The following is a 57,671-nucleotide window of genomic DNA, read 5'->3' as shown; positions in this document are numbered from 1 at the left end:
AAACTTCTTTAATACATCCTCTTCCCTAACATTTTCACCTAATGTTCCTACTTGTCCAATTCCACTAGAAGTTACTAGCTTATATGCTCCACATGGATTTAAATATTCGATTTCTTTTACTTCTATAGATTCGCTTTCTTCCTCATGACATTTATCACAGTGACAACCTAGCTCATGCTTTGGATTTTCTTTATTATAAAAATAACCACAACAATTACAAATCTTAGTTGTTCCATTAGATGAGTTTTCTATACTAACTAATCCCCCACATATTTTACATTTCTCAATATTTAATACGTTATCCATATTATCCCCCCATTCTTCCTTCATAAATTAATTATATTAATAACATAGTATTTTTATGAAAGATACTTTTGTATCATTATCTCTGTTTGTTTTTTTATTTTATGATTATACTCATTTACGAGTATTTTATTTTAAAGTATAATATAAATATATAGTATCGAATAATATATGAATTCAATAATATCATTTAAGGGGGGTGAAAAATTATGACTGATTTTATTCTAATTATTTTACCATTGATATTAGTTAGTATTGCAATGATTTTATTAGTAAATAATCTTAAGAAGAAAAATGAAAAAAAGAAAGTTTCCAAAAATGAAACACGCAATCAAAAAGAAGATAAATCAGAAGAAGATTATATGACTTTAGGAATGACATTAGGAATGTGTTTTGGTGTAACAATAGGCTCAATATTTACAAATACATTTGGACCAAATTCTATCACTTATGGAATATGTTTTGGCATGTTAGGTGGTATGGTTATAGGAATGACAATAAAGAAAAAGTAATTCTTAATTAAACATAGTAATGCACTAGCAAATTTAAATTATTGAGATTTAGAAATAAAGTGGATAAGTTATTTCTTCACTTTTATATGACCTATTATAACATCGGTTTAAAACAGAGCCTAAAAATAAAATACTAACTATAAACATACTATATTATAGTTAGTATTTTAAATTTTACACTTGATAATATTTACTAAAAAATGCTATTAAATCCACTCTAAAAATATTGGGAATCTTTTTCTCCAAGAAGCTTCAGAGTGATTTGCCCCTTCATCAATAATAAGCTTTAAATCTTCGCTATCTTGTCCTAATTCCAAAAGCAGATTTGCTATATCTTTTGTATCTTCTACATAAATTCTATTAAAATCTTTATTTTCTTCATCTGAAGTTTCTTTAGTTCCTACATCTAGATAAACCTTAGTTCCTTTTTTAAAGTTATCTTTTATAAATTCCATTAGTTTATCTTTTTTAAACCAAGCTGCTGTTGAAAATGCTCCAATAGCAGAAAATATTTCTTTATACTTATACCCTGCATATAAAGAGATAAATGCTCCCATTGATGAGCCGGCAATAAATGTATTATTTCTATCTTTTAATGTTCTGTACCTTTTATCTATAAGTGGTTTTAATGTTTTAACTAAAAACTCTACGTACAAATCTCCCTCTCCACCAGCAACTTGTAAAGTTTTTGAATGGATAAATTCTGATAAATTGTCATTTACCCAAGGTGAATATTCATCAATTCTTCCTCCATCTAAATTACAGTCAACTCCTACAACTATAATTCCATCTCTACCCTGTTTCTCAATATCACTTACAGCATCTTGAATTCTCCATGCTTCACCAAATGATGCAGTTTCCTCATAAAATAGATTATGTCCATCTTGCATATAAAGTACAGCATATTTTTTATCTTCTCTTTCATCATAATCACCTGGTAAATATACTCTTACCATTCTATCTCTTCCTAATTGATCTATATGAATACTAAAGTTTTCAATTCTATACATCCTCAACACCCCATTTACCTTATTTATCATTCATAGTTGATAATATTCTCTTTAATTATACCCTAGTTATTATATTGATGAAACAGGCTTAACTCTATTCTATATTAAAGTAAAGGTAAAACAGTTTCTTTTATGCTTATCTCTAAATACCATAGAATATAATTTATATTTAATAAGCTCTGCTAGATACTTTTTTATCTAACAGAGCCTAATATCATAGTTCATTCTATAATCTTATTATATTTTTTCTATTTTACAGGCATGTTCTTTAGTTTTGGAATCATAACATATCGCAACTGCTAATACATCATTATTTTCTTTTTTAAACTTCTCTACATACTCTTTATCTTTTATTTGATTTAATGCTTTATCTACACTTTCATCTTTTTTAAGTTCAACAATAAATGCAGTATCTCGCTTTCTTCTTGGATGGAAAGTAAAATCAGCATAACCCTTTCCTGTTTTTTCTTCACGTTCAACTCTATAACTATCTCTAGCACTTAAATATGCTAATGTCAAAACACATGATAATGAATTTTCGTCATTGTACTGAAGTATTGGTATTTCTGAGTTATGAATATTATGCAGTATAGTCTCAACTGTCTTTACATCTCCATTAACAGTTGCTTTTAACATATTTCTTGAGTTTTCTATTATTTCTGCAACTTCTCCAAAAGCTTCATCCTTTAGTGCCTTTTCAAACTCAAGCATAAGTTCCTTATTAGGTATTTTTAAGTATCCATCATGATAAGATAAAAATCCTAATACTATCATAGCTGAATAAATCTCTTCTTTAGTTCTAGGGTCTCTCTGCCCTGCTCTAAATTCTTCATTAATAAAGATGTCTATTTCTCCACCAGACACCATTTCAATAACGTCTTCTCTTATTTCCAGAGTGTTGTATTTCAAATATTCTGTAACTTCATCCATTGCACCAGTATTAGTCCAATAACTTTCACAATATCCATTTTGAAGTGCTTTTACAACGGATCTTGGGTTATATAACCTCTTACCTTTAACTGTCAAATATCCGTTATACCAGTTTTCCAATTCCGAAAATTCAACAACATCATTTTTACTACATAAATTTAGCACCTCTTCAGATGTAAATCCAAAATACTCATCATAAATCCTATCTTTTAAGAATGTGAATTCATCAAACATATTAAGTGCTGATCCACTTGAGTATTTTTTGATAGGAAGTACCCCAGTCATATACGCAAGAGATACATATGGTTGGTCCTTTAAAAGCTGTCTTAAAAATTCTAAAAAGTCATTTTGATTTTCTTCAAAAAGTCTATTACTAAATATATAATCCCATTCGTCAAAAATAAAAATAAATTTATCTCTAGTAGCATTTAATATATCGCTTAATGTGTAATATGGATTAATTTCCATATTAGGATACATCGCTTTCAAATCACCGATTAATCCTTTTTTTAATAATCCAATATAATTTTCATAAGTATTATCTTCATCTGGTATTTTATTAAAACTTATATTTATTACATTATAATTATTTAAATGTTCCTCATAACTTTCACTTTCACTTATTTTAAGCTTATCGAAAACTTCTTTTGAATTAACAGCCTTTGAATAATATGCTCCAAGCATATCTGCTACTGATGATTTACCAAACCTTCTTGGTCTTGTTATGCAAACATATTTATCAGAAGTCTCTATTCTCTCATTTAATTTTTCTATTATTTTAGATTTATCTACAAAGTACTTACTTTTAAAAAGCTGCTTAAAATTTTGAAAAGACTTATCTGTATTTAAAAATATAGCCATACTATCCACCCCTAGAATTAACATACTTTAATTATACCCTAATTGTTATGTTAATAAAACAGTTATAATTGTCTATATATATCCTCAGATTAAAACAACTTCCTAATTATTTAAGATTGTTCATAGAATCTAATTGGTAAATTGAAATTTATCACTCTCTTTATTGATATGTTTTATTAATATTTTTAATTAACATTTTATATTGCAAATCCCCTAATCCATATTGTGGGAAATTGCTAAATAGCTCATTAATAAGTTGCTTTTCAGATTTATTGATATGTTCAATTATATACCTATTAATTTCACTATCTTTATTCAAATAGTTTAAATATAATAATGTAGCTTGATATAATCCTGGCATTAGCTTTTCATTTGGCATCTGTTTATTGCAGATTATACTTTTGTATCTTTGATAACTTCCATTTATATCAATTTCATAAGCATTAGGTAACATTTCATCACTACTTTCAATAGCCATACAGAATAGTACATCTCCATCAAAGTTACTTTGCTCTAAATAAGCAAGTATTGTCAGCATATTCATTTGACAGAACATATCATCACCAAACCATAATACTATTGTATCAAATTCATTTTTAAATAATGGTTCTAATGGATTTAATACTATATCTCTATATTGTTCTATTGTTCCATTAAGTGATTGTACTCTTTTTTCAATAAATGCTTGTGAAAATATTTCTTCATCAGCTTCGCCCCAACACATAGCTTCATTAAATGAAACATAAGTAAAGTTTTCATTACACCATTTCTTCTTCTTAAACTCGTCCATCATACAACTACCATTTAAAATATGAAGAACATTGGATTCATACTTAGAATATATTTCCTCTTGAATAGTATTAATTATTTCATTTTTCATTACATCACCCTGATTATCACTTTCGTTATTATAAGTAATTTTAGAATTAAATTGTGAAGCTGGTAATTTATTTTTTCTATATTCATATGGAGATATTCCATAACAACTTAAAAATGCACGAGAAAATGCTTCTTGAGATGAATAGCAATATTTATATGCAATATCAATAATTCTTAATTTTGTTAAGCATAAATCATCTGCGGCACATTGTAATCTTCTTTTTAAAATATATTTTTTAATTGATATTCCTATGTATTTACGAAAACTTGTTGAGCAATAAAATGGTGAATAATTAACTCTTGTAGCTATATCTGTTAATGAAATATCATTACTCAAATTATCCTCAATATAATCAATAATCTCTTCAATATTATTTTTTTGCATTGTATTCTCCTCCTTACAACTCAATTATATTTGGTCTAATGTTTGATTTTATGATATTTCTTGTGTTAATTTAAAAATTTAAATTCCGCTATGTTTAAGAATAATGTTGAAAATAAGATATTTAAAAAGGACCTACAATTTATTGGTCCTTTTAGTTCATTATTGTTTAATATTATTCACTAAATCTACTCTATAAATTGGAATTTTTATGTGCCTTATGGTCTAAAATTATCCTTATCTACTACTTCATAAATATCTTTACCCATTTTTGCTTCAAAATGTTCTTTCAACGCTAGATTGCTATCCCACTTTGCTTGTGGATATGAACCATATCTACACTTTACATCTCTCATTCGTTCTTCAATATCTAATACGCCTTCAGCTCCAGCCAATGCATCACACAATTGAATAAGTCTATCATACTCGTCCATAGTAGATGATTTCAACGCCTCCTGAATCAATTTCAGCTCATCTTCCATTGTATCAAAATTTCCAATATATTCATCAGTTGTTAGATTACTGAATGAATGAGTAAGGCATATTTTAGCGACTTCATTGTATCCTAGAGACATCATATATGAATAACCATCTGATACATGACCCAAATGTCTTACACCAAACTTTCTACCTATATCGTGTAATAGTCCAAGTATATATGCTTTATTTGAATCTAAATCGTCACATTCAAGTGCTATCTTTTCTGCACAGTGTGCAACCACACGACTGTGGTTCCCCCATGGACCTGGATTGCACCTTTCCGCTTCTCTCAAAAGTTCTATAGCTTCTTCTCTGCTCGGTAACATATATATCAACTCCTCTACATTCCTATTTTTTATACTACTCTATATATTTGAATTTATCTCTTACTTACTAGATTTCTTTAAATAAGAAATAACTTCTTTCAATGAATGTAATACAGCTTTTGTCATATCCAAATAATACTCATTTGGCACTTTCATATCAGGAATGCATATTACAGGAATACTTGCTGAATATGCTGATTGTATTCCTGCTTCACTATCTTCTAAAACTAAGCATTTTTCTGGCTTCTCTGAAAGTTTGTCACAAGCTTTTAGAAAAATATCTGGACTTGGTTTTCCTTTTTCAACTTCATCACCAAATACAAACTCATCAAAGTATTCAATAATGTTGTGTTGTTTTAATATAGTTAATGCTCTATCCTTTGTACTTGAAGAAGCAATTGCAGTTTTGAAACCTTTATCTTTTAAATATGCTAATAATTCTTTTGCTCCAGTTTTTAGATTAACCCCTTGATTAAGAAACTTACTTTCAATTTTTAATACATTATTTAATCCTATCTCAATAGTCAATGGTAACCTATATGTATCTATTAAGTTTGTAACATTCTTTACTTCTGTTTTCCCACTAAAATTTTGAGCATATTCTTCAATAGAAAAATCATGCCCAAATTGATTCAATATTTCTTTATATATTTTATATGAGATTATCTCGCTATCAATTAATAAACCATCTAAATCAAATATCACTGCTTTTATCATCTAATTATCCCCTCAAAACTTCCTATTTATCTACATGTTATCAGATGTATATATATTTCACAATATAATACAATTACGAATTACTTTCTTATTAATTATACACAAATAACAGTAACCATTAAACATTATTTACCATTAAATATAAATTGCTTTTCTTGCTTTAAAATCCTTTATTTGAGTAGTGGAATACGAAGTATGAGATTGAACAAACAATCTTTTACACCTCATCGTATCTTTTTCTGTTTTAAACAACTCTATCCATTTAAACCAATACATTAGGATAATTTAATCAAATATCAACATATATCTTGAACATAGAGAAATAATTAAGTCCTGTTAAATATAGAGAATTAAATTTTCCAAAACTCTTCTGTTAAATTATGTATAAATATGATAAAATATGTAGTATATACATATTTTATTAAGGAGGGGTTTTATGGATGGCATAACCCAATTAACAAACTCTACAACGATGTACTTAATTTCAGGTACCATCATTACTGCTGTAGCCTTAGTATGCGTATTATTTTTTATAAGAGCGTATAAAGAAGGGATTAAAATAGGAATGGATAAAAAAGATTTGAGTAAGGTTATAACCTCGAGTACCATCTTTACAATTGTTCCGTCAATCGGAATATTATTAGGTGTAATAACATTGTCTGGGTCACTAGGAGTCCCTATCCCATGGTTAAGGTTGTCTGTAATAGGTGCTTTACACTATGAAGTTATGGCAGCGGATATGGCTGCTAAGGTCAGTGGATTACTAGCATTATCTCCTGAATTTATGACACCTGAAATATTAGTTACTATTGTTTTTGTAATGGCAATAGGGATAATATGGGGTAGCATATTTTGTGTGATTGGTCTTAAAAAATATCAAAGTACCATAAAAAAATCTACATCTAAAGATAATAGATGGGGACAACTTTTATTTAATGCAATTTTCATAGGCTTGGTTTGTGCTTTTGTTGGATCATCTTTTGGAGATGTAAGACAAGGCTCCTTTACTAGTTTAATAGTTATAGTAATTTCTGCTTTATCTATGTCAATTTGTGATTATTTAGTTAAAAAGAAAAACCAAAAATGGTTAGATAGCTTTGCACTTTCTATTAGTATGCTAATAGGTATGGCTATGGCTATACTAGTAGGTTAGGAGGAATACTATTATGATGAAAGAAAAAGAAATGCAAATTGATAATTTGGAAAAGTTTGATGATATTATGCATAAGTATGGCAGAATCTCTACTGTTGTATTGATAATTATGTTGTTATCAACTCCATTTTTAATAGCTATGTACTTTGGCGCAAATATTGATTTTAAATCGGCATTAGCTGGAAGTATTGGAATATGTGCTTTATTCTTACCAGCTTCTATTGTAGAGGTTATCACCTATGCACCAATGCTTGGAACAGGGGCTACTTACTTAGCATTTATAACTGGTAATTTAACTAATTTAAAGATACCTTGCTGCATGAATGCAAGAAATTTAGTTGGAACAGAATTTGGTACTAAAGAAAATGAAATCGTTTCAACAATATCTGTAGCTATATCTTCAATAACTACTATCATAGTTATTGCTATTGGAGTAATGTTAATGGTTCCTCTTGAACCTATTATAAATTCTCCTGTACTAGAACCTGCTTTCTCAACAGTAGTTCCAGCATTATTTGGAGCTCTTGGATATCAATATATAAAACAGGCTCCTAAAGTAGCTATCATACCATTCTTGCTAGTTTCTGTACTTTGTTTTGCAGTACCTAATTTAGCATCACAAGTGGTAGTTCTTATAGCTGTAGCTGCTATACTTTCTATAGTAATAGCAAGGATTTTATATAATAAGGGGAAACTATAAAATGAATAATTTAGATAAAAATACTATAGCTAAAAATTTATCAGAAATGATACAAGTAAATACTATTAAAACAGATGATATGTCTCAGTATGAGATATTTCAAAATTTATTAGAGGAATTATATCCTACTATACATGCTAAAGGTGAAAAGGTAATCATAGCTGGCTCACTTCTTATTAAAATTAAAGGGAAAAATAGCAATCTAAAACCGATGCTATTAATGTCTCATACTGATGTTGTAGAAGCCGATGGAGTATGGAAACACTCACCTTTCTCTGGTGATATTGCAGATGATTGTGTATGGGGAAGAGGAACTGTTGATACTAAAGGTGCTTTATGTGCATTCCTTGAAGCAACAGAAGACTTATTAAAGGAAGGTTTTGTTCCAGAATCAGATTTATATTTAGCTTCATCAATTGATGAAGAAACATTAGGAGTAGGTGCTAAAAAAACTGTTGAATACTTAAAAAGTAAAGGTGTGAAATTAGGGATTGTCTTGGACGAAGGTGGTGCTATAATTGAATCTCCTATGCCTGGTCTTACTGGATACTATGCTATGCTTGGAATTATGGAGAAAGGCTATGCTAATGTTGAATTTATAGCAAAGTCATTAGGTGGACATGCTAGTACGCCAACTAACAATACTCCCATAGCTAGGTTAGCATCTTTTGTAAATGATGTTAATACTAAATCACCTTTTAAAAAAGAATTGACTAAACCAGTAAAAGATATGTTTAAAGAGATGTCTAAGTATATGGCTAACCCTTATAAATCTTTATTTGGTAATGTAGAGTTACTTAGTCCTATATTGAAGAGTGTTCTTCCAAAGGTAAGCTCACAAGCTAATGCTATGCTTACAACTACTTGTGCTTTTACTATGGCTAGTGGAAGTAAGGCTCCAAATATAATTCCTGAGACTGCTTCAGTTACAGCTAATATGAGAGTAATGGTACATCAACCATTACAAGAATCCCTTAAAATAATAAAAAATGTAGCTAAAAAATATGATATAGAAATGAAAGTATTATATTCTCATGATTGCTCTAAAGTTACAGATGTTAAAAGCGACGGATATAAATATATTTGCAATTGCATAACAAATACATTTGAAGATGTTAAACCTGTTCCGTTTATAGTTTTAGCTGGAACTGATGCTAGACATTATAATGAAATATGTGATTGCGTAGTTAGGTTTGCACCATTAAGGTTAAATAAACAACAATTAAATAGTCCACATGGATTAGATGAAAATATAAGTATAGATGCTCTGTATGGAGCAAGTAAATTCTATAGATATTTCATAGAAAATTATAAAGGAGTTAACATATAAATCAGTTTATATATAAAAAATGGAGTACACTTAAGTTCTCCATTTTTTTCATGTACATAATTTTAATATTAGCTATATTTAATTTAAATACATTCAAAAAAACTTTACCATTTATGAATATATTATACTTCTTATTTTAAAATTCTTTATTATAGAAGGAAAATTTCTTCCCTTCATCTATATATCTTAATAAATGAAGACTATTTTCTGAAACTTTTGCCACAACATTTATTCTATAATCTCTTTTCTTATTAACTTTTAATATTTGTAACTCTCCCATATATCTTCCGTATTCAATATTATCTATGGTTATATATCCAATCTCACTATCTATAGTATTCATCGGAATTATTATATCTCCATTTAAATTATACCTGCTTTCTACAGCCCTAATAGCATCTCTTGCTTGGTCAACTCTTGGAGTGTATGTTTCTTTTAACAATCTATTTATAATATCGTCTTTAACCATAACTTCAATATCTAACATAATTTCATCTTGTTTTAATAAAGATAACTCTTTTAGTTCTTGAATACTAGGAAGAGAATCACCAATAAAGACAGTTTCATTTCCTAATGCAAATAATTCATTTGCTGCAATTCTTACATCTAGATTTCTATGATTCTCTAGTGTAGGTAATCCCTCTTTAATAGGACCTCTTTTCCTATTATTAGACTGTATAAAGGAAGAAACTTTAATTCCTCTTTTAGATAATAGTTTATTTTGCTTCTCCATATATTCTATTGATATTCCCGTGCCTGCTCTTGGATAAAAATTATGAAGAGCATCTATATTTTTGTATTCAACTTCAAGTTTATCTAACTTTAATAAAAATTCCTCAGTTACTGTTGATCCATTTAATTGAACTTTTATTCCATAAGGATTTCTGCTCATTTTAGCAATTTCCTCTTCATTATATCCAAAGTCAACTCTTATAGTTTTAACTCCAATCTCACTTAAACCCTTTAAATCCATATTATCTAAATTTAAGAACTTAAAAGTATTTGGAGATATATCACTAATTATATCCATATCATACTCTTTTGCTATTTTAAAAAATTCTTTAACTTGACTTTTTAAAATACTATAATCTGCCTCAGGTATATGTAATGATGTAAAAATTCTTGTAAACCCTAGATTTTTTCCATCTTTTAAAAGCTGTAAATTTTCTTCCATAGTATTATCTAATCCAAAATATATCGAAAAACCTAAACTCATAAATTATAACTCCCTTTTTATTAAAATGTGCTAGATTTAATATTATCATATTTAATCTAGCACAACTCTAAATTTATTTAATTATGCATTTTTAACATCAGATTCTTTAATAACAAAATAAGTTATAATAAATCCAGCAACATATGAAATGATAAGACCTATAAAATAATTAAGCATACATTCCGGTTTCATTATTGGAATAGCAACTAACCCTGATGGCCCCCAAGAGTTTGCTAATACATGTGTAAGCATTACATAAGCTCCACCAAATCCTGCTCCAAGCCCTGCAGTAATAAATGGTTTAAACATAGGGAGTGTAACTCCATATATCAATGGTTCTCCAACGCCTAAGAAACCTGCTGGAAGTGCCCCTGCAATAACCTTTTGTAATCTATTATTTTTAACTTTTTTAGCAATAAAGTAAATTGCAATTGCTGCACCAACTTGTCCTGCTCCTGCCATTGCAAGTACTGGGAATAATGATACTCCACCCATTGCTTCTAATTGAACTGCATAAATAGGTATTAATCCATGATGTAATCCAAATAAAACCATTGGTAAGAATAATGCTGATAATATATATCCACTAATTACGCTAACAACTGGATTTGAAGAATTTATAAATATACTTAAAACTGAAACTAGTCCATCTGATAAGAATCCAGCCACTGGCATGATAATAAATACAAATAATATTCCTGATATAAGTAAAGTTAATAAAGGAGTTAAAATTAAATCTAAAACATCCGGAATTCTCTTACGCATTGCCTTTTCTATTTTAGCTAGTATATATACACCTATAATTACACCTATAATACCGCCTTTTCCAGTAGTCAAAATAGAATTTAGAGGCACACTTTCATCATATAATCCAAGAGTTGTAGATATAGTAACTATATTAGCACTAATTGACATAGCACCTAACATACCTCCTAATCCTTCTGTTGCACCAAATTGTTTTGCAGAATTAATACCTGTATATATTGCAAAGTATGATAAGAATCCTCCACCTATAAGTGAGAACATTAATTGAGTCATTTTCCAGAAACCTTCTGCTGAAAGAATTCCTTGACCTTGAAGTGTTGTTATCAAACTTGCTAATCCATTAAATATACCTGCTGCTATAATTGCAGGAATTAAAAGAATAAATATATTAGCTATAGTATTAATTGCTTGTTTAAACTTACCCTTTTTTTGTCCGCCTTTTATTGCATCTTTATTTTGTTTCCAATCCTCAGTTACAACACCATCTCTAGGAATTCCTAATTCCTCAACACATATATCTGTAACTTTCTTAGCTTTACCTGGTCCTAAAACTATTTGAATATAGTTTCCATTATCTACAATGCCTAGAACCCCTTCAGTATTTTTAAGTTCATCTTTTTGAACTAAACATTCGTTCTTTACTGTCATTCTAAGTCTGGTCATACAATTTGCAGCTTTAACAATATTATTCTTACCACCAACTAATTCAATAATCTTTTTGGCTAAATCTTGATTTGTCATATAATATTCATCCCCCTATTAATTTAATTTTCTATGGCTTTTCTAATATGTCCTTTAGCTCTATTTAACGCTTCTTCTGCTTCTTTAGAGTTACAATGTAGTAATATCATTACTATAGCTACTTTAACCTTTCCTCTTGCTTGCTGTAATGTTTTTTTTGCTACTTCTCTATCTGCTTGAGTTGCTTCCATAACTATATTCTCTGATCTTTCAATTAACTTCTCATTAGTCTGCATTAAATCTACCATAAGATTTTTATATACCTTTCCCATACCTACCATACTTCCTGTAGATATCATATTTAATACCATCTTTTGTGCAGAACCTGCTTTCAATCTAGTTGAACCAGTAAGTACTTCTGGGCCTACAATAAGCTCTATAGATATATCTGATAACTTACTCATCTCTGAATTTTCATTACATACTATACAAGCCGTTTTACACCCAATTTTTCTAGCATATTTTAGTCCATAAATCACATATGGAGTTCTTCCACTAGCTGCTAATCCAATTACTATATCATCATTATTTAGATTAATATTCTTCAAGTCTTCTTCACCTAAGGTCTTACTATCTTCTGCACCTTCAACCGCTTTAATAAAAGCTAACTCTCCTCCTGCGATTAATCCTATTACTAAATCATGAGAAACTCCAAATGTCGGTGGACATTCTACTGCGTCCATTAATCCAAGTCGTCCACTTGTACCAGCACCCATATATATTATTCTCCCTCCTTTCTGAAGTGCATTAGTACATGCTTCTATAGCCATTGATATATCAACTAAAGAGTTTCTCACTGCTTGTATTACATTTTCATCCTCCTTATTCATAACAGATGCTATTTCAAAAGGAGTCATTTTATCTAGGTTAATCGTATTAGTATTCATCTTTTCAGTTGTCAGATTTTCTAAATTTAACATATATAATCTCCTTACTTCTTTTGGACATCTATAAAAATTAAATGTCCTTTTATTATTTTTTAATATGAGTTCTGTTAAACTGAGTTAAATTTGGCTCATAATTTCTATTAATATAGGCAGTATATAAAATATCAATCAAATTTAATTATGATATCAGCCAGTCCAGAGTAAATAATAATAAGTGCTAAATTATCTTTTTGCATAGTTTAACTCCTATTCTCAAACTGCTGATATCACTTATCTATCCATTCTTGTATACATTTACATCATTATGAAAATTTGTTTCACATCTTGATTCTTTTAACAAAACTCTCACTACTTCATCTTTGTATATACATTATTATAAATTAATTGCAATTATGACAAATATTCGATTTTACATAAAATAAAAACACTTACATAACCTAAGTGTTTTAATTCTCTATTATTTATTGACAATAATTAATTAATATTATCCGTATTATTCACTCACATATATTTATATCTTCATTAAAATAGTATATAATTATATTATGTAATTATTTCCATTTTGTTGTTAGGAGGAAATATCCTATGCTTGATTTCGCTAAAGCTGCTTTTCCATGGATTCTTTATGGGCTTGGTGTTGCAATTTATATTAAATATATGAATTCTAAAGCTAAACCAAAAGATAAAAAATAAAGACGCCATGTTTATTACCACATGACGTCTTTCACATCTTTTATACCATTAATTATTTATTTTATCTTACATCTTTACTAGCTGTCTCTAACTGATGTTAATATTGAATAGATATTATCTAAAACCTCTTTACAGATATTGTCAAAGTTACTTTGTAATCTTTCAGATAACTCTAGAGAAAACTCTATAACTTCAATTTCAATTCCAATAAAAAATCCCTTTATATTAGGTTTTTCTAATCTTATAGCTTTAAGTAAACTTATATCATGACCTGTATATATTTTATCAAGAAATTCATCGCAATTATCTAAAGTTCTAACTGTTACAGTTCCAGGCTCTTTCATAAAATACGTTGAATCTATTATAATTACTAAATCATCATCCTTAATTTCTTCTATACAATATTGATAATTAGTTTCTCCAACTATTACTTCAATATTTTCATTAATATTCCTTAATGAATCTTGAATTTTTTCTACTACTTTTACACCAATACCATCATCACAAAGTAATATATTACCTATCCCAATAACTTTAATCATAATAATCTCAATCCTATTTCTATAAAGTATTATGCCAATATATTTATTGTTACTGCTTTATGTCTATCGCTAGTCACATGAGCTGCACAACTTAAACACGGGTCAAAGCTCCTAAGAATTCTTCCAACTTCAACAGGACTGGTTATATCTTGAATCTCTGTTCCTATTAATGCCTCTTCAGCAGTACCTCTTACCCCTTTATCATCCTTAGGTGATATATTCCATGTAGATGGTGGAATAACTGTGTAATTTTCTACCTTTTTATCATTTATTGAAATCCAATGAGCTAATGATCCTCTTTCAGCTTCACTTAATCCTACCCCTAAAGCTTTACTAGGAACTTGCCACTCTTTCTGAACAGCCTTTCCTAATTTTGCAATTTTTATTAATTCTTCAGTTATCTCACATACTCTTTTAGCCTCATAGGCTTTTGCTAAAATTCTATCCATAGTAGATATTCCACCTTTATATTCACCACTTAATGTCATTCTTGCTAATGCTCCAACTTCCATTGCAAATCCTTTATATCTAGGTGCATTTATCCAACTATACGCTCCTTGCTTTGTTGGATCTGGGCTTGCTGGATTACTTTTTCCTGGAATCAATGGTTGTCCATTATCAACTGCCCATGTATATTTAACGCTTTCTGTTATATTGTTTATGTCTAAATCTTCTTCCTTACCATTAATTCTTACCTTTGGCAATGAATATCGGATTGGAGGTGCATAATTATCATATAAGCCATAACTCATTAAATTTCCATGGCCGCCTCCTATTTTAAAATAATCACTATATGCTTTAGCTATAATTTCTACGTCAGGAATTAATTTATTTATAATAAAATCTTTTAATATTGTAATTATATATCTACAGCTTTCAATTTGTGGTATATCTATATTTGTAGTTATTCCTCCTACCCATATGCCATGAGGATGTGGAGCTTTTCCTGCTAAAACTGCTAAACCCTTATGAGCTTCTCTACTTAACCTTATAGCTTCAACATAATCTTCATTTATTTTATTAGTAATTGCTTTATCTAATCTATAATCCGCCACTTTAGGAGTTTCTGTCTTAAACAATGGATTTACAGTGATAATTTCTAAATAATCTGGGAAAACAAAGAAATATGTCCATCTTAAATAATTTTGTATAAACTCAAAACCGTTTGCTATATCTCTAATAATTCTACCATTTTCATCTGGATTAATTTTCATTGCATCCTCTAAAGCTCTAACTGATGTTAAAGCATGATGTGTTGAACATATACCACAAATTCTAGGAGTTAATCTTATCATATCTAAAGGCGAGCGACCTTCGAACATTTTTTCAAATCCCCTAAACTGGTTTCCACAAGCCTTAGCATCTACAACCTTATTATTTTCAACCTGCACTTCTATACTTAGAAGTCCACTAACTCTTGTAACAGGATCTACTATTATATTATGCACCTTCACCACCTCCATATTTAACAAATGGTTCCATACTATCTGGAAATCCTGGAGCTGCACAACCTATACAAGTTGTATTGTCTCCAATAGGCCAATTTTCACTATCATTCCATCTACTAACAGGACAATAAGCATAAGTTACTGGTCCCCTACAGCCTAATAAAAACATACACTCTTCTCCTCCAAAGGTTTTTGCAAATATACCTGCATCAAAAAATCTCCTTCTTGGACATCTATCATGTATAAGTTCTCCGTAATAAGCTAAAGGTCTGCCCTCTTTATCTAATTCTGGTACTCCATAATTAACTAAATGTCCCAATACTCCCATAGTCCATACTGGATTAGCTGGACACCCTGGAATTTTTATTACATCATTTCTTTCTAAGAATTCACTTACCCCTACAGCTTCAGATAAATTTGGTTTAGCTGCTGTTGGACCCCCATAGCATGCACAAGTTCCTACGCTTACTATATACTTTGCCTTTGAAGCTAAAAAGTTTACAGCTTCCTTTGCTGTAATTTTTCTTACATTGTATGTACCTATTATTGTAAATAATCCATCTCCTGCTAAAGGTACAGCCCCATCAACTATAAGTACAAATTCTGACTTTAGTATACTAAATAACTCCTCTAATGCTTCTTGGTCTTCATCTCCTTGAATACTCTCAAAATATTTAATATTAAGAAATTCCTTTAGCATGTATAATACATCTGGATCTTCTGCATTTAATAAAGAAATTGCTTCTCCAAAACATCCCGATGTTTCAAGCCAGATAGCATTCATCTTTTTTCTCTCACCTGACTTTACTGCTTCAATTGCTCTTTTTGCCATATTAAAAGCTGACTCTCTCCCTCTAATTCCTGAACTCTTAACACCTAGTTTTTCTTTATCAACGTAAGTAACAGGAATTATATAATCACTTTGAGTAAAAATGAGCATAAATATCTCCTTGAAAATATTATCCTTTTAGTATATTCATTTAAATACATATATATTATCTGAAGTTTTTAACTTAGTTCCTAGAGCTGAAAGTATTATATGTAACTCTTTAGAAGAAATAATTATTCAATCTTCTATAATAATATATCTGTAAAATAACAAAAGACCATGTTCACTTTTGTGTTACATAGTCTTTTTATTGTTAATTTAAAAATTAATACTTTTTTAAATACTACCTTATTTTTTGTTTTAATTTATTGCTTTAAAGTCTTAGGCTTATTTCTTTATTACGGTAATATATTATCAAAAATTATATTATCTGTTTTTTTATAGCCCATGTGCATATGTTCTTCATTTGCTAGAGTCCAAGATAAAATAGGATATTTTGCTTTTAATAATCCTACAGATAAATTATCTACAGAATTTAAATCATAAGCTATAACATGAGGTTTACTTTTAAAGTTTAATAATAAGTTTTTAAGAACAAATACTTCATACCATTCTAAAGTATTATTTGGGTCATCTGTAAAATCACTAGATAACTGACATCTTATAACTTCACTTGCATTATTTTTAAACCATTCAAGAGTAAATGGATTAAAAGACTGTACTAGATATCTACCTTCATAATTTTCTACAACCTCATAGGTTTTTGCAGCTAAATCTGTAGCTTCTTTCTCATCTTTTAACTCTATCAATATAGGAACTTGATTATCTACTAATTCTAATACCTCTTTTAAAGTTGGTATAGTTTCCTCAGTGTTTTCAAGCTTTAAAGATTTTATTTCATCATATTCAACATCTTTAACATCTCTACTATCACCAGTCATCCTTAATAAGTTGCTATCATGGAATACAATTACTTCTTTGTCCTTTGTTAGTTGAACATCTAATTCTATTGCATATCCACTTTCTATAGCTTTTTTAAATGCTTCCATTGAGTTTTCAGGTACATCACCATTATCTAAGCCTCTATGTGCTATTGGCACAGTAGTTATCCAAGAAAAATCACTATCATCAAGTTTTTCTCCCTGTATTGCATAAATATAAGCGGTAGTTACTACAACTACAAGTAATACTAAAACACTTATTAATCCTATTGTTATTTTCTTCTTCTTTCCCATATAATTTTTATTATTTCCCCCATTTATAAATATTTTATTGATAAAATCACTCCCTATATACCATTAAATACTTATAATTTTACAAAATCAGTCCATATCTCTGATATATTAGGAAGCACCTTTGAACATATTTTACCATATTTTTAGAAATTTGTGTCAAAATTCTACAATAATTACTTATAAGTTTAAGAAATAATTAATTTTAGCATATTCTAACTAAAAGTTCTCCTTCTGGCATATTGATTATTCTCTTACCACCAATTTCAGTTTTTAAATATACTCTATTTTTTTCATCATTTACTACCTCACCTATAATAGCTGCATCCTTCGCCATAGGATGTTTTTTCATAGTATTTAATATTTTTTCAGCATCTTCATTTTCCGCTATAACTAATAACTTTCCTTCATTTGCTATAAATAGAGGGTCTAAACCTAAAATATCGCACATTGAACTTACCTCTTCTTTTATAGGTAGCTTATCCTCATCTATCTCCATACTAACTAAGCTATGTTTCGCAATCTCATTTAATGTAGTTGCAACTCCCCCTCTAGTTGGGTCTCTAAGAACTTTAACCTTCTTGCTCGTATTTAAAATATTCTCTATTAATCCATTAAGTAGTCCACAGTCACTTTTTATTTGTACATCAAAATCTAGATTTTTTCTCATATTCATAATAGCTATTCCATGGTCTCCAATTGTTCCGCTAATTATTATCTTATCTCCAGCAGAAGCTTTGTCCCCTCCAATATATAGATTACTATCCTCTATAACTCCAATACCTGTAGTATTTATAAATATGCCATCTCCACTTCCCTTTTCAACTACCTTAGTATCTCCAGTAACTATTTTAACTTTAGCTTCCTTTGCTGTTTCAGCCATAGAAATAACAATTTTCTCTAAATCAGATATCAATAATCCTTCTTCTATTATAAAACCTACTGTAATATATAGTGGTTTTGCTCCACTCATTGCTAAATCATTTACGGTGCCACAAATAGATAATTTACCTATATCTCCACCTTTAAAAAACAATGGATTAATTACAAATGAATCTGTAGTTACAGCAAGTTTACCATTAATTTTAGGTAATACTGTAGAATCATTTTCCTGCGCTAAATACTCGTTAGTAAAATGCTTATAAAATAAGTCTTTTATTAATTTATTTGTAGCTCGTCCACCACTACCATGTGACAAGGTTATTATGTCCAAATTTATCACCTCTCTTAGTTATATTTATAATATGCTGCACATGTACCTTCCTCTGATACCATACATGCACCTATAGGAGTTACTGGAGTACATACTTTTCCGTACAATTTACAATCATATGGATTTTTAACTCCTCTAAGTATTTCTCCACAAATGCACCCTTTATTGATTTGTGAGTTTACTATATTTATATTGAACTTATTTTTAGTATCATAATTTTTATAATTCTCTTTAAATTTAAAGCCTGTTCCTTCAATTATTCCAAAGCCTCTCCACTGACTATCTGATAATTGAAATACAGTATTTAAAATATTTAAAGCTTTCTCATTACCTTTATTTTTTACTATCCTTGTATATAAATTTTCTAACTTACTTTCACCATTTGCCTTCATTTCTACTAATCTATATATGGCTGAAATAATATCTAAAGGCTCAAAACCAGCTATAACTAAAGGTAATTTTTCTTCAATTGATAAATTTTCAAAAGCTTCAGCTCCTATAACTGCTGCAACATGTCCTGGACAAATAAATCCATCTACCTTTAATTCTTTGTTAGATACTAAGCTTTTCATAACATTAGGCATAGTCTTTAAAGAGTTTAATATTGAAAGGTTATCTATACCTTTTTCCTTTGCATTATATACAGTAAGTGCAATTATTGGAGCAGTTGTTTCAAAACCAACTCCTAAAAACACTACTTCTTTATCTAGATTACTTTTTGCAATCTCTAATGAATCTAATGGTGAAAATACTACTCTTATATCTCTACCTAAGGCTTTTTCCTTTTGAAGAGAGCTATGAGTACCAGGAACTCTAACAAGATCACCAAAGGTTGTAATAATAACATTTTCTTTTTTACATAATTCAATTGCCATATCTATATACTCTTGAGGCGTAACACATACTGGACAGCCTGGACCACTTATCAATTTTATATTTTGAGGTAATAACTCCTTTAAACCACTTTTTAATATACTCATGGTATGAGTGCCACATACCTCCATTATTGTAATATCTTCATTATTAAACCTTTTAAGTTTTTCTAAAATTTCTTTTACTAGCTTAGGATTTTTAAATGATATTAATTCCTTCATACTCTTCACCTTAACTCATAGCATCTGCTAACTCTCTAAAAATTTCTAAAGTCTTTATTGCTTCTTCCCTACATATTTTTTCTATGGCACAGCCTGCATGAATTAATACATAGTCACCTATTTTAGGCTCTTCAATAAGAGATATATTTACCTCTAAAGCTACGCCACCATAACTTACTAAAGCTATATCTCCATTGATTTTTTTAATTTCCGCTGGTACTGCTATACACATTGTTAACATCTCCTTTATAAGCTTCTCTTGCAACCATTAATTGTCCAAAGCTTATCCCACTATCATTACATGGTATTTTTTTATGAGTGAAAACTTCAAAACCTTCTGATATTAAACCATTATATATACCTTCAAAAAGTATAATATTTTGAAAAACACCACCACTTAAAGCTACACAGTTGATATTGCTTTCTTCTCTTATCTTTTTACACATATCTACTGTACAATTTATTATTGAGTTATGAAATTTAATAGCTATAACTTCTTTTCCAACATTACTTTTTATATCGTTAATTATCCCTTTTATAATATTATCTGTATCAATAATATATTTTTCATTTATTTTATTTATCTCATATTTATAGCTTTCAACCTTTGTTTTATCTGATATATTTTCTAAGAAAATTGCTGCCTCACCTTCAAAGGTTACTCTTCTATTAAATCCTACCAACGCTGCAATACCATCAAAAAGTCTTCCCATACTTGAAGTTAAAGGACAGTTAATATTATTTTTTATCATAGTTAATATAAGCTTAGTTTTCTTATTATTTAACTCTTCAGGTAAATAGTCATATATTTCTTCACCATAAGTTTTATAAAGCTTAGATAATGCTATTTTCCAAGGTTCTTTTATTGCACTTTCTCCACCTGGTAATGAAAAATAATTTAAATGCCCTACTCTTTTATACTCCTGTAAGTTGCATATTAAGAACTCCCCACCCCAAATATTTCCGTCATCTCCATAGCCTGTCCCATCATATGCAACACCTATTACTTTTTCATTAATATTATTTTCAGCTATGCAACTTGCTATATGAGAATGATGGTGCTGAACTGCAACTCTTTCACCTTTAAAATTATTAACTAAATCATTACTCCAATAATCTGGATGTAAGTCATATGCAATTATTTCTGGCTCTATTTTATAAATCTGCTTAAAATTATTTAAATTTCTCTCAAAGCTATTATAAGTTTTTGCATTTTCCATATCGCCTATATATTGACTTATAAAAATATTATCTTCTTTAGAAATTGCTAATGTATTTTTTAGATGTGAGCCACAAGCTAAAATTTTACCTGAACCTTTCATATTCACTGTAATAGGTGAATATCCTCTAGCTACCCTAATTGTTCTTTCATCTTTTAAAGATACTCTCGTTACTGAATCATCTATAGGTAAATAAATATCTCTATTATGCATCAAAAAATAATCTACAATATTATTTAATCTTTCCATTGCCTCTTCATTTTTATAAATCATAGGCTCTCCACTTATATTAGCACTTGTCATAACTAAAATTTCTATTCCTTCATCAAATAATAGATAATGTAATGGTGTATAAGGAAGCATTACACCTAAAGTCTTATTATATGGAGCTAAATTATCTGGTAGCTGTATCTCCATTCTTCTTTTTAAGATAACTATAGGTCTTTTGTTACTTAAAATTACCTCCTCTTCTCTTTTGCTTAAATAACAATATTTCTTTGCCACCTCTAAATCTTTAACCATAACTGCCATAGGCTTATAAGGTCTCTTCTTTCTATCACGAAGTAATTTTATAGCTTCATAATTTCTACCATCACAAACTAAATGAAAGCCTCCAATCCCTTTAATAGCTAAAATTTTTCCTTTCTTAATTAAAGATATTACTTCTTTAATTGAATCATTTGTATCTATCTTTTGATTTTTATTATCTACAAGACAAAGTTGTGGTCCACATTCTGGACATGCGTTAGGCTGTGCATGAAACCTTCTATCTAATGGATTTGTATATTCTTTTTTACATTGAGGACACATTTTAAAAGCCTCCATTGTAGTTGTTTTTCTATCATAAGGAAGCTTTTTTATAATTGAAAATCTAGGACCGCAATTTGTGCAATTAGTAAATGGGTATCTGTATCTTCTATTTTTAACATCAAAAATTTCTTCCTTACAATCATCACATATTGAAATATCTGGTGATATAAGTTTTGATATATTCTCTTCTTCTTTACTAAATTTAATTTCAAAGTTCTCATATCCAATTAACTCTTTAGAATGAATAGTTATATTTAAAACCTTAGCTAATGGTGGAGTATTATTTTTTAATATTTCTATAAATGAAAGAACCTGCTCTTCCTCTCCTTCAATATCCACAATAACACCTAAAGAAGTATTATTAACCCATCCCTTTAAATTTAAATCAACTGCTAACTTATATACAAACGGCCTAAATCCAACACCTTGTACTATCCCCTGAACTAATATAACTTTTCTTAATTTATTCATATAATCACACTCATAAAATACATATTAATCTCTTATTATTATTGAAATTATTCTATTTATATTTATAAACTGTTTAAACAATACATGTTTAAAAATATATAAAAAAAGCATTGACCCTTACGTTACGTAATAGTGTACTCTTTAATTGTGGTTCGAACACAACGCTAAAATACGAAATGAGGATTTAATTATGAATATTAAAGCAATTCGATCTGATGATATTTATCGCAAAATGATGACTGCATCAAAGGAAGAAAAAGAAAATATTTATCGATATGAGCTGATGAAACCTTTTGAATTCAAGTGGCAATGTATAGGCATCCCACTGAAATCAGAAACTGATGGTGGATATGCTTGCGGTTACGCTTTAATCCAACACTATTTAGAAAAGACAGGAAAATCTATATATGAGGCAACAATAACACCAACCGCAGATATCTTAAAGGAAACGGAGTCTTTCTGGAAGTAAAAATAAATGAGATTGCCGAAAATCGTCATATTCAACCAAATAGCAAGGAAGCTCAAGCTCTTGTGGAAAAATGGCAATGTTACATTACCGCTAATTTTTATAATTGTACAAAAGAGATATTATCTTATCTTGGACTGATGTATATCGGTGATGAACGCTTTACCCAAAATATTGACCAAAACGGAGAAGGTACTGCTGCATTTATTTGCTACGGCGATTGAGATTTATTGCAGAAAATTAGCATAACTCGAAACAGAAATAAATTACAATTTCTAGTGAATATCAGGAGAACAATCTAATATTATTGTGAACTAAATGACCTTTGAAAATTAAATAATACCGTAATTTATAATTAATATATAAATTACGGTATACTTGCTATATAATTGTATTAAATCATTAGTGAAATATGAATTTGCAAAGGGGATTAGGAATGCTTATAAGAAGGTATGAAACATCAGATTGCAAAGTGTTAACGGAACTGTTTTACAATACAGTACATTCTATTAATGCAAATGATTATACAAAAGAACAGTTAAATGTATGGGCAACAGGGTCTGTCGATTTAGAGAAATGGAATCAATCTTTAATGTCCCATTTTTCAGTTGTTGCAGTTGAAGATGGAATTATAGTTGGTTTTGGTGATATAGATAAAACAGGATATCTAGATAGATTATACGTTCATAAGGACTATCAACATCAAGGAATTGCAACTGCAATTTGTGATAAATTAGAAAGTATTTTTGATGTTGAAAAAATAACTACATATGCTTCAATTACAGCAAAACCATTTTTTGAAAAGAGAGGGTACAAGGTTATTAAAAAACAAACTGTAGAAAGAAAAGGGGTTTTGTTACAAAATTACGTTATGGAGAAATCTACAAATTTTAATTTATAGTGAAATTTAGAATATCAATATATAATTTATAGTGAAATTTAGAATATGAATATGATATTATTGCGAAGTAATTAGTAAAGACCTTCTTTTAAAGTTGAATAATACGTTGTCTAATGAATATGTTATATTATGAGTTATTATAAGGTGGGATACGATGTTTGGAACAATACTAACAGCATTAACTTCATTTGTAGCCACAAATATTGATGATATTTTTGTACTTATGCTGTTTTTCTCACAAATAAATAATAGTATGAAAACACGTCATATAATTATTGGACAGTACTTAGGAATAAGTGCTTTAATAGCAATAAGCATTATAGGAGCTTTAGGTATATCCATAATTCCAAATGAATATGTAGGTTTGCTTGGACTAGCCCCAATATATTTAGGAATAAATGAATATATTAAATATAAAAAAGAGAGAAAAGATATAGAAAGTACAGAGGATCAAGAAAATAGAATTAGTAAAAATAATAACTTAGAGAAAACAACAGAAAATGATGATAATAGTATAACAAAAGTTATAAAAAGCTTGATTAACCCCAGTGTTTTTAAAGTAGCTAGTGTGACTTTAGCTAATGGCGGAGATAATATAGGGATTTATATACCACTTTTTACAAGTATGAATTCAATGGATATTTTTATAACAGTGGTAATATTTATTCTTCTTATAGCATTATGGTGCTATATTGGTAAAAGTTTATCTGAATACCCCTTTATTCAAAGAAACATTGAAAAATATAAACATATAATTATTCCAATAATATTTATAGGATTAGGGATATTCATAATAATAAAATCTGGTACAATACCACTAATATATAAGAAAATATTCTGATATAGCAAAAAATATAAAATTAGTTTTATAAAAATACCGCATTATTCAATAGTAAATATTCAGTATTTCTTAGTACTCAACTTAAAAATATTGTGCAATTTAAAAGGATGTCCCTATTGGACATCCTTTATGTTATACCTTTTTATACATTATTTTAAAACAAAGCTAATTTAATAATATCCTCTTCTGCTTCTTCTTGCTCTGAAGTCTGGTTTTCTTCTTTCCCTAAATCTAAAATTAAATCTTTCGCCTTTAAGCTCCATCATTTTTTCCTTACAGAATCTACATCTATCACTTGGATAATCCCATGATAGTTTTTTACCACAGTCCTTGCACACTCTTTCATGGTCAAGTAGATTAGTTAAAAGCAACTCATTTATCTTATTTGCTGTATTTTCTTTTTCACTTGAAATATATCTATTATTTATCATCATATTAAAGTTTTTTCCAAAGGAATAGTTTAATTCTAATGATTTATAGTAGCTCTCAAGTTCATCAAGCTCTTTCTTTGTATTTACAATGTTTTTAAGTCTTGGCTTCTTTAAGTTTACTGCTCCTTCACTATACATAATGCAGTACTCTTCCCATAATGCCATTACTGTCTTATTATTTTCTTCAAAAGGAATTGTTGCCATCTTTAACATATCACTTTTAGATGCTTTTATATTAAGAGCTTTTAATCTATTTAAAAGATAAATTATAGTTGTAACATCTGCTTTCTTATAATATCCTTTAACTTTTGCTAAGCTCCATGTCTTTAATGCATCTACAATATCTATATCTAGTTCTAAAAGTGAATCAGGAATTCCTATATAGCATTTATCTATTTTCTTTGTTTCTGCTGTTAAGGCATTCTTTATTAAGTTACTGTCTGTAGCTGCTGTAACATAGCCTTTATCGTAAATTCCTTTACGGCCTGCTCTTCCTGCTATCTGCTTTATCTCAGGAACACTAAGCTTTCTTAAAGATATACCATCAAATTTTCTAGTTTCTAAAAAGACAATACGTTTTATAGGAAGATTTACTCCCATTCCAATGGCATCTGTACAAACTATTACTTCTGTCTCCCCACTTAAAAATCTTTCAAACTGCTTCTTTCTTGTGGAGTATGGCAGTGAGCCGTAAATTATGCTTGTTTTTATATTGTTATTAAGAAGCTGTGCTGAAACTGCTAAAGCTTTCTTTTTACCAAAGACAACTAAAGCATCTCCTTTTTTAACATCTTTATTTAAGTCAAACTTCTTATCTTCAAATATAAGCTCTGTATCTCTTTTATGCTCTATAATTTCATAAGTATCTTTACAATCTTTTATAAGTTTTATTATTATATCCTTAGCTTCTGGAGCCATACATATATGAATTTCTGGAGCTAATACCCCAATTATTGCTCTAGTCCATGCCCATCCTCTTTGCTTGTCAGCTATCATCTGAGCTTCATCTATAACACATATATCATAATGCGTTTCAATCTGTAGCTTTTCTATTGTAGAAGAAATATGTGATGCATATGAAATAATATCCTCTTCTTCTCCAGTTAATAATGAACAGGCTATATTTTCACCTCTTAGCTTATCTTGAACTTCTAATGCTAATAATCTAAGTGGTGCTAAATATACACCTGATTCTGCATCCATAAGCTTTTGTATACTTGCATATGTCTTACCTGTATTAGTTTCACCAACATGAAGATAGAAGTGTCTTTTCATTCTTCTTGCTTCTTCATATTCATCGATTGGACTGTCTAATATTATCTCTTCAATCTCATCTTTAACTTTGTTTTTAATATAGATATTTTCAGATGTCCATATTAACCCCTTAGTACATATCCAAGGGATACATTCTTCAAAGTCCTCCATGTCATCAATAGATGGAGCCTTAGGATTCTCCTCTAAATACTTCTCATAAATAATATTTTCAACTACTGCAACTCTTCTTATAAGCTTGTTAATATCATCTTCTTTAGCTATAAGAGCTTTATTAAAGCCTTTTAGATTAACACTTTTATAGTATCCGAAAATCATCTCTCTAGCATTTTCTAAAAACAGCTTCATATGGTCATCTGTCTTATAAATATTTATGCTATTAAGATTATTTAGCTTGCTATCAATAGAGTTAACAACCTTAACTTTAAGCCTGTTTATCCCCTTTGAATCTTTCGCAGCTTCTTTGCAGTTTTCTATCATAAGCTTAGCTAAGGTTTCTTCATTGTAGCTATTTTCTTCCTTTACAATTTCTGTATAGTATTCATTAGGGATTTCTAATAGCTTGCATCCTTCATTATAAACATCTAACAATAGTTTATCTTCTAATGAAATCACCTTGGCTGAAATATGACTTCCCCATCTAGACTTATATCCATTGCCTATTTCCGTTTTAATCTGCTCTTCTAATCTTACCCTTTTATTATCATCTAGTTCCTGTAAGTCTATATCATAATAAACTTTTCCGTCTCTAGTTCTCTTGTACCACCTTACGCTATTAAAAAGATATTCTGTATTATATCTTTTCTTAAAGCTTTTATATAATTCACCTTTTTTTAGCTCCATAGTTTTTTCTACTTTTTCATATAAAACAGCAGCAATATCCTTTGGAACATACTTATATACTATTTCAGAAATGGTAGCGTTCTTCTTTGGTATATACTTTGATACACCTTTATTAACCTTTTGAACATTTTTAAATTTATCTTTAGACTCATTAGAAAACTCAATTTCTTCTAAAGCTTCAACGTAAGAACCTTCCCAAGATAATTCATATAAAAAGTCCTTTACATACATGTAATCATATATATTAAAAGGTCCATTATCTTTTAAAGTAACTTTAGACTCTGGATTGTACTTATCAAAACTAGAATCATCAATCTTAACTCTATGAGTTGTTCTTATGTAATTTACAATCTCTTTAATCATTTCAATAGTAAATTCAGAATCTATATACTTAGCTATTTCATTTTTTACTTCTTTTCTTAAACTACATTTACTTGAACCCATCTCATCACTTCCTTTGCATTTTTCTCTTTAGTATTATATTTAAAACTATTTCTCATTATATTCTGGACAAAGATATCTGCCATTATTTTCACTTTTCCCTTTTATATTTATGGCTTCTTTTGGACAGTGATGAATACATGAATAACAGTTAATACATTTATCTCCAAACTTAGGTTTACCATCTCTTATTTTAACATTATTAACTGGACAACATTTTTCACATTTTCCACATGTAATACATCTATCTGAAACTACAAAATTTTTGCTGCTAACCATAAATTTATTAAAGGCACCATTTACAGCTGAAGATAAAAGCCAAGAAAAAGGTGTTTTATCATCTTTTTCAATATTTTCATCATTTTTAATTTTTTCTGCAAGCTTTTCAATAACAGGATTTGCTGCATTTAAAATTTCATTTACTTTATCTTTATCTGGCATAGCCTTAGAAATAACATAATTTCCAGGCATCTTAACTCCATAGAATCCTTTAAAAATTAGTCCTTTTTTATCACATATCTTTTTGCAATATTTATAACAGTTTCCTGATTGTGATTCCATTGTTCCAATAAAGTATATCTCATTATTTCCAATAAATTCTGCCTTACTTATTAAATCTTCAATTATAGCTGGAAATCTCCAAGCATAAATTGGAGCTACAATTATAAATGGCTTATCTGATCTAAATGTCTTTGCCATTGTATATTTTATTACATTATTAAGAGATACAACCTCATCATTTATCTTATTTGCTATAGCTTTAGCTACGTATTTACTATTTCCTGTACCGGTAAAAAATAAAATCAAATAATATTCCTCCTATAAAACTAATCTTATACTTAATAAAAGATTTTTTTCATTTATATATATTTAACATAAAAACTCATTTAAAATCTTTACTTTTCATTATAGTAATTTTATATTCTAAAAACTACACTTTTTAAGAATATTTCTCTGAAAAACTTTAATTACAAAAATAATACACTTACTATGTTTACAACATCTTCAGTTTTGAAGTAAAAAAAAAGTTTTTCACATTGAAAATCGCAAGTATTTTCACAAGCCAATCCAGAATAAAATAATAAAGCAAAAGTCGGCAGTATTGAAATGCCTCTCTATAGTAACAGTTTTTTTATTATTTTAACTATCTACTATAAAGGGAACATATCATATCTGCCGACTTTTTAGTTTCTATAACTTTAAAATGTTTCACTTATAAAAAGAATATAAGTGTCAAATCTATATTTTTAAGCTAGTTTATATCTTAAAATTTATTACTCTAATATTAAATTAAGATTTATCTCTATTCCTTTGAATCTATGTATATAGGTAATTTAAATGGTTCATGCCATTGAATAATATCTATATCGTCTAAATTATTTAGCTTTTTTACTTGTTCATAGTACCAATCTTTATCCATTCTATAGTGTTTACTATAGCTTTCATCTGCTAAACTGTAAAAAGTATCTTTAACTTCAACTATTACTTCCTGTATTTCACTTAATTCCCATACGGAATTTTCTCTATTTTCAATAATAAAATTCTCTGAATTGATAATTGAATTTTTTTCTACAAATTCTTCTTTAGGAATAATATTTTTCTCATTTTCTCTTATATACCAAATTCCATTGTCCTCATTAATGTATCTACTAGTATTATCATCATAAATATACCCTACTAAAGGTTCATCAATAATACTTTTTATATCATCATCATTTATTTTATCAGTACACGCTATAAGAGTTATTAAAAATATTGTACTTAAAAGCATTTTTAATATCTTCATTAAATCCCCTCCTTAAAACTTATTTATCTGTTCTAATACAATAAGTCCTTCTTTATACTTACAGAGTAATCCAATCCCAAACTACTTCTCATAAATTTAATATTATTCGTTATTATGTTTAAGCTCTCTTATCTCATCAATGATAGAATATGTACACAGTATCATAGTAAAAACAATTATTGTGGCAACTACAATCCCTATCTCTTGGTAAGCCCCTAACATTTCAAATAAAGTAACAAATATAACAACAATAGCCACTGATAATATACCTGCTTTTATCCAATTTTTTTCATTTCTCATAATCTCTCTCCTCATATCTGCTTAATCTTTAATAATACGTTGTTACACTAAGATTTGACATTAGTTTTTTCTGTTATTTTTCTATTAATTGAATATATAAAATAATGTTATTGTTTTATACTATAAGTACCTTGATTATTTTCAATTGTAATTTCATTAGTTGCAATAATCTTAGATGTTTCTTTATCTTCTATTTGCAATTCAACTTTAAATTCTATAACTGTTCCCTCAACCCAAGAAACTTCTGCAAATAAACCAAGTTCAACTGGTTCACCTGAATTAATTATTTCCTTTTGAGGACCTTTCTCTGGAACAATAAACCCTTCAACATCATCATCACTTTTCAGTATCCAATGATATTGGATTTCCTTATCATATTCTCCTATAACTTTAGGTTTTAATGTTATTGGCATCCCCTTATAAGAATTAGCATCATTAGTAGCAATTATTTCAACACTTAAACTATCTTTGTGTGTATTATCTTCTGTTTTTATTTGACAACCTACTAACCCAATTAGCAATATACTTAAAATTATTGACCATATAACTTTCTTCATAAAAGCCTCCTTATTTCATTTAATAAGCAATATAATACAGTTCTTCGTTAATTGCACACTATTATATTAACATAATTTACTAATTTATTCCAAAGCTTCTTTTTTGTTATAATTTTTAAGTTAAAATTGCAAGATACTTTACCACTTTAATAAAATTATTATCAGTTCAATTATGCTTACGATTTTATATAAAAATTTAATAAAAAACTACTCTAAATTAACTTAAATAATCAATTTAGAGTAGTGTGAATTTTAACGTGATTTTAGTTGCGATTTTAAGTTTTTCATCCTAAACCCGAACCTGTTGACTATGTTTAGTTCATTTTTTATACTAATAAATATCTTTTAAAATAATCTTTAAATCATTAACTTCTTATAGTAACTATCCAATTATATATTGTAGTAATAGTTGATACATATTATTTAGAGAATCAATATGAGTTCTTTCATATCCGTGGCTACCGCTTGTCCCTGGTCCTAATGCCGCATGTCTTACATTGTTACCAGCAGTTATAGCAAAATCTGAATCTGTTCCATATCTTGGTGTAAATACATCAATTTCGTAATCTGCACCAACTTTTTCAGCTGCTTCCACTAGTTCTGTTAACATTTCATAATGGTATGGGAATCTTGAATCCTTCGCAAACAGAGATACTTTCTTCTCACTTGATACCTGTGTTGGTGAAACTGGAGCAATATCTAATGCTATAATATCTTTAGTTCCATCAGGAAGCCATGCTCCTCCATGACCGATTTCTTCAAACATTGTAAAAAATGCTTTCACATTTCTTTTACATACAATATTATTATCTTTTATGTATTTCATAACACCGAGTAAAACTGCTATACAAGCTTTATCATCTATGAAATGGCTTGTGATATATCCATTATTCATATGAAAACCTGCATCTAAGGCTATTATATCTCCAACTCTAATACCTAAATCAAGTACATCTTGTCTACACTTTACATCTTCATCTAATACAAATTCTACATTTGTATTATAATTTAAAGGCGCATTATTATCAGAATCTGGTCTTACATGGGCACAAGAGTGTACTCTTCTCACACATCCTGTATAAATATGACCCTTACGAGTATGTAACCTACAGATTACCCCTGTTGCATCCTCTTCTCTTAATCCTCCTACATTAGTTACCACAAGTGCCCCATTATCTTTGATATAACGTACCATAAGACCTATGTCATCACCATGAGCCATTATCACTAAAGGTTCTCCTTCTCCACCAATATCTGCAATTAATCCACCTTTATGTACTTCTTCACTTGGGATATTCAGTTCTTCCATTTCATTTACAAGATAATTCTGAATTAGACGAAAGTATCCTGTTGTACTATCAATCTCAAGTAACTCCTTTAATTTTTGTATTACATACTCTTCATTAAATTTAAACATTGTCCTTCCTCTCCTCCATAACTTTATTCCACTATTTCCTAATTATATTAGTATTTTTTCTTCATTAATTCTGATTAGACATATAAATAATATTCTTTATTACCTATGTTATTATCTAACCTTTAATTAACTCTTACCCAAGAATATTTCTTCATATACTTTATTAATAAATTCTTCCTTATCATATCTATAATTTAAATTTATAAAATCAATTGCCTTGTCTTCTGAAACTAGCATATAAAAATTTCTTTCCTGCAAAGTATATAATGTAACCGCTTCATTATAATTTACTTTTTCAACTGAAGAATTTCCTAAAGTATTTATCCATTTAATTCTATCCTCTAAATACTTGTCCATTATCCATTTATAATTACTTTCAAAGAAATTATAATCAAGATACCCATTACTGCCTTCATCGTAAAACCATAACTGTGATGCAAATGTTCCTTTATTTTCATTAATGTAATTCCTACCAGCGTTAACTGATTTATCATTAAAATCCTCTAAAGTTAAATTTAATTCCTTATTGAGATTATAATTATTATTATAATTTGTATCTTTATGAATATAATTTCTTCCTATTAAGATTGATATTAATAAGACCAATCCAATAATATTAAAAATATCAATTCTCCTTTTCTTTGAAACACTGCCTGAGTTTTTTCCTACTAAATTAATTATTATTAATATTACTAATAAAAACATTGCAACTCCAATTATTTCATTAATACTATTATCTGGAGTTAAAATCCCTAAATAAATTAAAGCAGTAATTCCGCTTACTATTACCACAGTATTAATTACTATTCTAATTTTAGATAACCAATGTATCTTATAAGAAACCTCCTCATTTCTCCTAAGTGATTTCTTCCCTCTAATGTACCAGGTAACAAAGCTTGTAATATGCGTTAATTGATATACTATTATCATTGTAGTGATAATTAACATTATAATTTTATCATCATTGACAATTACATTGACAAATTCATCTGATAATGTAGTAACTGCTAGTAAAAATACAGTTATCAAAGTCATTGAAATATTTTTTAATGACAATTTAGCTATATCTTTAAATTTTTCTTTTTGATTTATTTCTTCATGAACTTCTTCAACACCATCTTCCCTAGAATAAATGTCTATTTCATTGTATCTATAAATCAAATTCCACCCTAATTTATTAGTCCCTCCATTTTTTATTGTGTCTTCAATATTTCTTATTTTATTAGTATCATTTATATCTACCCAATATCTTATTTGAGTTGGATCTATTTTTACAAAGCTTAAAAACTCTCCTTGTATATCCTCAAACTTCCATCCCTTTAAAGCCATCTTCTCTAAATATAACTCTAAACTTCTATACTCATATGGAACAATCTTAAATAATACCTTTTTTCTATTTCCTATTACCAAACCTCTCACCCCTTTTTATACCAAATATATAATCTATTATTCAATATGTAAATTCTTTAAATTTTTACCTTTATAACCATATTATATCATAATTTCTTCCATATTCTACATTATAGTTAAGTTTCACTTGTTCTTTTAGCTACTTATTCTATCTCTCTATTTTTTTAGCATTTCCTTTAATTATTCAAAACCAACCTTATCTTCTTCTAATTGTAAAATATAAATAATATGCTCCCATTATAGTATACAGTTAAAATAATAAAACTGTTCTATAATGGGAGCATATCACAATTGGTTAACTTTTATATTTTCCATTATCAACGCTTATTTAAAACATAGCCTTATATTTAAATAAGCTTATCAATCAAAACAAAGTGTTCTTTACTAACTTCTATCCACTTTGCATCTTCATTGTAATTTTCATTATATTTTATATCGTAATCTTTATTTTTAAATCCATCTTTCTTATTACTAGAATTATCTTCTTGTAAATTAGCTGCTATCAACATTTTAGTATAAGGATGTATTGGGTTAGAATATAATTCATCAGTAGGTGCAACCTCTACTATTTTCCCCTTATAAATCACCGCTATTCTATCACTAATATATCTAACCATAGATAAATCATGAGATATAAAAAGGAAGGTTAAATTATTATTTTTTTTAATTTTCTTAAATAAGTTTATTATTTGTGCTTGCATTGATACATCAAGTGATGCAATAGGTTCATCTGCTATAATAAATTCTGGCTTTGTAGAAATCGCTCTAGCTATACCAACTCTTTGTCTTTGTCCTCCTGAAAGGTCGTATGGATACTTATTTATACTACTTCTATCTAATCCTACAACATCGAGTAAGTCATATACTACTTTCTCTCTCTCCTTTTTACTTTTATACAGCTTTTGAAGTTTCATTGGCTCTTCAATAATATCTTTAACTGTCATTCTAGAATTTAAACAGGATGTAGAATCTTGAAAAATAAATTGTATCTTTTTACTTATTATTTCCCTCTTAATTCTTTTTGATTTTTTATCACTAATAGTGATACCATCATATTTAATCTCTCCACCAGTTATTTTATTAATACCTACTATACTTTTTCCTAATGTAGATTTACCTGAGCCTGATTCCCCTATTAATCCTAAAAACTCACCTTTATAAATATCAAGTGAAACATCATCTATAGCCTTTATTATTTTATTATTATTTAAGGTAAAGTATTGCTTAAGACTTTTTATCTCTAAAAGTTTTTCTTTATTCATTAATATCTAACTTCTCCTCTTTAGCTCTAATTTCCTCTCTTGCTATAGCTGCTTTTGGATGTAGTAACCATGTTGCAGCATAATGACTTTCACTAACTTTAAACATTGGTGGTTCTTCTAAAAAATCTATTACTAATGGATTCTTATTTCTTAATGCAAAAGCATCTCCCTTTGGTGGGTTTAAGAGGCTTGGTGGCATTCCTTCTATAGTCGGTAGATATTCTTTGTCCATATTAAAAGCGGCTATAGATGACATTAATCCTATTGTGTATGGATGAACAGCATTTAAAAATATCTCTTCTTTTTTACCTATTTCAACTATTTTACCTGCATACATTACAGCAATTCTATCTGAAATTCTATTTACCACTTCCATATCATGGGTAATGAATATTATTGAAATATTAGTTTTCATCTGTATTGATTTTATTAAATCTAATATTTTATTCTGCATTATAGAATCTAACGCTGTCGTAGGCTCATCTGCTATTAAAACTTTAGGATTACATGCTAATGCTATAGCAATGGCTATACGTTGTCTCATTCCACCTGAAAATTCATATGGATATTGGTTATATCTACTTTCTGCTTCATCTATTCCCACAAAATCTATTAATTCTATAGCTCGTTTCTTAGCTTCTTTCCTAGTAACCTTATTATGAACTCTAACAGCTTCTGATATTTGTTTTCCTATAGACATAGTAGGATTCAATGATGTCATTGGGTCTTGAAAAATCATAGATATTTCCTTACCTCTTATCTTTGACATCATCTTATCAGTAAGATTACATATATTATTGCCATTTAATAATATATGACCACTTTTTACATATCCATTTTCAGGTAATAATTTTAGTATACTTCTACATAAAACTGATTTTCCGCATCCTGACTCTCCTACAATTGTCAAGATTTCTCCTTTTTTCAAATCAAATGATACATCTCTTACCGCTTTAACTTCGCCATATTTAGTTTTAAAATTCACTTTCAAATTTTTAACTTCAAGCACTGTATCCATTATAAATAATCTCCTATTATTTATTAATATTGATAACTATATAATATATCTTCTTATTTTAAATCCCAATCCTCAACATTCCAGAATATTCCTACTCCATGGTGTCCTAAAACTGTTTCTTTAGTTATTCCTTCTAAATTATTTTTAGCTACATAAATAGAATCAATATATGCTAAAAATGTATAAGGAAGATCTTTTGTCATTTCCTCTTGGAACTCTTTGTAATATTCTAGTCTTTCTTCATAAACATCCGTTTGTCTAGCTTTAGTAAGTAGTTCATCTATCTTTTCATTGGAATATGAATTGTAATTAGCACCTCCATTAGTTGAAAACACCTTATATGTATGGTCATCTGGGTCAAATGGACTTCCCCATCCAATTAAAAATGCGGCTTGGTTTTCCCAATCAATATCAGATTTTACAGTTACCCTTACATCTACTCCTATTTGTTTTAACTCTTGGGCTGCAAAGTTTGCCATATCAATTCTTTCTTGGTCACCTTCCATGCAAACTAGTTCAAAGCTTAATTTTGTTCCATTCTTGCTATATATTCCATCACTTCCAAGCTTCCATCCAGCCTCTTCTAATAATTGCTTAGCTTTTTCTGGATTATACTCAAACTTCTCCATTTCAGAATTATTATATATTCCCATTTGAAGCGGAGAGTAAGCAGCATCACCATATCCTAATAAAATATTATCTACTATGGCTTCTCTATCAATTGCATAGCTTAAAGCATTTGGTAGTTCTCTATTTTCTTTAAATAATGGATAATTAAAATTATACATTATACCTCTATAATCTGAAGTTTTCATTATATCTACTACGAAATTATCATCATTTTTAAATGTTTCAATATCTTTTGGAGTTACTTGAGCTAAATCTAATTCTCCAGACTTTAATTGCATTACTCTTGCCTTTGTATCATTAACTATCTTAAATATGATTTTATCTATATTAGGAGATTTTCTAAAATACTCCTCATTTTTCAGTAATGTAATACCCTGACCTTCATCCCAATTAGCAAATTTGTATGGTCCTGTCCCAATAGGATGTCTATTAAAATCACTTGTCATTATATCTTGGCCTTCTAATATATGCTTAGGAATTATACCTACAGATAAATAATCTAACATTGCAACATTCTTATTTTTTAAGGTTATTTTAACTGTGTAGTCATCTACTATTTCAATATTTGTTATGTCTTCATAATTTGTTGCTATTTCTGAACCGTTATCTGGATTATTAATTGTATCATAAGTAAACTTAACATCTTCAGCTGTAAATGGCTCTCCATCGTGCCATTTAACGTCATCTCTTAAATGAAATGTGTAAGTTAAAGTTGCTTCATCATAATCCCAACTTTTAGCTAATGCTGGAATAATGTTATTATCTTTATCATGAGCTGTTAATCCATTAAATAAAAGTGAATTAATTTCCCCATGTTCAAAAAGTGCTGGATTTATACTGGTATAATCTCCACTTCCATATACTAATACTTTTTCTTTAGCTGTATCATTATTCATATTTTCACTTGCATTATCCTCTATTTTACTTCCGCAACCTATCAGTAAAGATATGGATAATAATAAAGCTGTCACTTTAACTTTTTTTAACATCTAAACCTATCTCCTTTACAGATTATTATACTTTTTAATATTTTTCTTTCTTAAATAATTACCTATATTAGCTATACAAATAAGGGTTACAATTAGAAACAATCCTGGAAATAAAATTACCCACCAAACATTAGATAGTAATGCATTTTGAGCTAGTGATAACATGCTTCCCCAAGATATAATATCTAATGGTAAACCAATCCCTAAAAAGCTAAGCGTGGATTCTGTTGCAATTGCTGATGCAATATTGCTTACTACCATAAACATTATTGATGCCATAAAATTAGGTGCTAAATGTCGTCTCAATATATAGAAAAATCGTCCTCCCATTATTTTAGCTGATAATATATATTCACTATTTCTTACTTGTCTAACTTCACTTCTTACAACTTTTGCAATACTTATCCAACTAACAATTCCTATAACAATGGACATAGATATTGGTGTACTATCCCCTACTATTGATTGCATAAAAATTATTAACAAAATAGAAGGAATACTTAATAATATTTCTATAGCTTTCATCATTAAATTATCTATCCAAGGAGCAGCCATACCACTAATACTTCCATATACCACTCCAATAACTGTTGAAATTATAGTTGAAAAAATTCCTATAAATAACGATACTCTTCCTCCATACCAAATATTTGAAAATATATCTCTTCCCATAGAATCTGTGCCAAAATAAAATGTTTTATTTGGAGGTACATTACTATTAGCTAAATCCATAAACTTCGGATCATGATTCATTATTAATGAAGAGCTTAAACAAGCAATTATTATTATCAATAATATTATTATTGATAAGTAGTGACTCTTGTCTTTTATAGTAAATGAATTTTTATTTACTTTCTCTTCTTTAATATACTTGCTTTTATCTTTAACTATTTTGAAATTATTGCTATGAAGGTTCAAAAGTTTCGCCTCCCTGATAATTCATTCTCGGGTCTATCTTTATATTTATAATTTGAGCTATCATATTTGATATCAATACAATAATACCTGTTATAAGAGATAAAACCATAAGCATATTATAATCATGATATTTAGCACTCTCAAATATAAGAGTTCCTATCCCTGGATAAGAAAAAACCTGCTCAATTACATATGTTCCTGCTAAAATATGTGGTACTGAAATTGCCATAATAGTTATAAATGAGGGCATAATATTTCGTAAACAATGTCTATAAACGACTTGTCTTTTTGTTAGACCTTTTACCTTTGCTAATAATACATAGTCCTCTCTCATCTCTTCTAAAATCTTATTTCTTACCATATATCCGTAATACCACAAATGCCCTATTACTAAAACTACTAATGGTAATATTAAATGTATCATTCTATCAGCTATATCACTTTCATTCCCAATGGAATATGCTCCACTAGTTGGTAAAATGCCTAAATTTACGCCAAATATTAAAATTAATATTAATGCTATCCAAAATGATGGTATACTCGATGTTATATTTCCAATTGTCATTATTATCTTATCAATAAGTTTATCTTCGTGTATGGCACAAAATATTCCTATAATTAAAGCTCCTACAAATGTTAATATGTAAGCTAATCCACCTAAAATAATGGTGTTTTTATATACATCCTTTATAACTGACGTAACATCACGCTTATACTTATATGAAATTCCAAAATCGCCTTTTGCAACGTTTTTAAGCCATTTTCCATATTGAATATATATAGGTTCATTAAGCCCTAATCTATCTCTAGCCTTTTCTTTTTCTTCCATACTCATTCTTTCAACGGCATTTCCATGATAAGCTTTAAGTGGGTCACCTGGAGATAATCTTGAAATGTAAAATACAACTAAAGATAATATAAAAATAGCAATAATACACTGAAATATTTTTCTTAATACAACTTTTATCATTTTTTACTCCTTAAATATTATATTGTCTCTAAGGTCCTCATTTACATTATAGTCATTCAATACCAAATTATTATTTATCCTATCTATTTAATAGAAACTCTTCATGTACTAAGCTTAGTAAAATAATTCAATTTATTAAAAAAACAAACCCCACGTACATTTACGCAGAGTTTATTTAATAAATACTAATCTTTAAATTTATTTTTTAGAATAAATTTTTATCTTAATATTTTTTATTTAGCTTATTATTTATTTCAATAATATTAAGACATAAATAATCTAAACACTAACGTTTCATGATTTATCTGTGACAGCTCAATTCCAGGAGTGTTAGCTCCAAATGAATCAAAATCAAGTTCTTCTATTAGTTTATAGTAGTGATTAAATTTTTCTGAGTATTCTTTAACTAAAAGTTGACCATCTTTTTGACCTAATGGTATTGCTCTAACAGCATTTTGTATTATAGTTGAAACAGTACTGTACATATGTAACTTAATAGCTTCTTCTTTTGACATTTCTAGATCATGCATTAATAATCCAAATACTATTGCTGGATGTCCATATACTTCTTTAGAAGCTATTTTTTTAGCATATATTTTTAAGTTTTCTATTTCATATAGATCTAAATATATCTTTATCATTCTACTAGCAACTAATTTGGCAGCATTTCTAGTTTCTTTTGCAACAGTTTGTGCTATTAATAAGTTATCAATTTCCCAGACCTTATCCACATCACCATTTTCTAATGCTTCATATAACATTCTTATTGCTAATCCATCAGATGTTATAAATTGATGCTTTAAAAATAAATCTACCCACTTACTAAAACTTTTAGCATCATCTATAACATTATTTCTTAAATATGTTTCCATTCCGTAAGAATGGTTAAATGATCCTATAGGAAAGTTAGAATCACATAATTGTAATATCTGTAACATTTTTAAACTCTTATCCATACTAATGCTTATGCTCCATAAAATTAACATGTGTAAAAGCGTTTTTTACTCTTCTATCTTCTCTTGAATAATTGATGTTATCTTTCCTTAATTCATCCTCAACTAAATAATCATATTGAACTATCATAACATCATCTTCAAAATGTGCAGGTAGATGTTTATTTCCTAATTTATGTGCAATATATGCCATTTCAGTTATATCCTTAGGTTTAATAACTAAAACATCTTCGCTTTTAACTTTTACTATAACTAAATTATGACCATCATTAAATAATATATCTCCATCTCTTAATTTCATACCTCTATCTAATGATATTCCATGTTCATGGTTATGATCTGATTTAACTCTTATTATTCTTTTAACTAAATCATCACTATCTATATATATTTTTTCTAAATGATACCCATCTGTACTTTCTAATTCATCTAAATTTCCTAATATCTTTTCAAAAAGCATAGAAAGAACCTCCTTATTTAACTTAATATTTTATTAATACTTACGTATATTTATTGGTTTTAAACCAAATAATTCTTCTCTAAGATAATAGTGCACTGCATCTATTGCCTTTTGAATTTCTTGAGTTAAATTTCCTAAAATTCTTATTATAATGCCATGCTCTTCTAATATGGAAACACCATATTTTATATCTAAATTTAAAGCATCGATAATCTCTCTTGCTTTTTCAACATAATTTTCATTCATATTTTCATTTATAACTACCATTGTGCCAAAATTAATATAACCTTCTAATATCCCAAGTTCAGTTACATCATATTCTCTTGGACTTAATTGTAAATTATCTAACAATAAAAGTTTATTATCTACATAAATCTTATTTCTCATCTTTACAGAATCATATTGGAATTTAGATCCATCCGGTGACCAACCTGATGTTATTCCATCTGTATAAATAAGAGTAGCTTTTTTATCCATGTATATTGTAGTATCTTGATTATACATAGCATTTTTGTACAAAATAACGCTGTCAGAAATATATTCTAAAACTGAGTTCTCTTCCATTTTTATAATAGTTTCTTGACAAGCTGCTTCTCTATTTTTTTCACATTTATACACCTTAGTTGGTGCTTGTGTTGTTATTATCGCTTTAGCATCTTTTTTTACTTCTATTGAATTTTTATATACTTCACCTTCAACATATCCTCCACCTAAGTGAAGTAAAAAATAGCAAGGTGTCTTTTCTCTACCTAAAAATATTGCTGGTGAAACCTTAGATGCTCCTACAAAATGAGATGTAGTTGCAACCGTACCATTAGGTTTATTCTCTAAAACTAACTTTGAATTACCAGCTATTTTATTATTCATATCGTTAATCATATTAACAAATTCCTTCTAATAAACATTTTTCTTTTATCCACTTAATAATAGTTTCTATTCCCTCATCTGTTTTTAAGTTAGTGAATATAAAGTCCTTTTCTCCTCTAAATGTTAATGTATCTTCTCTCATAACATCTAAATTTGCTCCAACATATGGTGCCAAATCTATTTTATTTATAACAAATAAATCACTCTTAATCATACCTTGTCCTGCTTTTCTAGGTATCTTTTCACCTTGAGCAACGTCTATTATGTACATTGAAAAATCAACTAAATCTGGACTAAATGTAGCTGCTAAATTATCTCCGCCGCTTTCAACAAATATTATGTCTAAATTAGTAAATTTATTTTTTAATTCTTCTATAGCTGCAAAATTCATTGAAGCATCTTCTCTTATTGCTGTATGAGGACATCCTCCTGTTTCTACTCCAATAATTCTACCTTCTTCTAATACTGAATTTTCAACCATGAATTTTGCATCTTCTTTTGTATATATGTCATTAGTTATTACAGCTAATTCATAATCTTTTGCCATCTGTCTTGTTACTCTTTCAATTAAAAGAGTTTTTCCTGCACCTACAGGACCTCCAACCCCTATTACTACTGGTCTCATAATAAAATCTCCTTTACTATAATTAGTTAAAAATAATCTAAAATCTCCTAAGGATAAATATAACCTATCCTTAGGAAATTTTTTTAGTGTATATGATCAGAATCAATATCCCTAAAAGCTACTTCTAAACTAACTTCATCTAGCTTATATTCGATATGAGCTGATTTTAATATTTCTTCTATTCTTTCATCATATTGTAATAGCATTTTACCATCTTGAAATTGAGCTGGAAGATGTCTATTCCCTAATGAATGAGCTATCTTACCCATTTCTGCCATAGTATCAGCAGTTACAACAAAAACCTTATATAAAGCCATTTTTCTCTCCATAAATATATCTTAGAATAAGAAGTATCTTTGAGCCATTGGTAATGTCTCTGCTGGCTCACAAGTTATAAGTTCTCCATCAACTGTAACGTCATAAGTTTGAGGATCTACTTCTAACTCAGGCATAGCATCATTAAGTTTCATATCTTTCTTAGTTAAATTTCTAATACCACTTACAGGTAATACTTGTTTTTCTAAACCTAATTTTCCTTTTATGTCATCTTCAAAAGCATATTTTGATACGAATGCAGCAGTAGTTTGTCCTACAGCTTTTCCATGTGCACCAAACATCTTTCTTAACATCTCTGGTTGACATGTTGGAATTGAAGCATTTGATTCTCCCATAACTGAAAGGTTAATCATTCCACCTTTAATTACTACCTTAGGCTTAACTCCAAAGAAAGCAGGTTCCCATAAAACTAAATCCGCCATCTTACCAATTTCTACAGATCCAACATAATCAGATATCCCGTGTGCTATAGCTGGGTTTATTGTATATTTTGCAACGTATCTTCTAAGTCTGTTATTATCGTCATATTCTGAATCATTTGCTAGAGGACCTCTTTGATTCTTCATCTTAGAAGCAGTTTGCCATGTTCTAGAAACAACTTCTCCAATTCTTCCCATAGCCATTGTGTCTGAACTCATGATACTGAATACACCCATATCGTGAAGTATATCTTCTGCAGCAATTGTTTGCTTTCTAATTCTTGAATCAGCAAAAGCTATATCTTCTGGAACTTTGTTATCTAAGTGGTGACAAACCATAAGCATGTCTAAATGTTCAGCTACAGTATTAACTGTATAAGGTTTTGTTGGGTTAGTTGACGCTGGTAATACATTTGGATGTGATGCCATCTTTAATATGTCAGGAGCATGTCCCCCACCAGCACCTTCTGTATGGAATGTATGAATAACTCTTCCACCTATTGCTTTTATAGTGTCTTCAACGAATCCACCTTCATTTAAAGTATCTGTATGTATAGCAACTTGTACATCATACTCATCAGCTGTTCTTAAAGCGTAGTCAATTGCTGATCTAGTTGCACCCCAGTCTTCATGAATCTTTAATCCACAAGCACCAGCTCTTATTTGTTCTGCATTAACTTCAACGTTAGCTCCACTACCTTTTCCAAGAATACCTACGTTTATTGGAAGTGAATCAAAAGATTCTAATATTCTATGAATATGCCATTCACCTGGAGTACAAGTAGTTGCGTTTGTTCCATCGTTAGGGCCTGTCCCACCACCGATTACAGTAGTAATTCCTCCATGTAAAGCTGAGTCTACTAAATCTGGGCTAATAAAGTGAACGTGAGTATCAATTCCTCCAGCAGTTAAGATACATCCTTCCCCTGCTAAAGCTTCAGTACTAACTCCTACTATGAAATCTACATTATCCATTCCATCAGGATTTCCACCTTTACCTATTGCAACGATTTTTCCATCTTTAATACCGATATCAGCTTTATATACTCCTGTATAATCTAAAACAGTAGCTCCTGTGATTATTAAGTCAACAACCTTTGGATTTTTTCTTGTTTCTATTGAGTTTTGACCCATACCATCTCTTAAAGATTTTCCACCACCGAATTTACATTCATCACCATAAACTGTGTAGTCTTTTTCGATCTTTAAGAATAAATCTGTATCTGCAAGTCTAATACTATCTCCTGTAGTTGGTCCAAATAAATCAGAATAATGTTTTCTGTCTATTTCAAAAGCCATTATTTTCTACCTCCTTTAGCTAGGAATCCATCAACTTTATTACATAAACCGTAAACTTTTCTCTTTCCAGCTATATCTATTAAATTAACGATTTTTTCATCACCTGGTTCAAATCTTACAGCAGTACCTGCTGGTATATCTAATCTCTTTCCATATGCAGTTTCTCTATCAAACTCTAATGCATTATTTACTTCATAGAAATGAAAATGAGAACCTATTTGAACTGGTCTGTCACCTCTATTTATAACTTTTAATTCGATTGCTTCAAATCCTTCATTATATTTAATTGGCTCTTCAGCTAATATGTATTCTCCTGGTATCATAATTTAAACCTCCACTTATTGAATAGGATCATGTACTGTTACAAGCTTTGTACCATCTGGGAATGTACATTCAACTTGTATAGTATGAATCATTTCTGGTATTCCTTCCATAACTTGCTCTCTTGTCAGGACTTGTCTACCTTCATTCATAAGAAGTTCTACAGACTTTCCTTCTCTAGCACCTTCCATTATTTCGTCTGTAATAAGTGCTACAGATTCTGGATAATTTAACTTAATTCCTTTTGCTAGTCTTCTTCTAGCAACATCTGCCGCTACAACTATCATTAATTTTTCTTGTTCCTTCATTGATAATCTCATAGCTGTATCCTCCCTCATTATAATTTAAATATCACAATTTTTTGCGACATTTTTTTTATACACCTTTTTTATTTATCATTCAAATTTACACTTTTAACACTTTTTTATTTTTAAAGATTATATATTAAATATTTATCATATGAAAAAGTTTACCTCTTATAAATTTTTTAATTTATCTTTATTTTTCCACATTTTTGGGTAATTTTTTCATGTATTTTTATGTATTTTTCATCTTTTTTAATGAAATTATTATATCGTTTTCAAGTAATAATACTAAAATAAAAAAAAGATCACTACAAAATGATCCAAAAAAATCATTTTGTAACAATCTCTTTTAAAATTTATTTAGGAAACATATTAATTAATAATAAGAATCCTGGAATCCAAGCTGTGAAAATACCATCAATAACTGATAAGTATCCAACAAATTTCCCTAAATCTTTCTTCATTACTAATTCTATAAATCCAGTTAACCATAATAAGCCCCATAAAAGCCATATAATAACCCAATATATATTTCCTACAGTGAAGTCTATAAATTTTAATGTTGTTGGATCAATAAATGCTAATGGAATAGTATTTATTGCTACAAATAAACAGTACCAGCCATATAATCTACCATCTAGGTTAAATAGGCATCTTGCTGCAATAAACAGATATGTAAATCCAAATAATAGACCTGTTCCTGCCGCAAAATAATTCCCTTGTATTACTGCTACTATATTTAATATAAATGATAATACTCCAGTGAATACATTAAATACTGCCATAGACTTTTCATCGATCTTACAAAGTCTTGCTATACCATTAAGTATAAGAACTACTCCAACGTATAATAAAACTACACCTAACATAATTTACATCTTCTTTCTTTTTTTAATTTTTACTCGTATTTTGTTTCATAATTTTCTTTAAAGAATTCTTGGTCTAATCCTTTTAATTGTACTTCATCACTTACTTTTATAGATTTTATCTTATCTACAACTTTAAATATTATGTAAGTCATCACAACTGAATAAACAATAATTATTAAGCAACCTATTAATTGTATAGAGAATTGCTTTAATCCAGCTGATATTCCATTTACTCTTGGGTTTGCAAGCACTCCTACTAATAGTGTACCTATAAATCCACCCATTCCGTGAACTCCCCAAACATCAAGTGCATCGTCCCATTTCTTTCTTTCAAATTCTACACAGAAGAAACATACTACAGCTGCTATTGCACCTATAATAACTGCTCCTATTGGGTCAATATATCCTGATGCTGGTGTAACTGTTGCTAATCCTGCAACTGCACCTACTATCATCTCAAAGAAAGATGCTCTTTTACTATGCATAGCATAAAGTATTAACCAAACTATCATTCCTGTTGCTGCTGCAACTCCTGTATTTGTGAAAACTATTGCTGCTGTTTCTGCTGCTGCTAAAGTTCCACCTGCATTAAATCCGAACCATCCAAATAATAATAGAGCTCCACCTATTGCAACTAATCCTAAATTGAATGGACCTTTTTCATTTTTGTACTTTCTTTTACCTAGTACAAGTAATGCACCTAAACATCCAAATCCTGATGTAATGTGAATTACTGCTCCTCCAGCGAAGTCTACGAATCCCATCTTAGCTAAGAATCCGCCACCCCATACCCAGTGAGCTACTGGGAAGTATATAAGTATCATCCAAGGAATTAATACTTTTATCCATCCACTTATAGTTAATCTGTTAGCAAATGCTCCTGTCATTAATGGTGCTGTTATTATTGCAAACATTAATTGATACATAAAGAACATAATAAATGGTATATTATTACTATAAGTAGAGTTTACAGCAAAGGTAACATCCTTAAATGCAAAATATTGAAGCGGATTACCGATAACTCCTCCAATATCTTTACCAAATACTAAACTAAATCCACCAAATATCCATAACAATGATACAACTCCTATTGCAATGAAAATTTGGAACATGATTGTTAATGCATTTTTTCTTTCAACTAATCCACCGTAGAAAAATGCTAAACCTGGTACCATAATTAAAACTAGTAGAGTAGATAAAATTATAAATGCTACATCCCCGTTATTAATCATAAGACTCCTCCTTTAATATATAATTTTTACATTCTAAAAATGCACAGTGACGAGTATAGCAAATAAAATCGAATCTTGTCAATATTTCTTAATTAAGTTAGAATAATTTTAATTTTCATTATTTTCTGATAATTTTTTTTAATCATCTTTTATTATTGGAAAAATATTTATGTTATTCAATTATGTATCTGTTTTATAATTCCAATATTTCCTGTCAATACCTTAACTGATATATTACTTTTCTTACCTATTATATAATTATAAGTAATTTATCCCATAACTTAACACAACTAATTTGTATAGAATAATTTTAAAAATAAAACTGCCTCATTTGAAATTTTGAGGCAGCTTTATTACTTTATTTAACTATATTTTTAATAAATAAATTTATAGTCAAAAATTAACTTATATTAAATTTTAAATTGGTTATCTTCAACTTTAACGGTACATATTCCACCTTTACTTAAGCTTCCAAAAAGAATTTCATCAACTAATAATGGTTTTACATCTGAGTTTATAATTCTCTTTATTTCTCTCGCTCCAAACTCTCTTGAAGTACCTCTCTCTGCAATTTTAAGTATTGCTTCTTCTGTAAAATCTATATTGATATTTTTATCTAACAGTTGTTTCTTAAACTTTTCAAGCTCTCTTAATACTATATTCTTTGCAATAGCCATATCTATATGATTAAATACGACTATTTTATCAAGTCTATTTCTAAATTCAGGAGTAAAGACTTTTTTAACCTCTTCCATTATTGCAGTACCTTTTATTTCTCTTGCTCCAAAACCAACTAATGATTTACCTATATCCTTAGCACCTGCATTTGAAGTCATTATTATAATAACATTTCTAAAATCTGCTTTTCTTCCTTGATTATCACTTAATGTAGCATAATCCATAACCTGAAGTAAAACATTCAATATATCTATATGTGCTTTTTCTATTTCATCTAGTAATAGAACACAATGAGGATTCTTCTTAATCTCGTCTGTTAAAAGACCGCCTTCCTCATATCCTACATATCCAGGAGGCGCTCCTATAAGCTTTGATGCTGCGTGCTTTTCTTGATATTCACTCATATCAAATCTTATAAGCTTAATACCTAAGCTATTACTTAATGTTCTAGCTATCTCTGTCTTACCTACTCCTGTTGGTCCTACAAAAAGAAGTGATGCAACTGGCTTATCTGCTTCTGTTAAGCCTGCTCTAGACATTTTTATAGTTCTTACTACCTCTTCTATAGCTGTATCCTGTCCAAAGATATTTTTCTTTAAGTCATCTTCTAAATTTTTAAGTGAATTTATCTCATCTTTCTCAACAGTCTTTTTAGGAATATGACAAATCTTTGAAATTACATCTTCTATAATTTTTTCATCAATAGTTCTTTCGCTATCCTTACTATTTAAATTAACAAAAGCTCCAGCTTCATCTATTAAGTCTATAGCTTTATCTGGTAAGAATTTATCGTTTATGTATTTATGGCTTAATGTTACAGCAGCCTTTAATGCATCATCTGTATATTTAACCTTATGATAATTTTCATAAGTTTCTTTAACACCATTTAAAATTTCTATACATTCACTCTCTGAAGGCTCTTTAACTTCTACTACTTGGAATCTTCTACTTAAACCTTTATCCTTTTGGAAGTATTTTTTATATTCTTCATAAGTTGTTGCACCAATAAACATAATGCTACCATCTATAAGATAAGGTTTTAAAAGGTTTGATGCATCTAAAGATCCTCCCCCTAAAGCTCCTGCACCAACTAAATTATGAATCTCATCTATATAAACTATTGGATTTTTTAAAGTTTTTATTTCATTCAGAACCTTTTTAATCTTCTCTTCAAAATCTCCTCTATACTTAGTTCCTGCAACAAGTGAACCTAAATCTAAAGATAAGACCACAGAATCCTTTAATTTCTCTGGGACTTTTCCTTCATTAATGAGTCTAGCTAACCCTAAAGTAATAGCAGTCTTTCCAACTCCAGGCTCTCCAATATGAAGTGGATTATTTTTACTCTTTCTACAAAGAATTTGAATAGTTCTTTCTATTATATCTTCTCTTCCTACTAATATCTCATCATCATTCTTTGCTAATTCTGTTAAATTAATAGTAAGCTTATCTATTATGGATTTCTTTTTCTCATCTTTATTACTTACTTCTTCATAGTCATTATCTTCGTGATTTAACTCTTCGATGCTATCTATACTCTCTTCATCACTTCTATGTGCTAAACTATATAAAACATCAGTTTTTTCAATACCATTTTCTATTAAGTAATAATGACAATAACTTTCTTCTAAAGCATAAAAAGCAGCTACTAAATGTTCTAAGTTAATTACATCTCTTTGAGAATATATAACCTGTTCACTAGCTTTTATAAGTACTTCCTGAAAACTATAACTTTCATGAGGTATATCATCATTACCTTTATCAACATACTCATTTATATATTCTTCTAAATTGCTTCTTAATCCCTCTAAATTACCTTCGCAATTTTTTACAGCATCAATAAAACTTTCGTTAAAAGTAAGTGCATATAATAAATGCTCTGCAGTAATAAATAAATCACCATTTTTCTTACCATAATTAAAAGCTTCAATTATAATATCATTTAACTCTCTACTTACCTCCATTATTATTCCTCCTCTACAGTTACCTTAAATGGAAATCCTTCTTCCTTAGCCTTCGCCATACTTAAAGAAGCCTTTGTCACAGCTATATCATAAGGATATATTCCAACAACACCTCTTCCCTTCGTATGAACATCCATCATTATCTTTTCAGCTTCTAACATATCTTTTCTAAAAACATCTGTTAATATATAAACTACAAATTCCATTGTAGTAAAATCATCATTATGCATTATTACTTTATAATGTTTAGGCTTTTTAACTTTAACTTTGCTTTTCTCTCTTGTTACTATCTTTGGTTCCATAAGCTACCTCCATATCCCATAGTATTTATTTTATATTGTTAATTATATTAATGAAAAGTAATAATATCAATGACTTAATCCTTTTATCTCTTTATATTTCCATTTTTTATTCTTTAATATAACGCAGCAATAACACTACTAAGCTTAACTTAAAAAGCCTAGCTTATCTTCATGAAAAGCTAGACCTTTTTATAATTTATATATAAATTATGATTTATTTTCTATATAATTTACTATATCTTCACATATTTTATGAGTTTTAAGTGCATCTTCAATATATTTATTACTATTATTCTTCTCTTTTATGAATCCTATAAATTCTTCTATTATATTTTCAAATCCTCTTTTATAAAGTGTTGGTGTCCAATCTCCAAACTCTTCAGTTGAAATTTTATTATTTTCAAATTTAGTTGTCTTTACTAAAGAAGTTACTACAGCTTTTTTACCTGATGCCATATATTCTATTGTTTCCTCTACTGCTCCATTATCTCTATTCATAATAGCGATAGCAGTTGTATTTTCATTAGTTAATGTCAACACTACATTTATTAATCCCCTAGAGTCTTTTTTATACTTAACTGACATATCAGTATAATCTGCACCCATTAAGAATCTTACTGTATCTACTACATGTATAAAATCATCAAATACAAATACCCTTGTTTCACCTGGTAAATTCACTCTGTTCTTTTCCATTATAATAATATCTGGATTTCCAAGTTCCTTTAATTCTTTCACCTTTGGAACATATCTTCTATTAAAGCCAACCATTATTTTTGTGTTATTTTTCTTTGATAATTCATAAAGCTCCTCAGCTTCTTTATAATCATAGCTTATTGGTTTATCAACATAGACTGGTATTTTATTTTCTAAAAGCGTTTTACATATTTTAAAATGTGAATCTGTTGATGAATGTACCATTACTCCATCAATTCCTGATTTAATTAAATCCTCTATATTTGTATAAGCTTCATTTATTCTATATTTTGATTTTATTTCATCAATAGTTTTAGTATTTCTAGTACATAAAATTAATTCAATATCACCTCTAGCTGTTAAAACTGGTAAGTATGCTTTCTTACATATATCACCTATTCCAATTATCCCTATTCTCATTCCATCCTCTTCCTCTCTACCTTATATCAATATTAATAAAAGCTATATTCTTAATATTGTTCAGCTTAATACTATCACATTTTGCCTATATCTTCAAAATATCTATATACGCTACAACTTTAAAGATAATAAGGTTTATTTTATATTTTTATCTCAGTCCATTTACCGCTTTTAAATCTACGACTTGTTAGATAAAACCTAACAATTTGGTCTGTTAATATTCCAAACCAAGCTCCCATTAGTCCCATTGAAAGTGGATAAGTCAGTAACCATCCAACAGAAGGTCTTATAAACGTAATACTTATAAGCGATACAATTGCAGTATACTTAGTATCTCCTGCACCTCTTAAGCATCCTCCATATATGGCATGAGCAATCTGGAATATTACTATAACTATTACTAGGCTCATTATATTAGCACTGTATTTTAAAACATCAGGATCATTTGTAAATAATCTGAATATATCCTTCCCTAATATGGCATATATAATTGAAATCATTATAGAAGCTATAAGTCCCATTCTTCTACAAATACTTCCGTATATCTTAGCTAGGTCTGGTCTCTTCTTACCTAAATTTTGTCCAATAAGAGCAACACCTGCCACAGCTAAACCATCACCTAAAGAGAATGAGATATTTATTATATTCATTCCTATTTGATGTGCTGCAAAGGCGCTTGTCCCTAAATTAGCAATTATTAAACTATATAATAAAAATCCTGTTCTCATAAATATTTGTTCCACAAAAGAAGAGGAACCTACTGAAAATAAACTCTTAAGTGAATTTTTATCTATATTAAAGTTCTTTTTAAAAGATTTTATATTTAAAAATCCATCTGAATGACTAATTGAATAGATAGACATAAAAAATGCCACCATAGTCCCTAACACTGTTGCAATTGCTGCTCCTGCTACCCCTAAAGCTGGAAATCCAAACTTTCCTCCAATTAATAAATAATTAAATACTACATTTACAAGATTAGATGCTAAGTTTGTTCTCATTGCTATTTTCGTATTACCACAACCTCTTTGTGCTGCATTAATAACTAAACTAACTACATTAAAAATAAGACCACCCATTATAATTCTAAAGTATATTACAGAAAATCCATGAGTATCACTTTGACTTCCTGCAAATCTTAAAAATGGCTCTGCAAAAATTATCGCCAATGCGCTTATTATAATTGATAGTCCAACTGTAATTATTAAAGCTTGAAATAATGTATTATTAGCTCTTTTTCTATCACCTTCACCTTTTCTCCTTGCTACAACTGAACTTACAGCAATATTTAATGATATAAATAGAGTTAAACATAAAAATTTCGGCTGGGTTGTAAGTCCTACTGCAGCTATAGCATATGAACCTAAAGTTGAAACCATAATAGTATCTATAAAAGATACCATAGCAACTAAAAACGATTCCACTGTAGATGGCCAAGCTACCTTTATAGCTTTTCTAACAAGAGTCTTTGTTTTAGGAATTTCATCAATAACCTGTAAGTTATTTATTACATTTTTGATTGAAAATACCTTATCTATTAATAGCTCTCTATCTTCTATACTATTAATGACCTCTTCCCCATTGTTGTTCATTTATTATACATCCCCTTTAATTAATGGTTTTTTTACAAATTATTAACATTATATCACTAACTTCCAAATAGGTCCAATTTTTAAGGTATAAAAAAACACCTACATTTACTGTAAGTGTTTTTAGCACCTTGAAGGTCTAGTTATTTTACAATTAATCCACGTATCATACTTGTATCATACTTTGCATCTAAAAGCCCTGTAGTTGCATCAGAGTTTTCCATTACTATTATAGTAATATCATTCAAAATATCATATTCAGTATTTGAATTAAATCCATCTATTACTCCACTATGTCTTATGATACCATCATTAACAAAAAGTCCAAAACCATATCCATCAACAGCTGTAACCATTTGATTATAAGACTGATCTGATACAATGTTTCCTTTATGGAATGCTCTCATCCAACGGAACATATCAAAAATATTTGAATAAATGTTACCTGCTGCATAAGTAAACTCTGGATTTGCCTTAATTACTCCTGACTCAGCACTTCCATGCCCTTTTGCATCTGACTCTTCTGCTTTCATACTGCTTGTCACAATTCCAGCTGGCTCAAATAAATTTTTATTTATATACTCTTCATAAGATAAACCACTTGCTTGTTCAATAATAAGTCCAAGAAGATAGTAATTAGTATTACAGTAATCATAAGCTCCTCCTGGTTGGAAATATAAATCAGATAAATTTAAGTCTTTTAAAATTAATTCCTTTGACCATCTTGCATCTTCAACATACTTATCAAAATACGTATTATTTCTATAATCATTTAAAATACTTAAACTTTCTTCTGACCTCATAAAAACTTCTGCTTCATTTAAATAATCAGGAATTCCAGATCTCATCTGTAGTAATTCTCTTACTGTAATTATAGACCCATATTCATAATCTGGGAAATACTTATCTATAGTTTCATCTAAATCAACTTTATTTTGCTCCACTAATTGCATTATTGCAGCTGCTGTAAACTGCTTAGTATTAGATGCAATAGCAAAACGAGTTGTTAATGTATTTTCTCTATTTGTATCAGCATATCCATATGCCTTAGCAAATTTTATTTCATCACCTACTGCTACAAGTGCTACCCCTTGAAACTCCCTTATTGCAGCTTCCTGGTCTAAAAATTCTTCTACATTTTCATATCCAGCTTCAACAATTTTATCTACATCTTTATATTCTGTTTCTACTGGTTCACTTTCAAATCTATATTGTTCAACTTTATATTGTTCAATATTTCGTTCTTCAACTGATTCTTCAGCAACATTATTATCACTTTTTTCTTCTTGCTCTGCTACACCATCTCTAATAATATTAATCTGTGCATCAGTTACAGTTTTTTCACTACTGCAAGCAGTTAAAGTTAAAATCGAACTTATAGTAAGTCCTATTACTAATAAAACATATCTTTTTTTCATAATTCCCCCGCATAGGTCTGTAGTATTTTTGTCTTTTATAAAAAATAAATTGTGTCCTTAACAATTTTATAACAAATTATTCGTTAATTCCATAGTAAATATATTTTTCTTAAATATATTTCACAATTAATTCATCTAAAAATCTATATGTGATATTCTCTCTTATTTATATTATCAATGTCTTCATTCTATACTCATTTAAATATATTTGGTAAAATATAACTATAAAGTCATTTAAAATTTAATTTTCTATGGAGGAAACTTATATATGACTAAGCTACTTTACAAAACAGTATCTAATATTCTATCTAAATATGATTTTAATTACTCTATAATCTTTAAAGATTTAAGCTCATCAGAAACTATTTCATGGCATTATAATTCTAAAGGTTCTGAAATACTAAGTTTTCCATCTGCTAGTACAATAAAGATTTTTATAGCAATAGAAGCTTATAATCAAATAAATAAAGGAATTATTTTTGAAGATGATGTAATTCTCATAGAGGATAATATGAAGGTAGGTGGATCTGGCATTATATCTAAATATTCAAAAAATCTAGAGATATCTATAGGAAAACTTATTTATCTAATGATGACAGAAAGTGATAATACCGCCACAAATATTCTTATAAACATCTTAGGTATGGATAATATAAATGTAATGATAAAGAAACTTTCCATAAATAATTCTTTTTTAAATAGAAAGATGATGGACTTTAATGCAATAAAAAATGGTTTTGACAACTACACTTGTGCCTATGATTTAGCAACTGTTTTAGAACAATTATATAAAAATACATGTATTAATGAACACTATGATAACTTAATATTAAGTATTATGACTAATTGCAGAAATAATAGTAAGATTCCTAGTAGGTTACCATCGAAAATAAAGATTGCACATAAAACTGGTGAGTTAGATTATATAGAAAATGATGCAGCAATAGTATTTACACCCTATGGAGATTATATACTCACTATTCTTACTGAAGGTTTAGATAATGAAAAGGAAATTAAGATAATTAGTGAAATCTCTAAAATTATATATGATTCATATATTTATAATAAAAAGATTTTCACTTCTAGCTCTTTTAATTAAAATAGGAACCATGTGCTACTATTTTACTTCTAGTAAATTGGTAAACATGGTTCCTTACAAATATCAATATTTTATTAACCTATATTTTACTATAGCATTTAAAATATATAACCTATTTAAGGCTATATTCTATTAATTAAACATTTCCCTTTTAAATAAACTCTTTTTATATTAGAAGCATCACTAAATTCAACTACAGGAATTCCACTGCTAACAATGAAATCTGCGTCTTTTCCTATTTCTAAAGAGCCAATTTTCTCTTCTATTCCTAATACCTTAGCTGCATTTAAAGTAATCAATGATAAAGCTTCATTTTCATCATATCCACTACCTATTAATTTATCAATCACTGGCTTTGAAATTATCATTAACTCAGGTGAACCCTTTGCTTCTTTATCATTAAAATTTAGCCACGATACACCTTCATATGGTGGTAAATATGCATCTGTGGCAATAGCAACTAATATATTATTTTGAATCAATTTTAAAATATCTTCAGGTGAATTTGGTTTTAAGTGAGTACCTCCTAAGGGTGTAGCAACTATTGAAATTTTATTTTTACTAACCTCATTTATCTCATCGTCGGTAATTCCATGGCCATGATGAATGACATCAAAATTTGCTTTTATAGCCATTTCTATAGCATCTTTTCCTGCTACATGGCATCCAATTCTTTTACCTTTACTATGAAATACTTGTACTATATTTTCTAACTCTTCTTGTGTATAAATAACTTCTCCAGCTCTTGGGACAATATCTTCTGTTAAATTTGCTGGAGTTGCGTTTATAAATATATTTTCTCCAGGATAATCACTTTTCTCTATTAAACTATTAATTATTTTATCTTCTATAAGCTTGTCTTTATCTACTGAATTATTTCCTGTAACAGCTGTAAAGTTTACTAACTCTTCAAAGCCAATAGTTATGCTATTACAGGAGAAAATAATATTTACAGGTAAATCCTTTGCTAATTTTTTAAAGTCTTCTACTGATAATAAAGTCATTGGTGAGCCACAAATTTGCTCTCCAAAAGTGGTTACCCCTGCCATTAGAGCTTTTAAAACTAAAGCTTTTTGAGCTATATTATAAGTCTCGCTTGTTACTGGATAAACTGTTGATGGAGCATATTCTAAAAGATGTGTATGACAATCTATTAATGAAGGTGTAATAACTAGATTCCCTAAATCTTCTATATCTAGGTCCTTATATTTACTAATTATAACTTTTTCTTTACCTATATCAATTATTTTATCTTCCTTAATTACCATTGCTCCATTAATTATGGTTTTATCTTTACCAACTGTTACTATTTTTTTTGCTTTTATAATATATTCTCTACTCATATTTACCTTCAAATTATAAATGGTGTCAAAACTAAAGCTATAATTAAACAACTAACTAATCTAATAGCTGCACCTAGTAAAGCTGCATATAAAGCTTCTTTTTCATTTAAATCTGAATGTTCTTTCCATGTTACAGGTATTTGTCCGAACAATACTGATAACGGGAATCCTGAATTGGCAAGAACAAATCCACCTACAATAAGTGCTGGTGCTACATTACTCATCTCAGCTAATTGAGCCATAGCTAATGTTGGACTTGCTAGAATCGAAACTATACCTGTTGCAGGTTCAATTTGTAACCATTGTAAGCAGGTAGTCATAGCATTAGATATTATAGCCCAAATACCAAAGTAATCTAATATACCAATCATAGTAAATACCGCTGCAACTGCTGGAATTATTACTAAGAATAAAAGATAAGCTCCTTCTTTTGCAGAGCTAAATAGTGTATCTAAAAACTTAGTTTCTGGAGTAAATCTTGGTAATTCTTCTAAGTCTACAGCTTTAGTATCTCTATATACTGTTTTAGACAAAATAAGTGGAACTAATATTATTGGTAAAAATACCGCTACAATAACTAATGGTAAAGCTTTTATATTAAATTTTGTCAACACTACTAATCCTAAAACTAATGTAGCAAAGGATTGTGGAGATTGTATCATAGTTGCAATAGCAATTTTTTGTTCTCCCTTTGTAGCTTTAGCTTTAACTAATACAGGCCCTGCAATAGCCCCAGCTGCATTAATATCCCCTAAAACATTATAAACACTTGGAATAATAACAGATGGATTGATTTTAAAGAACTTCATTATAGGAATAAAAATTCTTATTAAAGCATCAGTAAACCCCAACCTCTCTAAAATCCTACCTACAATTACACTAATAATTATAGCTACACCAACTTCACTAAGCAAAAACACATCAACTACTATAGGAAATACTTGTTTTGTAATACTATCAAAAAGTCCAGATAAAGAATCTGGAGATACTAGTAGGACAATAAAAGATAAGATTACTAAAAATAATCCAACCATTTCTATCGCCTTCCATTTGCTTCTAGTTGATTTAATCTGACTCATCTTTCTCTCCTATATAATTTAATCCTTAATATATACTATAAACATCTCTTGTAAACAGTTACTTATTTTTATCCGAATACTATCTCACTATTTTTACTTTTACAAAAGGCTCTGTTAGACAATAATGTTGATATGTGCATATAATTTACAAATAGTGTTATAATATAGATAATAGCACTATTGGAGGTAATATTTATGGCA

Annotated in this window: 55 protein-coding genes (1 of these 55 running past the window's edge); 9 read left to right on the top strand and 46 right to left on the bottom strand. The window is 28.8% G+C overall.

Annotation, left to right across the window (positions count from 1 at the left end):
• Positions 1–306 carry the 5' portion of a hypothetical protein gene (locus ARA56_RS00270; protein ID WP_055262748.1) on the bottom strand. 141 nt of this gene lie to the left of the window's left edge, so 306 of the gene's 447 nt are visible here — the first part of the coding sequence; its start codon is at positions 304–306; its stop codon lies beyond the left edge, outside the window.
• 206 nt (positions 307–512) lie between these two features.
• Between ARA56_RS00270 and ARA56_RS00265 the strand changes: the two genes are divergently transcribed.
• On the top strand, positions 513–815 hold the full coding sequence (locus ARA56_RS00265; protein ID WP_055262746.1) for a hypothetical protein: 303 nt from the start codon (positions 513–515) through the stop codon (positions 813–815).
• Positions 816–1,021: 206 nt separating this feature from the next.
• Here the strand turns inward: ARA56_RS00265 and ARA56_RS00260 are convergent, their stop codons facing one another.
• The 5 genes from ARA56_RS00260 to ARA56_RS00240 all read right to left on the bottom strand — a co-directional run bounded on the left by ARA56_RS00260 (position 1,022) and on the right by ARA56_RS00240 (position 6,400).
• Positions 1,022–1,825 (bottom strand): alpha/beta hydrolase, encoded by an 804-nt coding sequence (locus ARA56_RS00260; protein WP_055262744.1) that lies wholly within the window; start codon positions 1,823–1,825, stop codon positions 1,022–1,024.
• 237 nt (positions 1,826–2,062) lie between these two features.
• Positions 2,063–3,616 (bottom strand): AAA family ATPase, encoded by a 1,554-nt coding sequence (locus ARA56_RS00255; RefSeq protein ID WP_055262742.1) that lies wholly within the window; start codon positions 3,614–3,616, stop codon positions 2,063–2,065.
• A 160-nt stretch (positions 3,617–3,776) separates the two neighbouring features.
• A complete protein-coding gene (locus ARA56_RS00250) occupies positions 3,777–4,880 on the bottom strand; it encodes a helix-turn-helix transcriptional regulator (protein ID WP_084758915.1) in 1,104 nt (367 codons plus the stop codon).
• Between the two features lie 215 nt (positions 4,881–5,095).
• Positions 5,096–5,683 carry an HD domain-containing protein gene (locus ARA56_RS00245; RefSeq protein WP_055262740.1) on the bottom strand — a complete coding sequence of 196 codons (588 nt, stop codon included), beginning with the start codon at positions 5,681–5,683 and terminating at the stop codon, positions 5,096–5,098.
• Between the two features lie 60 nt (positions 5,684–5,743).
• The gene (locus ARA56_RS00240) at positions 5,744–6,400 is read right to left on the bottom strand and encodes an HAD family hydrolase (RefSeq protein WP_207642895.1); all 657 of its coding nucleotides are present in this window, start codon (positions 6,398–6,400) and stop codon (positions 5,744–5,746) included.
• Positions 6,401–6,836: 436 nt separating this feature from the next.
• Here ARA56_RS00240 and ARA56_RS00235 point away from each other — a divergent pair, with 436 nt between their 5' ends.
• The 3 genes from ARA56_RS00235 to ARA56_RS00225 are packed head-to-tail and all read left to right on the top strand — an operon-like array spanning position 6,837 to position 9,583.
• On the top strand, positions 6,837–7,553 hold the full coding sequence (locus ARA56_RS00235) for a DUF5058 family protein (RefSeq protein WP_055262738.1): 717 nt from the start codon (positions 6,837–6,839) through the stop codon (positions 7,551–7,553).
• A gap of 13 nt (positions 7,554–7,566) precedes the next feature.
• Positions 7,567–8,253 carry a hypothetical protein gene (locus ARA56_RS00230; protein ID WP_055262736.1) on the top strand — a complete coding sequence of 229 codons (687 nt, stop codon included), beginning with the start codon at positions 7,567–7,569 and terminating at the stop codon, positions 8,251–8,253.
• A 1-nt stretch (position 8,254) separates the two neighbouring features.
• Positions 8,255–9,583, top strand: coding sequence for a M20/M25/M40 family metallo-hydrolase (locus ARA56_RS00225; protein WP_055262734.1), 1,329 nt, complete (start codon positions 8,255–8,257; stop codon positions 9,581–9,583).
• A gap of 136 nt (positions 9,584–9,719) precedes the next feature.
• Here ARA56_RS00225 and ARA56_RS00220 read toward each other — a convergent pair whose 3' ends face one another.
• From ARA56_RS00220 to hypF, 11 genes are all read right to left on the bottom strand, one after another.
• Positions 9,720–10,799, bottom strand: coding sequence for a MupG family TIM beta-alpha barrel fold protein (locus ARA56_RS00220; RefSeq protein ID WP_055262732.1), 1,080 nt, complete (start codon positions 10,797–10,799; stop codon positions 9,720–9,722).
• Between the two features lie 81 nt (positions 10,800–10,880).
• A complete protein-coding gene (locus tag ARA56_RS00215) occupies positions 10,881–12,305 on the bottom strand; it encodes a PTS transporter subunit EIIC (protein ID WP_055262730.1) in 1,425 nt (474 codons plus the stop codon).
• 23 nt (positions 12,306–12,328) lie between these two features.
• On the bottom strand, positions 12,329–13,225 hold the full coding sequence (gene murQ, locus ARA56_RS00210; RefSeq protein WP_055262728.1) for an N-acetylmuramic acid 6-phosphate etherase: 897 nt from the start codon (positions 13,223–13,225) through the stop codon (positions 12,329–12,331).
• 737 nt (positions 13,226–13,962) lie between these two features.
• Complete coding sequence (locus tag ARA56_RS00205) at positions 13,963–14,427, bottom strand: hydrogenase maturation protease (RefSeq protein WP_055262726.1); 465 nt, start codon at positions 14,425–14,427, stop codon at positions 13,963–13,965.
• A gap of 29 nt (positions 14,428–14,456) precedes the next feature.
• Positions 14,457–15,875, bottom strand: coding sequence for a nickel-dependent hydrogenase large subunit (locus ARA56_RS00200; protein ID WP_148315720.1), 1,419 nt, complete (start codon positions 15,873–15,875; stop codon positions 14,457–14,459).
• The gene (locus tag ARA56_RS00195; RefSeq protein ID WP_055263099.1) at positions 15,868–16,707 is read right to left on the bottom strand and encodes a hydrogenase small subunit; all 840 of its coding nucleotides are present in this window, start codon (positions 16,705–16,707) and stop codon (positions 15,868–15,870) included. The genes ARA56_RS00200 and ARA56_RS00195 overlap by 8 nt, the downstream gene beginning before the upstream one ends.
• 395 nt (positions 16,708–17,102) lie before the next feature.
• Positions 17,103–17,939, bottom strand: coding sequence for a glycerophosphodiester phosphodiesterase family protein (locus ARA56_RS00190; protein WP_084758913.1), 837 nt, complete (start codon positions 17,937–17,939; stop codon positions 17,103–17,105).
• A 202-nt stretch (positions 17,940–18,141) separates the two neighbouring features.
• Positions 18,142–19,155: a hydrogenase expression/formation protein HypE gene (hypE, locus tag ARA56_RS00185; RefSeq protein ID WP_172675726.1), complete on the bottom strand. Its 1,014-nt coding sequence runs from the start codon at positions 19,153–19,155 to the stop codon at positions 18,142–18,144.
• A gap of 8 nt (positions 19,156–19,163) precedes the next feature.
• The gene (gene hypD, locus ARA56_RS00180) at positions 19,164–20,243 is read right to left on the bottom strand and encodes a hydrogenase formation protein HypD (protein ID WP_055262722.1); all 1,080 of its coding nucleotides are present in this window, start codon (positions 20,241–20,243) and stop codon (positions 19,164–19,166) included.
• 10 nt (positions 20,244–20,253) lie between these two features.
• Complete coding sequence (locus ARA56_RS00175) at positions 20,254–20,475, bottom strand: HypC/HybG/HupF family hydrogenase formation chaperone (protein ID WP_055262720.1); 222 nt, start codon at positions 20,473–20,475, stop codon at positions 20,254–20,256.
• Positions 20,447–22,744: a carbamoyltransferase HypF gene (gene hypF / locus ARA56_RS00170; RefSeq protein ID WP_055262718.1), complete on the bottom strand. Its 2,298-nt coding sequence runs from the start codon at positions 22,742–22,744 to the stop codon at positions 20,447–20,449. The genes ARA56_RS00175 and hypF overlap by 29 nt, the downstream gene beginning before the upstream one ends.
• A gap of 190 nt (positions 22,745–22,934) precedes the next feature.
• On the opposite strand from hypF, the gene ARA56_RS00165 reads away from it, so the two are divergent.
• The 4 genes from ARA56_RS00165 (at position 22,935) to ARA56_RS00155 (ending at position 24,952) form a co-directional block, all read left to right on the top strand.
• Positions 22,935–23,213 (top strand): DUF2268 domain-containing putative Zn-dependent protease, encoded by a 279-nt coding sequence (locus ARA56_RS00165; protein WP_055262716.1) that lies wholly within the window; start codon positions 22,935–22,937, stop codon positions 23,211–23,213.
• A 62-nt stretch (positions 23,214–23,275) separates the two neighbouring features.
• Positions 23,276–23,434: a TipAS antibiotic-recognition domain-containing protein gene (locus ARA56_RS16340; RefSeq protein ID WP_341379515.1), complete on the top strand. Its 159-nt coding sequence runs from the start codon at positions 23,276–23,278 to the stop codon at positions 23,432–23,434.
• A 212-nt stretch (positions 23,435–23,646) separates the two neighbouring features.
• Positions 23,647–24,111, top strand: coding sequence for a GNAT family N-acetyltransferase (locus tag ARA56_RS00160; protein ID WP_055262714.1), 465 nt, complete (start codon positions 23,647–23,649; stop codon positions 24,109–24,111).
• Positions 24,112–24,265: 154 nt separating this feature from the next.
• Positions 24,266–24,952, top strand: a complete 687-nt coding sequence (locus ARA56_RS00155) for a cadmium resistance transporter (RefSeq protein WP_055262712.1) — start codon at positions 24,266–24,268, stop codon at positions 24,950–24,952.
• A 170-nt stretch (positions 24,953–25,122) separates the two neighbouring features.
• On the opposite strand, the gene ARA56_RS00150 is transcribed toward ARA56_RS00155, so the two are convergent.
• From ARA56_RS00150 to ARA56_RS00020, 27 genes are all read right to left on the bottom strand, one after another.
• Positions 25,123–27,942, bottom strand: coding sequence for a helicase-related protein (locus ARA56_RS00150; RefSeq protein ID WP_055262710.1), 2,820 nt, complete (start codon positions 27,940–27,942; stop codon positions 25,123–25,125).
• Between the two features lie 45 nt (positions 27,943–27,987).
• On the bottom strand, positions 27,988–28,746 hold the full coding sequence (locus ARA56_RS00145; protein ID WP_055262708.1) for an EFR1 family ferrodoxin: 759 nt from the start codon (positions 28,744–28,746) through the stop codon (positions 27,988–27,990).
• Positions 28,747–29,242: 496 nt separating this feature from the next.
• Entirely contained in the window at positions 29,243–29,725 is a 483-nt protein-coding gene (locus ARA56_RS00140) for a hypothetical protein (protein ID WP_055262706.1), read from the bottom strand.
• A 102-nt stretch (positions 29,726–29,827) separates the two neighbouring features.
• Entirely contained in the window at positions 29,828–30,025 is a 198-nt protein-coding gene (locus ARA56_RS00135; RefSeq protein WP_055262704.1) for a hypothetical protein, read from the bottom strand.
• 107 nt (positions 30,026–30,132) lie between these two features.
• Positions 30,133–30,582 (bottom strand): hypothetical protein, encoded by a 450-nt coding sequence (locus tag ARA56_RS00130; RefSeq protein WP_055262702.1) that lies wholly within the window; start codon positions 30,580–30,582, stop codon positions 30,133–30,135.
• Between the two features lie 382 nt (positions 30,583–30,964).
• Positions 30,965–31,999 (bottom strand): M20/M25/M40 family metallo-hydrolase, encoded by a 1,035-nt coding sequence (locus tag ARA56_RS00125; RefSeq protein ID WP_055262700.1) that lies wholly within the window; start codon positions 31,997–31,999, stop codon positions 30,965–30,967.
• Between the two features lie 126 nt (positions 32,000–32,125).
• A complete protein-coding gene (locus ARA56_RS00120; RefSeq protein WP_055262698.1) occupies positions 32,126–33,409 on the bottom strand; it encodes a DUF2812 domain-containing protein in 1,284 nt (427 codons plus the stop codon).
• Between the two features lie 347 nt (positions 33,410–33,756).
• Entirely contained in the window at positions 33,757–34,671 is a 915-nt protein-coding gene (locus tag ARA56_RS00115) for an ATP-binding cassette domain-containing protein (RefSeq protein WP_055262696.1), read from the bottom strand.
• Positions 34,664–35,689, bottom strand: a complete 1,026-nt coding sequence (locus ARA56_RS00110; protein ID WP_055262694.1) for an ABC transporter ATP-binding protein — start codon at positions 35,687–35,689, stop codon at positions 34,664–34,666. The genes ARA56_RS00115 and ARA56_RS00110 overlap by 8 nt, the downstream gene beginning before the upstream one ends.
• A 53-nt stretch (positions 35,690–35,742) precedes the next feature.
• Positions 35,743–37,308: an ABC transporter substrate-binding protein gene (locus tag ARA56_RS00105; RefSeq protein WP_055262692.1), complete on the bottom strand. Its 1,566-nt coding sequence runs from the start codon at positions 37,306–37,308 to the stop codon at positions 35,743–35,745.
• 15 nt (positions 37,309–37,323) lie between these two features.
• Positions 37,324–38,226: an ABC transporter permease gene (locus ARA56_RS00100; protein ID WP_055262690.1), complete on the bottom strand. Its 903-nt coding sequence runs from the start codon at positions 38,224–38,226 to the stop codon at positions 37,324–37,326.
• Positions 38,213–39,196, bottom strand: coding sequence for an ABC transporter permease (locus ARA56_RS00095; RefSeq protein ID WP_055262688.1), 984 nt, complete (start codon positions 39,194–39,196; stop codon positions 38,213–38,215). The genes ARA56_RS00100 and ARA56_RS00095 overlap by 14 nt, the downstream gene beginning before the upstream one ends.
• 263 nt (positions 39,197–39,459) lie before the next feature.
• Positions 39,460–40,152: an urease accessory protein UreF gene (locus ARA56_RS00090; protein WP_055262686.1), complete on the bottom strand. Its 693-nt coding sequence runs from the start codon at positions 40,150–40,152 to the stop codon at positions 39,460–39,462.
• 1 nt (position 40,153) lies between these two features.
• The gene (locus ARA56_RS00085) at positions 40,154–40,609 is read right to left on the bottom strand and encodes an urease accessory protein UreE (RefSeq protein WP_032118343.1); all 456 of its coding nucleotides are present in this window, start codon (positions 40,607–40,609) and stop codon (positions 40,154–40,156) included.
• Positions 40,610–40,642: 33 nt separating this feature from the next.
• The gene (locus tag ARA56_RS00080; protein ID WP_242855818.1) at positions 40,643–41,488 is read right to left on the bottom strand and encodes an urease accessory protein UreD; all 846 of its coding nucleotides are present in this window, start codon (positions 41,486–41,488) and stop codon (positions 40,643–40,645) included.
• Position 41,489: 1 nt separating this feature from the next.
• Positions 41,490–42,101, bottom strand: a complete 612-nt coding sequence (ureG, locus tag ARA56_RS00075) for an urease accessory protein UreG (protein ID WP_172675723.1) — start codon at positions 42,099–42,101, stop codon at positions 41,490–41,492.
• A gap of 83 nt (positions 42,102–42,184) precedes the next feature.
• Complete coding sequence (locus ARA56_RS00070) at positions 42,185–42,418, bottom strand: urease accessory protein UreE (RefSeq protein WP_051986857.1); 234 nt, start codon at positions 42,416–42,418, stop codon at positions 42,185–42,187.
• Positions 42,419–42,439: 21 nt separating this feature from the next.
• The gene (ureC, locus tag ARA56_RS00065) at positions 42,440–44,155 is read right to left on the bottom strand and encodes an urease subunit alpha (RefSeq protein ID WP_032118341.1); all 1,716 of its coding nucleotides are present in this window, start codon (positions 44,153–44,155) and stop codon (positions 42,440–42,442) included.
• Complete coding sequence (locus tag ARA56_RS00060) at positions 44,155–44,478, bottom strand: urease subunit beta (RefSeq protein ID WP_032118340.1); 324 nt, start codon at positions 44,476–44,478, stop codon at positions 44,155–44,157. The genes ureC and ARA56_RS00060 overlap by 1 nt, the downstream gene beginning before the upstream one ends.
• Positions 44,479–44,493: 15 nt before the next feature.
• On the bottom strand, positions 44,494–44,796 hold the full coding sequence (locus ARA56_RS00055; RefSeq protein ID WP_055262684.1) for an urease subunit gamma: 303 nt from the start codon (positions 44,794–44,796) through the stop codon (positions 44,494–44,496).
• 341 nt (positions 44,797–45,137) lie between these two features.
• Positions 45,138–45,650 carry an AmiS/UreI family transporter gene (locus ARA56_RS00050; RefSeq protein WP_055262682.1) on the bottom strand — a complete coding sequence of 171 codons (513 nt, stop codon included), beginning with the start codon at positions 45,648–45,650 and terminating at the stop codon, positions 45,138–45,140.
• A gap of 29 nt (positions 45,651–45,679) precedes the next feature.
• Positions 45,680–46,882: an ammonium transporter gene (locus ARA56_RS00045; RefSeq protein WP_055262680.1), complete on the bottom strand. Its 1,203-nt coding sequence runs from the start codon at positions 46,880–46,882 to the stop codon at positions 45,680–45,682.
• A 410-nt stretch (positions 46,883–47,292) separates the two neighbouring features.
• On the bottom strand, positions 47,293–49,524 hold the full coding sequence (locus ARA56_RS00040) for an AAA family ATPase (protein WP_055262678.1): 2,232 nt from the start codon (positions 49,522–49,524) through the stop codon (positions 47,293–47,295).
• A gap of 2 nt (positions 49,525–49,526) precedes the next feature.
• Positions 49,527–49,826 (bottom strand): ATP-dependent Clp protease adaptor ClpS, encoded by a 300-nt coding sequence (locus ARA56_RS00035; protein WP_055262676.1) that lies wholly within the window; start codon positions 49,824–49,826, stop codon positions 49,527–49,529.
• A 207-nt stretch (positions 49,827–50,033) separates the two neighbouring features.
• Complete coding sequence (locus tag ARA56_RS00030) at positions 50,034–50,942, bottom strand: Gfo/Idh/MocA family protein (protein ID WP_055262674.1); 909 nt, start codon at positions 50,940–50,942, stop codon at positions 50,034–50,036.
• A gap of 140 nt (positions 50,943–51,082) precedes the next feature.
• The gene (locus ARA56_RS00025; RefSeq protein WP_084758911.1) at positions 51,083–52,534 is read right to left on the bottom strand and encodes an MATE family efflux transporter; all 1,452 of its coding nucleotides are present in this window, start codon (positions 52,532–52,534) and stop codon (positions 51,083–51,085) included.
• 140 nt (positions 52,535–52,674) lie between these two features.
• Positions 52,675–53,949, bottom strand: a complete 1,275-nt coding sequence (locus ARA56_RS00020) for a serine hydrolase domain-containing protein (RefSeq protein ID WP_055262672.1) — start codon at positions 53,947–53,949, stop codon at positions 52,675–52,677.
• A gap of 268 nt (positions 53,950–54,217) precedes the next feature.
• Here ARA56_RS00020 and ARA56_RS00015 point away from each other — a divergent pair, with 268 nt between their 5' ends.
• Positions 54,218–55,048 carry a serine hydrolase gene (locus tag ARA56_RS00015; RefSeq protein WP_055262670.1) on the top strand — a complete coding sequence of 277 codons (831 nt, stop codon included), beginning with the start codon at positions 54,218–54,220 and terminating at the stop codon, positions 55,046–55,048.
• A 122-nt stretch (positions 55,049–55,170) separates the two neighbouring features.
• Here ARA56_RS00015 and ARA56_RS00010 read toward each other — a convergent pair whose 3' ends face one another.
• Positions 55,171–56,391, bottom strand: a complete 1,221-nt coding sequence (locus ARA56_RS00010; RefSeq protein WP_055262668.1) for an amidohydrolase family protein — start codon at positions 56,389–56,391, stop codon at positions 55,171–55,173.
• A gap of 8 nt (positions 56,392–56,399) precedes the next feature.
• The gene (locus ARA56_RS00005) at positions 56,400–57,470 is read right to left on the bottom strand and encodes a hypothetical protein (protein ID WP_055262666.1); all 1,071 of its coding nucleotides are present in this window, start codon (positions 57,468–57,470) and stop codon (positions 56,400–56,402) included.
• Positions 57,471–57,671: the final 201 nt, after the last annotated feature.

It is taken from the genome of Clostridium disporicum, from assembly GCF_001405015.1.
Lineage (GTDB): Bacteria > Bacillota > Clostridia > Clostridiales > Clostridiaceae > Clostridium > Clostridium disporicum_B.
Note: the sequence above shows the minus strand (reverse complement) of the source record. Positions and strands in the feature narration are given on the sequence as shown.

What these genes read in the sequence shown, in the direction of transcription:
- ARA56_RS00265 (WP_055262746.1), top strand. Translation starts at nt 513, where the DNA reads ATGACTGATTTTATTCTAATTATTTTACCATTGATATTAGTTAGTATT.
- ARA56_RS00260 (WP_055262744.1), bottom strand. Translation starts at nt 1,825, where the DNA reads ATGTATAGAATTGAAAACTTTAGTATTCATATAGATCAATTAGGAAGA.
- ARA56_RS00255 (WP_055262742.1), bottom strand. Translation starts at nt 3,616, where the DNA reads ATGGCTATATTTTTAAATACAGATAAGTCTTTTCAAAATTTTAAGCAG.
- ARA56_RS00250 (WP_084758915.1), bottom strand. Translation starts at nt 4,880, where the DNA reads ATGCAAAAAAATAATATTGAAGAGATTATTGATTATATTGAGGATAAT.
- ARA56_RS00245 (WP_055262740.1), bottom strand. Translation starts at nt 5,683, where the DNA reads ATGTTACCGAGCAGAGAAGAAGCTATAGAACTTTTGAGAGAAGCGGAA.
- ARA56_RS00240 (WP_207642895.1), bottom strand. Translation starts at nt 6,400, where the DNA reads ATGATAAAAGCAGTGATATTTGATTTAGATGGTTTATTAATTGATAGC.
- ARA56_RS00235 (WP_055262738.1), top strand. Translation starts at nt 6,837, where the DNA reads ATGGATGGCATAACCCAATTAACAAACTCTACAACGATGTACTTAATT.
- ARA56_RS00230 (WP_055262736.1), top strand. Translation starts at nt 7,567, where the DNA reads ATGATGAAAGAAAAAGAAATGCAAATTGATAATTTGGAAAAGTTTGAT.
- ARA56_RS00225 (WP_055262734.1), top strand. Translation starts at nt 8,255, where the DNA reads ATGAATAATTTAGATAAAAATACTATAGCTAAAAATTTATCAGAAATG.
- ARA56_RS00220 (WP_055262732.1), bottom strand. Translation starts at nt 10,799, where the DNA reads ATGAGTTTAGGTTTTTCGATATATTTTGGATTAGATAATACTATGGAA.
- ARA56_RS00215 (WP_055262730.1), bottom strand. Translation starts at nt 12,305, where the DNA reads ATGACAAATCAAGATTTAGCCAAAAAGATTATTGAATTAGTTGGTGGT.
- murQ (WP_055262728.1), bottom strand. Translation starts at nt 13,225, where the DNA reads ATGTTAAATTTAGAAAATCTGACAACTGAAAAGATGAATACTAATACG.
- ARA56_RS00205 (WP_055262726.1), bottom strand. Translation starts at nt 14,427, where the DNA reads ATGATTAAAGTTATTGGGATAGGTAATATATTACTTTGTGATGATGGT.
- ARA56_RS00195 (WP_055263099.1), bottom strand. Translation starts at nt 16,707, where the DNA reads ATGGCAAAAAGAGCAATTGAAGCAGTAAAGTCAGGTGAGAGAAAAAAG.
- ARA56_RS00190 (WP_084758913.1), bottom strand. Translation starts at nt 17,939, where the DNA reads ATGGGAAAGAAGAAGAAAATAACAATAGGATTAATAAGTGTTTTAGTA.
- hypD (WP_055262722.1), bottom strand. Translation starts at nt 20,243, where the DNA reads ATGAAGGAATTAATATCATTTAAAAATCCTAAGCTAGTAAAAGAAATT.
- ARA56_RS00175 (WP_055262720.1), bottom strand. Translation starts at nt 20,475, where the DNA reads ATGTGTATAGCAGTACCAGCGGAAATTAAAAAAATCAATGGAGATATA.
- hypF (WP_055262718.1), bottom strand. Translation starts at nt 22,744, where the DNA reads ATGAATAAATTAAGAAAAGTTATATTAGTTCAGGGGATAGTACAAGGT.
- ARA56_RS00165 (WP_055262716.1), top strand. Translation starts at nt 22,935, where the DNA reads ATGAATATTAAAGCAATTCGATCTGATGATATTTATCGCAAAATGATG.
- ARA56_RS00160 (WP_055262714.1), top strand. Translation starts at nt 23,647, where the DNA reads ATGCTTATAAGAAGGTATGAAACATCAGATTGCAAAGTGTTAACGGAA.
- ARA56_RS00155 (WP_055262712.1), top strand. Translation starts at nt 24,266, where the DNA reads ATGTTTGGAACAATACTAACAGCATTAACTTCATTTGTAGCCACAAAT.
- ARA56_RS00150 (WP_055262710.1), bottom strand. Translation starts at nt 27,942, where the DNA reads ATGGGTTCAAGTAAATGTAGTTTAAGAAAAGAAGTAAAAAATGAAATA.
- ARA56_RS00140 (WP_055262706.1), bottom strand. Translation starts at nt 29,725, where the DNA reads ATGAAGATATTAAAAATGCTTTTAAGTACAATATTTTTAATAACTCTT.
- ARA56_RS00135 (WP_055262704.1), bottom strand. Translation starts at nt 30,025, where the DNA reads ATGAGAAATGAAAAAAATTGGATAAAAGCAGGTATATTATCAGTGGCT.
- ARA56_RS00130 (WP_055262702.1), bottom strand. Translation starts at nt 30,582, where the DNA reads ATGAAGAAAGTTATATGGTCAATAATTTTAAGTATATTGCTAATTGGG.
- ARA56_RS00125 (WP_055262700.1), bottom strand. Translation starts at nt 31,999, where the DNA reads ATGTTTAAATTTAATGAAGAGTATGTAATACAAAAATTAAAGGAGTTA.
- ARA56_RS00115 (WP_055262696.1), bottom strand. Translation starts at nt 34,671, where the DNA reads ATGAATAAAGAAAAACTTTTAGAGATAAAAAGTCTTAAGCAATACTTT.
- ARA56_RS00110 (WP_055262694.1), bottom strand. Translation starts at nt 35,689, where the DNA reads ATGGATACAGTGCTTGAAGTTAAAAATTTGAAAGTGAATTTTAAAACT.
- ARA56_RS00105 (WP_055262692.1), bottom strand. Translation starts at nt 37,308, where the DNA reads ATGTTAAAAAAAGTTAAAGTGACAGCTTTATTATTATCCATATCTTTA.
- ARA56_RS00095 (WP_055262688.1), bottom strand. Translation starts at nt 39,196, where the DNA reads ATGATAAAAGTTGTATTAAGAAAAATATTTCAGTGTATTATTGCTATT.
- ARA56_RS00090 (WP_055262686.1), bottom strand. Translation starts at nt 40,152, where the DNA reads ATGGATAAGAGTTTAAAAATGTTACAGATATTACAATTATGTGATTCT.
- ARA56_RS00085 (WP_032118343.1), bottom strand. Translation starts at nt 40,609, where the DNA reads ATGCTTTTTGAAAAGATATTAGGAAATTTAGATGAATTAGAAAGTACA.
- ARA56_RS00080 (WP_242855818.1), bottom strand. Translation starts at nt 41,488, where the DNA reads ATGATTAACGATATGAATAATAAAATAGCTGGTAATTCAAAGTTAGTT.
- ureG (WP_172675723.1), bottom strand. Translation starts at nt 42,101, where the DNA reads ATGAGACCAGTAGTAATAGGGGTTGGAGGTCCTGTAGGTGCAGGAAAA.
- ARA56_RS00070 (WP_051986857.1), bottom strand. Translation starts at nt 42,418, where the DNA reads ATGGCTTTATATAAGGTTTTTGTTGTAACTGCTGATACTATGGCAGAA.
- ureC (WP_032118341.1), bottom strand. Translation starts at nt 44,155, where the DNA reads ATGGCTTTTGAAATAGACAGAAAACATTATTCTGATTTATTTGGACCA.
- ARA56_RS00060 (WP_032118340.1), bottom strand. Translation starts at nt 44,478, where the DNA reads ATGATACCAGGAGAATACATATTAGCTGAAGAGCCAATTAAATATAAT.
- ARA56_RS00055 (WP_055262684.1), bottom strand. Translation starts at nt 44,796, where the DNA reads ATGAGATTATCAATGAAGGAACAAGAAAAATTAATGATAGTTGTAGCG.
- ARA56_RS00050 (WP_055262682.1), bottom strand. Translation starts at nt 45,650, where the DNA reads ATGTTAGGTGTAGTTTTATTATACGTTGGAGTAGTTCTTATACTTAAT.
- ARA56_RS00045 (WP_055262680.1), bottom strand. Translation starts at nt 46,882, where the DNA reads ATGATTAATAACGGGGATGTAGCATTTATAATTTTATCTACTCTACTA.
- ARA56_RS00040 (WP_055262678.1), bottom strand. Translation starts at nt 49,524, where the DNA reads ATGGAGGTAAGTAGAGAGTTAAATGATATTATAATTGAAGCTTTTAAT.
- ARA56_RS00035 (WP_055262676.1), bottom strand. Translation starts at nt 49,826, where the DNA reads ATGGAACCAAAGATAGTAACAAGAGAGAAAAGCAAAGTTAAAGTTAAA.
- ARA56_RS00030 (WP_055262674.1), bottom strand. Translation starts at nt 50,942, where the DNA reads ATGAGAATAGGGATAATTGGAATAGGTGATATATGTAAGAAAGCATAC.
- ARA56_RS00025 (WP_084758911.1), bottom strand. Translation starts at nt 52,534, where the DNA reads ATGAACAACAATGGGGAAGAGGTCATTAATAGTATAGAAGATAGAGAG.
- ARA56_RS00020 (WP_055262672.1), bottom strand. Translation starts at nt 53,949, where the DNA reads ATGAAAAAAAGATATGTTTTATTAGTAATAGGACTTACTATAAGTTCG.
- ARA56_RS00015 (WP_055262670.1), top strand. Translation starts at nt 54,218, where the DNA reads ATGACTAAGCTACTTTACAAAACAGTATCTAATATTCTATCTAAATAT.
- ARA56_RS00010 (WP_055262668.1), bottom strand. Translation starts at nt 56,391, where the DNA reads ATGAGTAGAGAATATATTATAAAAGCAAAAAAAATAGTAACAGTTGGT.
- ARA56_RS00005 (WP_055262666.1), bottom strand. Translation starts at nt 57,470, where the DNA reads ATGAGTCAGATTAAATCAACTAGAAGCAAATGGAAGGCGATAGAAATG.